General features: G+C 51.0%; 56 protein-coding genes (2 of these 56 only partly in view). 38 read left to right on the top strand and 18 right to left on the bottom strand.

What is annotated here, in order from left to right:
- From purL to glnB, 5 genes are all read left to right on the top strand, one after another.
- On the top strand, positions 1–740 hold the final stretch of the coding sequence (gene purL, locus A6301_RS16020) for a phosphoribosylformylglycinamidine synthase (protein WP_234258232.1). 3,148 nt of this gene lie to the left of the window's left edge; the window shows 740 of its 3,888 coding nt (coding positions 3,149–3,888); its start codon lies beyond the left edge, outside the window; its stop codon occupies positions 738–740.
- 705 nt (positions 741–1,445) lie between these two features.
- On the top strand, positions 1,446–2,882 hold the full coding sequence (locus tag A6301_RS16015; protein ID WP_234258231.1) for a HAMP domain-containing sensor histidine kinase: 1,437 nt from the start codon (positions 1,446–1,448) through the stop codon (positions 2,880–2,882).
- 20 nt (positions 2,883–2,902) lie between these two features.
- Positions 2,903–3,736 (top strand): two-component system QseEF-associated lipoprotein QseG, encoded by an 834-nt coding sequence (gene qseG / locus A6301_RS16010; protein ID WP_107170430.1) that lies wholly within the window; start codon positions 2,903–2,905, stop codon positions 3,734–3,736.
- Positions 3,733–5,070, top strand: coding sequence for a two-component system response regulator GlrR (glrR, locus tag A6301_RS16005; protein ID WP_234258230.1), 1,338 nt, complete (start codon positions 3,733–3,735; stop codon positions 5,068–5,070). Before qseG ends, glrR begins: the two co-directional genes overlap by 4 nt.
- 172 nt (positions 5,071–5,242) lie before the next feature.
- Positions 5,243–5,581: a nitrogen regulatory protein P-II gene (gene glnB / locus A6301_RS16000; protein ID WP_005970202.1), complete on the top strand. Its 339-nt coding sequence runs from the start codon at positions 5,243–5,245 to the stop codon at positions 5,579–5,581.
- A 128-nt stretch (positions 5,582–5,709) separates the two neighbouring features.
- Here glnB and pemA read toward each other — a convergent pair whose 3' ends face one another.
- The 3 genes from pemA to hmpA all read right to left on the bottom strand — a co-directional run bounded on the left by pemA (position 5,710) and on the right by hmpA (position 10,137).
- Positions 5,710–6,816: a pectinesterase PemA gene (pemA, locus tag A6301_RS15995; RefSeq protein WP_215484011.1), complete on the bottom strand. Its 1,107-nt coding sequence runs from the start codon at positions 6,814–6,816 to the stop codon at positions 5,710–5,712.
- A 101-nt stretch (positions 6,817–6,917) separates the two neighbouring features.
- Positions 6,918–8,576: a pectin acetylesterase PaeY gene (gene paeY, locus A6301_RS15990; protein WP_234258229.1), complete on the bottom strand. Its 1,659-nt coding sequence runs from the start codon at positions 8,574–8,576 to the stop codon at positions 6,918–6,920.
- Positions 8,577–8,946: 370 nt separating this feature from the next.
- Positions 8,947–10,137, bottom strand: a complete 1,191-nt coding sequence (gene hmpA, locus A6301_RS15985) for an NO-inducible flavohemoprotein (RefSeq protein WP_215484013.1) — start codon at positions 10,135–10,137, stop codon at positions 8,947–8,949.
- Between the two features lie 360 nt (positions 10,138–10,497).
- Here hmpA and glyA point away from each other — a divergent pair, with 360 nt between their 5' ends.
- The 7 genes from glyA to A6301_RS15950 all read left to right on the top strand — a co-directional run bounded on the left by glyA (position 10,498) and on the right by A6301_RS15950 (position 18,758).
- Positions 10,498–11,751 carry a serine hydroxymethyltransferase gene (gene glyA / locus A6301_RS15980; RefSeq protein WP_120358690.1) on the top strand — a complete coding sequence of 418 codons (1,254 nt, stop codon included), beginning with the start codon at positions 10,498–10,500 and terminating at the stop codon, positions 11,749–11,751.
- Between the two features lie 441 nt (positions 11,752–12,192).
- Positions 12,193–13,350, top strand: coding sequence for a 3-phenylpropionate MFS transporter (locus A6301_RS15975; protein WP_215484014.1), 1,158 nt, complete (start codon positions 12,193–12,195; stop codon positions 13,348–13,350).
- Positions 13,351–13,380: 30 nt separating this feature from the next.
- Entirely contained in the window at positions 13,381–14,040 is a 660-nt protein-coding gene (locus A6301_RS15970; RefSeq protein WP_107170437.1) for a DUF1007 family protein, read from the top strand.
- The gene (locus tag A6301_RS15965) at positions 14,031–15,104 is read left to right on the top strand and encodes a nickel/cobalt transporter (protein ID WP_234258228.1); all 1,074 of its coding nucleotides are present in this window, start codon (positions 14,031–14,033) and stop codon (positions 15,102–15,104) included. Before A6301_RS15970 ends, A6301_RS15965 begins: the two co-directional genes overlap by 10 nt.
- A gap of 118 nt (positions 15,105–15,222) precedes the next feature.
- A complete protein-coding gene (locus A6301_RS15960; protein WP_107170439.1) occupies positions 15,223–16,350 on the top strand; it encodes an ABC transporter substrate-binding protein in 1,128 nt (375 codons plus the stop codon).
- A 329-nt stretch (positions 16,351–16,679) separates the two neighbouring features.
- Complete coding sequence (locus tag A6301_RS15955; RefSeq protein ID WP_205543166.1) at positions 16,680–18,347, top strand: methyl-accepting chemotaxis protein; 1,668 nt, start codon at positions 16,680–16,682, stop codon at positions 18,345–18,347.
- A gap of 87 nt (positions 18,348–18,434) precedes the next feature.
- The gene (locus tag A6301_RS15950) at positions 18,435–18,758 is read left to right on the top strand and encodes a hypothetical protein (protein ID WP_234258227.1); all 324 of its coding nucleotides are present in this window, start codon (positions 18,435–18,437) and stop codon (positions 18,756–18,758) included.
- Positions 18,759–18,814: 56 nt separating this feature from the next.
- Here A6301_RS15950 and A6301_RS15945 read toward each other — a convergent pair whose 3' ends face one another.
- The 4 genes from A6301_RS15945 to suhB all read right to left on the bottom strand — a co-directional run bounded on the left by A6301_RS15945 (position 18,815) and on the right by suhB (position 22,778).
- Complete coding sequence (locus A6301_RS15945; RefSeq protein WP_215484018.1) at positions 18,815–19,615, bottom strand: ABC transporter ATP-binding protein; 801 nt, start codon at positions 19,613–19,615, stop codon at positions 18,815–18,817.
- The gene (locus tag A6301_RS15940) at positions 19,612–20,694 is read right to left on the bottom strand and encodes an iron ABC transporter permease (protein ID WP_234258226.1); all 1,083 of its coding nucleotides are present in this window, start codon (positions 20,692–20,694) and stop codon (positions 19,612–19,614) included. Before A6301_RS15940 ends, A6301_RS15945 begins: the two co-directional genes overlap by 4 nt.
- Positions 20,695–20,700: 6 nt before the next feature.
- Positions 20,701–21,819 (bottom strand): ABC transporter substrate-binding protein, encoded by a 1,119-nt coding sequence (locus tag A6301_RS15935; protein ID WP_205543164.1) that lies wholly within the window; start codon positions 21,817–21,819, stop codon positions 20,701–20,703.
- A gap of 155 nt (positions 21,820–21,974) precedes the next feature.
- A complete protein-coding gene (gene suhB, locus A6301_RS15930; protein ID WP_107170445.1) occupies positions 21,975–22,778 on the bottom strand; it encodes an inositol-1-monophosphatase in 804 nt (267 codons plus the stop codon).
- A 142-nt stretch (positions 22,779–22,920) separates the two neighbouring features.
- On the opposite strand from suhB, the gene trmJ reads away from it, so the two are divergent.
- The 11 genes from trmJ to sseB all read left to right on the top strand — a co-directional run bounded on the left by trmJ (position 22,921) and on the right by sseB (position 31,969).
- Positions 22,921–23,646 (top strand): tRNA (cytosine(32)/uridine(32)-2'-O)-methyltransferase TrmJ, encoded by a 726-nt coding sequence (gene trmJ, locus A6301_RS15925; protein ID WP_107170446.1) that lies wholly within the window; start codon positions 22,921–22,923, stop codon positions 23,644–23,646.
- Positions 23,647–23,765: 119 nt separating this feature from the next.
- Positions 23,766–24,260, top strand: coding sequence for a Fe-S cluster assembly transcriptional regulator IscR (iscR, locus tag A6301_RS15920; RefSeq protein ID WP_107170447.1), 495 nt, complete (start codon positions 23,766–23,768; stop codon positions 24,258–24,260).
- A gap of 251 nt (positions 24,261–24,511) precedes the next feature.
- Positions 24,512–25,726 (top strand): IscS subfamily cysteine desulfurase, encoded by a 1,215-nt coding sequence (locus A6301_RS15915; protein WP_234258225.1) that lies wholly within the window; start codon positions 24,512–24,514, stop codon positions 25,724–25,726.
- Between the two features lie 24 nt (positions 25,727–25,750).
- Positions 25,751–26,137: a Fe-S cluster assembly scaffold IscU gene (iscU, locus tag A6301_RS15910; protein ID WP_005970177.1), complete on the top strand. Its 387-nt coding sequence runs from the start codon at positions 25,751–25,753 to the stop codon at positions 26,135–26,137.
- 80 nt (positions 26,138–26,217) lie between these two features.
- Complete coding sequence (gene iscA / locus A6301_RS15905; protein ID WP_205543162.1) at positions 26,218–26,541, top strand: iron-sulfur cluster assembly protein IscA; 324 nt, start codon at positions 26,218–26,220, stop codon at positions 26,539–26,541.
- Between the two features lie 72 nt (positions 26,542–26,613).
- Positions 26,614–27,132, top strand: coding sequence for a co-chaperone HscB (gene hscB / locus A6301_RS15900; protein ID WP_107170450.1), 519 nt, complete (start codon positions 26,614–26,616; stop codon positions 27,130–27,132).
- Between the two features lie 73 nt (positions 27,133–27,205).
- A complete protein-coding gene (gene hscA, locus A6301_RS15895) occupies positions 27,206–29,056 on the top strand; it encodes a Fe-S protein assembly chaperone HscA (protein ID WP_234258224.1) in 1,851 nt (616 codons plus the stop codon).
- 1 nt (position 29,057) lies between these two features.
- Positions 29,058–29,393, top strand: coding sequence for an ISC system 2Fe-2S type ferredoxin (gene fdx, locus A6301_RS15890; protein ID WP_014698950.1), 336 nt, complete (start codon positions 29,058–29,060; stop codon positions 29,391–29,393).
- 21 nt (positions 29,394–29,414) lie between these two features.
- Positions 29,415–29,615, top strand: coding sequence for a Fe-S cluster assembly protein IscX (gene iscX / locus A6301_RS15885; RefSeq protein ID WP_005970169.1), 201 nt, complete (start codon positions 29,415–29,417; stop codon positions 29,613–29,615).
- 155 nt (positions 29,616–29,770) lie between these two features.
- Positions 29,771–31,081 carry an aminopeptidase PepB gene (gene pepB / locus A6301_RS15880; RefSeq protein WP_107170452.1) on the top strand — a complete coding sequence of 437 codons (1,311 nt, stop codon included), beginning with the start codon at positions 29,771–29,773 and terminating at the stop codon, positions 31,079–31,081.
- Positions 31,082–31,174: 93 nt separating this feature from the next.
- Entirely contained in the window at positions 31,175–31,969 is a 795-nt protein-coding gene (sseB, locus tag A6301_RS15875) for an enhanced serine sensitivity protein SseB (protein WP_107170453.1), read from the top strand.
- 93 nt (positions 31,970–32,062) lie between these two features.
- Here the strand turns inward: sseB and sseA are convergent, their stop codons facing one another.
- Complete coding sequence (gene sseA / locus A6301_RS15870) at positions 32,063–32,932, bottom strand: 3-mercaptopyruvate sulfurtransferase (protein ID WP_234258223.1); 870 nt, start codon at positions 32,930–32,932, stop codon at positions 32,063–32,065.
- A 461-nt stretch (positions 32,933–33,393) separates the two neighbouring features.
- On the opposite strand from sseA, the gene ndk reads away from it, so the two are divergent.
- The 11 genes from ndk to A6301_RS15815 all read left to right on the top strand — a co-directional run bounded on the left by ndk (position 33,394) and on the right by A6301_RS15815 (position 44,574).
- Positions 33,394–33,822 (top strand): nucleoside-diphosphate kinase, encoded by a 429-nt coding sequence (gene ndk / locus A6301_RS15865; protein ID WP_005970161.1) that lies wholly within the window; start codon positions 33,394–33,396, stop codon positions 33,820–33,822.
- 243 nt (positions 33,823–34,065) lie between these two features.
- Entirely contained in the window at positions 34,066–35,268 is a 1,203-nt protein-coding gene (locus tag A6301_RS15860) for a bifunctional tRNA (adenosine(37)-C2)-methyltransferase TrmG/ribosomal RNA large subunit methyltransferase RlmN (protein ID WP_234258222.1), read from the top strand.
- Between the two features lie 176 nt (positions 35,269–35,444).
- Positions 35,445–36,230, top strand: coding sequence for a type IV pilus biogenesis/stability protein PilW (gene pilW / locus A6301_RS15855; protein ID WP_234258221.1), 786 nt, complete (start codon positions 35,445–35,447; stop codon positions 36,228–36,230).
- A complete protein-coding gene (gene rodZ / locus A6301_RS15850) occupies positions 36,220–37,218 on the top strand; it encodes a cytoskeleton protein RodZ (protein WP_205543154.1) in 999 nt (332 codons plus the stop codon). The genes pilW and rodZ overlap by 11 nt, the downstream gene beginning before the upstream one ends.
- 40 nt (positions 37,219–37,258) lie before the next feature.
- A complete protein-coding gene (gene ispG / locus A6301_RS15845; RefSeq protein WP_234258220.1) occupies positions 37,259–38,380 on the top strand; it encodes a flavodoxin-dependent (E)-4-hydroxy-3-methylbut-2-enyl-diphosphate synthase in 1,122 nt (373 codons plus the stop codon).
- A 138-nt stretch (positions 38,381–38,518) separates the two neighbouring features.
- Positions 38,519–39,793, top strand: coding sequence for a histidine--tRNA ligase (gene hisS, locus A6301_RS15840; RefSeq protein ID WP_234258219.1), 1,275 nt, complete (start codon positions 38,519–38,521; stop codon positions 39,791–39,793).
- A gap of 13 nt (positions 39,794–39,806) precedes the next feature.
- Entirely contained in the window at positions 39,807–40,427 is a 621-nt protein-coding gene (locus tag A6301_RS15835) for a YfgM family protein (RefSeq protein WP_107170458.1), read from the top strand.
- 10 nt (positions 40,428–40,437) lie between these two features.
- Positions 40,438–41,619: an outer membrane protein assembly factor BamB gene (gene bamB, locus A6301_RS15830; RefSeq protein WP_234258218.1), complete on the top strand. Its 1,182-nt coding sequence runs from the start codon at positions 40,438–40,440 to the stop codon at positions 41,617–41,619.
- 162 nt (positions 41,620–41,781) lie between these two features.
- Positions 41,782–43,269, top strand: coding sequence for a ribosome biogenesis GTPase Der (der, locus tag A6301_RS15825; protein ID WP_234258217.1), 1,488 nt, complete (start codon positions 41,782–41,784; stop codon positions 43,267–43,269).
- A gap of 75 nt (positions 43,270–43,344) precedes the next feature.
- On the top strand, positions 43,345–44,304 hold the full coding sequence (locus tag A6301_RS15820; protein WP_234258216.1) for an AEC family transporter: 960 nt from the start codon (positions 43,345–43,347) through the stop codon (positions 44,302–44,304).
- Between the two features lie 45 nt (positions 44,305–44,349).
- The gene (locus A6301_RS15815; RefSeq protein ID WP_107170462.1) at positions 44,350–44,574 is read left to right on the top strand and encodes a zinc ribbon domain-containing protein; all 225 of its coding nucleotides are present in this window, start codon (positions 44,350–44,352) and stop codon (positions 44,572–44,574) included.
- Positions 44,575–44,582: 8 nt separating this feature from the next.
- On the opposite strand, the gene A6301_RS15810 is transcribed toward A6301_RS15815, so the two are convergent.
- The 3 genes from A6301_RS15810 to xseA all read right to left on the bottom strand — a co-directional run bounded on the left by A6301_RS15810 (position 44,583) and on the right by xseA (position 47,587).
- A complete protein-coding gene (locus A6301_RS15810) occupies positions 44,583–44,927 on the bottom strand; it encodes a protealysin inhibitor emfourin (protein ID WP_234258215.1) in 345 nt (114 codons plus the stop codon).
- The gene (locus tag A6301_RS15805) at positions 44,924–45,970 is read right to left on the bottom strand and encodes a M4 family metallopeptidase (protein ID WP_234258214.1); all 1,047 of its coding nucleotides are present in this window, start codon (positions 45,968–45,970) and stop codon (positions 44,924–44,926) included. Before A6301_RS15805 ends, A6301_RS15810 begins: the two co-directional genes overlap by 4 nt.
- Before the next feature lie 222 nt (positions 45,971–46,192).
- Positions 46,193–47,587, bottom strand: a complete 1,395-nt coding sequence (gene xseA / locus A6301_RS15800; RefSeq protein ID WP_234258213.1) for an exodeoxyribonuclease VII large subunit — start codon at positions 47,585–47,587, stop codon at positions 46,193–46,195.
- 171 nt (positions 47,588–47,758) lie between these two features.
- Here xseA and guaB point away from each other — a divergent pair, with 171 nt between their 5' ends.
- Together guaB and guaA are read left to right on the top strand one after the other, a co-directional pair.
- Positions 47,759–49,225 (top strand): IMP dehydrogenase, encoded by a 1,467-nt coding sequence (guaB, locus tag A6301_RS15795; RefSeq protein WP_005970134.1) that lies wholly within the window; start codon positions 47,759–47,761, stop codon positions 49,223–49,225.
- Between the two features lie 107 nt (positions 49,226–49,332).
- Complete coding sequence (guaA, locus tag A6301_RS15790) at positions 49,333–50,910, top strand: glutamine-hydrolyzing GMP synthase (RefSeq protein WP_215484025.1); 1,578 nt, start codon at positions 49,333–49,335, stop codon at positions 50,908–50,910.
- A 282-nt stretch (positions 50,911–51,192) separates the two neighbouring features.
- Here guaA and A6301_RS15785 read toward each other — a convergent pair whose 3' ends face one another.
- The 3 genes from A6301_RS15785 to A6301_RS15775 all read right to left on the bottom strand — a co-directional run bounded on the left by A6301_RS15785 (position 51,193) and on the right by A6301_RS15775 (position 52,907).
- Positions 51,193–51,996, bottom strand: coding sequence for a hypothetical protein (locus tag A6301_RS15785; protein ID WP_215484026.1), 804 nt, complete (start codon positions 51,994–51,996; stop codon positions 51,193–51,195).
- Between the two features lie 367 nt (positions 51,997–52,363).
- On the bottom strand, positions 52,364–52,585 hold the full coding sequence (locus A6301_RS15780; protein ID WP_215484027.1) for a helix-turn-helix domain-containing protein: 222 nt from the start codon (positions 52,583–52,585) through the stop codon (positions 52,364–52,366).
- Between the two features lie 91 nt (positions 52,586–52,676).
- Complete coding sequence (locus A6301_RS15775) at positions 52,677–52,907, bottom strand: helix-turn-helix domain-containing protein (RefSeq protein ID WP_215484028.1); 231 nt, start codon at positions 52,905–52,907, stop codon at positions 52,677–52,679.
- Between the two features lie 106 nt (positions 52,908–53,013).
- On the opposite strand from A6301_RS15775, the gene A6301_RS15770 reads away from it, so the two are divergent.
- Positions 53,014–53,259, top strand: coding sequence for a helix-turn-helix transcriptional regulator (locus A6301_RS15770; protein WP_215484029.1), 246 nt, complete (start codon positions 53,014–53,016; stop codon positions 53,257–53,259).
- Between the two features lie 115 nt (positions 53,260–53,374).
- Here the strand turns inward: A6301_RS15770 and A6301_RS22420 are convergent, their stop codons facing one another.
- Positions 53,375–53,506, bottom strand: coding sequence for a hypothetical protein (locus A6301_RS22420; protein ID WP_255764555.1), 132 nt, complete (start codon positions 53,504–53,506; stop codon positions 53,375–53,377).
- Between the two features lie 336 nt (positions 53,507–53,842).
- On the opposite strand from A6301_RS22420, the gene A6301_RS15765 reads away from it, so the two are divergent.
- Positions 53,843–54,697 (top strand): PA4780 family RIO1-like protein kinase, encoded by an 855-nt coding sequence (locus A6301_RS15765; protein WP_205543145.1) that lies wholly within the window; start codon positions 53,843–53,845, stop codon positions 54,695–54,697.
- 199 nt (positions 54,698–54,896) lie between these two features.
- Here A6301_RS15765 and A6301_RS15760 read toward each other — a convergent pair whose 3' ends face one another.
- The 3 genes from A6301_RS15760 to A6301_RS15750 form a co-directional block, all read right to left on the bottom strand.
- Complete coding sequence (locus tag A6301_RS15760; RefSeq protein WP_234258212.1) at positions 54,897–55,460, bottom strand: YcxB family protein; 564 nt, start codon at positions 55,458–55,460, stop codon at positions 54,897–54,899.
- 190 nt (positions 55,461–55,650) lie between these two features.
- Positions 55,651–57,108 carry a tetratricopeptide repeat protein gene (locus tag A6301_RS15755; protein WP_234258211.1) on the bottom strand — a complete coding sequence of 486 codons (1,458 nt, stop codon included), beginning with the start codon at positions 57,106–57,108 and terminating at the stop codon, positions 55,651–55,653.
- Positions 57,109–57,201: 93 nt separating this feature from the next.
- Positions 57,202–57,671 carry the 3' end of a GlxA family transcriptional regulator gene (locus A6301_RS15750; RefSeq protein WP_234258210.1) on the bottom strand. The gene runs 559 nt beyond the window's last position, so only the last 470 of its 1,029 coding nucleotides appear in the window; the start codon falls outside the window, past its right edge; it ends in the stop codon at positions 57,202–57,204.

Genomic DNA, 57,671 nt, shown 5'->3' with positions numbered 1-57,671 from the left:
TGAATTCCCACGTAGAAATGGCGGCGGCGTTCCACCGTGCTGGCTTTGAGGCCATTGATATCCATATGAGTGACCTGCTGGCGAATCGTCGTAACTTGAAGGATTTCCAAGCGCTGGTTGCGTGTGGCGGCTTCTCTTATGGTGACGTGCTGGGCGCGGGCGAAGGCTGGGCTAAATCTATTCTGTTCAACTCTCGCGTGCGTGATGAGTTCGCTGAATTCTTCTTGCGTCCGCAGACGCTGGCGCTGGGCGTATGTAACGGCTGCCAGATGATGTCCAACTTGCGTGAGTTAATTCCAGGTGCCGATCTCTGGCCGCGCTTTGTCCGCAATAAATCCGATCGCTTTGAAGCTCGTTTCAGTCTGGTCGAAGTGGAGAAAAGTCCGTCGCTGTTTATGAATGACATGGCGGGATCTCGCATGCCAATTGCCGTTTCACATGGTGAAGGGCTGGTTGAAGTCCGTGACGATGCGCATTTAGCGGCGATTGAAGAGCACGGTCTGGTCGCACTGCGTTATATCAACCACTATGGGCAGGTAACCGAGAATTATCCGGCTAACCCGAATGGGTCGCCAAACGGTATCACGGCGGTAACCAGTACTAGTGGTCGGGCAACTGTCATGATGCCGCATCCTGAACGCGTGTTCCGTACCGTTAGTAACTCTTGGCACCCAGAAGAATGGGGCGAGGATGGCCCGTGGATGCGTATGTTCCGCAACGCACGTAGACAGCTGGGCTGAGTTAACGTCAGTGAGAGAAAGGGGCTTCGGCCCCTTTTTTACCTCTGTTATCTCGCTTTGTCGTTTTTTTGCGACGGACTGGTTTTTTATTGTCTCTGATTGGTGACATTTAACTAATTGATTTATATGGAGGCTGTGACAGCGTTATAAAGCTGTCTGTTTTTAGCGACATAAATCGTCTCTTTTACGCATATTGTCGCTGTTTTAATTTTGGATAATCTGTTTTTCGATAAAAATAATAATAAAAAATATTATTAATCAAATGGTTATTTTTTATTTTTTGATATTGGCATGATACATGCATTTTAATCGACGTTGCTCATTCAACTGGTTATGATTGCGTTGCTAACTGGCAAACATTTTCGCTCATAACATCTGGAATGATGCCAAAAGAAAGGGTGCCTATCGTCCACCAGACCGATAACAGTACGTGAAAACGAACGTTATCAAGCATCGGACGACACGTTGAGTGAGGCACCGCCTATTCAGTTACGCGGCCAGAGGGAGCGATTCTTCTGGCCGCGTGACGTTTTATACTCGCCACATCCCCCAGAAAATCCCCCTGATTGCTTTTTACGGCGTGACTTTCTATAGCGTTACATTGGTATTCATGCCGTATTGCGAAGCGTTGCGCATGTCGTAAGGGAAAACGTTGAACTTTTATAAGACTCAGTTAGCATCAGAGCGGATTCGATAGGTAACGAGATGATTTCTTTGAAACGATGGCGTTTATTTCCGCGTTCCCTGCGGCAATTAGTAATTATGGCATTCTTGTTGGTGCTGTTGCCGCTGTTGGTACTGGCTTATCAGGCTTATCAAAGCCTAAACATGCTGAGTGAACAGGCTGCGGATATTAATCGCACAACGCTGGCTGATGCCCGCCGCAGTGAGGCGATGACCAGCGTAGCGCTGGCGATGGAGCGTAGCTATCGGCAATACTGTGTATTAGATGACCAGACGCTGGCGACGCTTTACCAAAACCAGCGTAAACAGTATTCGCAAATGTTGGACTCCCACGCGCGGGTGCTTCCCGATCCCCGTTATTATCAGACGTTACGTCAACTGCTGACTCAGCTTGGCGAGATACGCTGTCATAACAGCGGCCCGGAACAAACGGCATCCAGCCTGCTGGAAGGGTTCTCTCGCGCTAACGGACAGATGGTGCAGGTGACGCGTGACGTCGTTTTCTCTCGCGGGCAACAGCTTCAGCTGGCTATTTCCGAACGCGGCCAGTTCTTTGGTTGGCAGGCGTTACTCTTGTTTCTGGTCAGCGTACTGCTGGTGGCTCTTTTTACGCGGATGATTATTGGCCCGGTTAATGGCGTAGAGCGGATGATTAACCGCCTTGGCGAAGGCCGTTCGCTGGGGAATACCAGCACGTTCAAAGGCCCGCGTGAGATTCGGACGCTGGCGCAGCGCATTATCTGGCTGAGTGAGCGTCTGTCCTGGCTGGAGTCACAGCGACACGAGTTCTTACGTCACATTTCCCATGAGCTCAAGACGCCGCTGGCCAGTCTGCGAGAAGGCACCGAACTGCTGGCTGATGAGGTAGTTGGCCCGCTGACTGCCGACCAGAAGGAGGTTGTCGCTATTCTCGATAGCAGCAGCCGTCACCTGTTGCAGTTGATCGATCAACTGTTGGACTATAACCGCAAACTGGCAGATACGCCGACCGAGCTGGAGCGTGTTGAAATCGAAGAAATCGTCGATATTGTCGTGTCATCCCACAGTCTCCCTGCTCGCGCCAAAATGATTCATACCGATGTGACACTGGCCGTTGGGCACTGTTGGGCGGAGACGACGCTGTTGATGCGAGTGATTGATAATCTCTATTCCAATGCGGTGCACTACGGGAAGGAATCCGGTAACATTTGGATTTATAGCCGCCAGATTGGCAATCGCGTTCAGATTGATGTCGCCAATAGTGGTACGTCCATTCCTGATGCCGAGCGGAGCATGATTTTTGAGCCCTTTTATCAGGGAAGCCATCAGCGCCGTGGCGCGGTAAAGGGTAGCGGGCTCGGGTTGAGTATTGCGCGCGATTGCATTCGCCGTATGCGTGGTGAGCTTAGCCTAATTACAGTGGACTATGCTGATGTGTGTTTCCGCATCGAACTGCCCTTATTGTCCGATAATGAATAAAGTCCGAGAATGAATAGATAATGAATGTAGGGTTTATGAAGGGATGGCTGGCGAAGAGACCATTTTCCTGTCTGTTGAAGGCGGTGCTGCTGTCGTCGCCGCTTGTTTTGGCTGCGTGCAATAGCTATGTGAACAGCGGCACTGCGCTGCTGGAAATAGAAGGTACACCGCCGAAAGAACAGGTCGCCGATTTCCGTATCGCGCAATGTGAGCATTTGTGGCAGATAGACGATCGTGAATCCATGAACAACGCACTTTATTGGTTGCGGGCGATGGATTGTGCGGGGCGTCTGACCCAGTTTCAGGCTCGTGAAGAAGCTGAGCAGGTCGCGGGGGATAGCTGGGAAAATGCGTTTAAGCAGGGTATTTTACTGGACAATGCCGGTATTACTCAGGCTGAACGACGTCAGGTGTTGGAACAAATCAATTTATATCGTCTGGCTTTCCCTGCGGCGCTGCGCCCGTTGATGCAAACCTGGCGTGACAGACAAACGCTATTTCTGGCGCTATCAGATGAACGCCTGCGCTATAAGCGTTTACAGGAATCCAGTGACAAACAGCTAGACACCCTGCGCGTGCAGCAAAATCACCTGCAATATCAATTAGAAACGACCACGCAGAAACTGGAAAACCTGACGGATATTGAACGCCAACTCTCATCCCGTAAGCAGTTGTCAGGGGAAATGCCGGATAACGATGCCGATCACCGTGGCAATGCGGGGACAAATAGAGAGAGTTCACGCAATTCGGCCACGAAACCCAGAAATGAGCCCGTTGATGCGGATGACACCTATACGCCGCCAATTGGGTCACATACGGACAAATCGACGACGAAGGAATCAACAAGACAATGACAGCCCGAAAAACGGCGAGTTTGTTGCTCGTGGATGATGATCCCAGCCTGCTGAAGCTATTGGGAATGCGCCTGACCAGTGAAGGGTTTAGCGTGATGACGGCGGAGAGCGGCCAGGAGGCGCTGCGGCTGTTAACGCGCGAGACGTTTGACCTGGTGATCAGCGATCTTCGTATGGATGAAATGGATGGCATGGCGTTGTTTTCCGAAATCCAGCGCTATCAGCCGGGGATGCCAGTGATCATCTTAACCGCTCACGGTTCCATTCCCGATGCGGTTGCGGCGACGCAACAGGGCGTATTCAGCTTTCTCACGAAGCCCGTTGACCGTGATGCGCTCTACAAAGCCATCGATGAAGCGATGGCGTTATCCGCACCGGCAGGTGATGAAAGCTGGCGTGAAACTATCGTGACGCGTAGCCCAATAATGTTACGTCTGCTGGAACAGGCCAGAATGGTGGCACAGTCGGACGTTAGCGTGCTGATTAATGGTCAGAGCGGAACCGGGAAAGAAGTGCTGGCTCAGGCAATTCATGCCGCAAGCCCACGCGGCAAGAAAGCATTTATCGCGATTAACTGCGGTGCGCTGCCGGAGCCGCTGCTGGAGTCGGAGCTGTTTGGTCACGCGAAAGGGGCTTTTACCGGCGCAGTTAGCAGCCGTGAAGGGCTTTTTCAGGCGGCAGAAGGCGGTACGCTGTTTTTAGATGAAATCGGCGATATGCCGTTGTCTTTACAGGTTAAGCTGCTGCGTGTTTTGCAGGAGCGAAAAGTCCGCCCGCTGGGGAGCAACCGCGATCTGGACATCGACGTGCGGATTATTTCCGCCACGCACCGTGATTTGCCGAAGGCGATGGAAAAAAACGAATTCCGTGAAGATCTGTATTATCGGCTCAACGTGGTGAATATGAAGCTGCCAGCGCTGCATGAACGTGCCGAAGATATCCCGCTGTTGGCAAATCATCTGCTGCGTGAATCCGCCAATCGTCACAAACCTTTTGTGCGCACCTTTTCAACGGATGCGATGAAGCGCTTGATGACGGCAAGCTGGCCGGGTAACGTGCGTCAGTTGGTGAATGTCATCGAACAGTGTGTTGCGTTAACCAGCGCGCCAGTAATCAGCGATGCGCTGGTTGAACAGGCGCTGGAAGGTGAAAATACCGCACTGCCGACGTTTGTTGAAGCGCGCCATCAGTTTGAACTTAACTATTTGCGAAAACTACTACAGATTGCAAAAGGTAACGTGACGCAGGCTGCGCGAATGGCCGGGCGTAATCGAACGGAATTTTATAAACTGTTGGGTCGGCACGAACTGGATGCCAATGATTTTAAAGATTAGCCCTGAGAGCGCAGGTAGGACGCCCGTAATGCAGTGTGGTGTGGGTCAGTGCCCACCATTCACCAGTAGCTTGAAGTATGACGGGTATAGATTGTCCGCCTGAGTTCTGACATGCTGTTTATTTGCTGATGCTCGGCTTTGGCCGCAACATAGATAACACAAAGGTTCCTCCATGAAGAAAATTGATGCGATTATTAAGCCGTTCAAACTGGACGATGTGCGTGAAGCGTTAGCTGAAGTGGGCATCACAGGGATGACGGTAACGGAAGTTAAAGGCTTTGGTCGCCAGAAAGGCCACACCGAGCTGTATCGTGGTGCAGAATACATGGTCGATTTTCTGCCGAAAGTAAAAATCGAAATTGTTGTGTCGGATGATATTGTTGATACCTGTGTTGAAACCATCACACAGACCGCGCAGACGGGTAAAATCGGCGACGGTAAAATCTTTGTTTTTGATGTGGCACGCGTTGTTCGTATTCGTACTGGTGAAGAGGACGAGGAAGCGATTTAATCGTTTCGCCTCACCCCGACAATATCGTTTATGCTCTACATAATTCTCGTTTCATGCAGCTAACGCATATATAGCTTGAAGTATGACGGATATAGAAGCCAGCCTGATGAAGGCTGGCTTCGTTACCTTTATTTCCCTTTAGGTGCAGTAGGAACCCAGCCTGCTAATACCTTATCAGCGGTGTATTCTGCCGCTTCCGCCTCGCTCAACTGACGGCGCTGATCGTTTTTCTCTGCTCCTGAACCGCTGGATTTATACTCGAAAAAGCGTGAGTCCTGCGGATGGAACCAGATTTTTTCGCCTTGTTTATCTTTGCCTGACATTTTGTCCCAGCCATAAATGTGGTCGTCCATGCTGGTGTTCAGGAAAACGGTCTGGCCGATGGCGTTAGGATCGGCATAGCGACCATCCTCAAAGGTGGTCGTTGGGTGCCATGGACGACCCAGACCATAGCTTTTTGCGGGCACATCTTTCTCTTTAATCACCCGACTATTAATAATGACCAAACCATATTTTTGCTTAATGTCCGTGCTGGGAGCGGTGAGGTAGCCAATTGGTTGATCTTTCACGTCGGTACGATTACGGGCGACGATGTCACAGTCGTCAAACAGCGCAGTGCCGTTGCCAAAGATGAAATCAACGGTGCCGCTGATACGGCATTTTGAGAAGAAGCTGCGCCCACCTTTCACATACAGCGTGTCCTGATAGCCAGTCAGGCTGACATCATGGAACCACGCCCGATCGCTGTTTTCGGCAACCAATAGTGCTACGGCCTGCGAATCTTTTAATTTGGTCGGGTCATCATTGGCTTTGGCCTGATTGGCAGGGTAATCGAAATCGTTGCTGATAGTCAGTGAACGGGCGCTGAAATCAGGTGCATCAACTTTCACCGTGTTGCTGCCATAAGTTCCCCATTTGCTGCCATCGGGTTTGAGCATCCCTGCGGCGGTGGTTGCGGTGATTACGGTGCCGTCACGGCTTTCACCCTGTAGATGGATGTTGGGGCGCGTAATGGTGAGGCGTTCGTGGTAGACGCCATTTTTCACATAGATAACAAACGGGGAACTGTCTGCCGGGGCGCTGGCGATAGCTTCAGTAATGGTTTTGTAGGCCTTGGCGTCCGTTGCATTGGCGGAAACCAGCGCATTATAGTCGGCTGCCTGTGCTAATGCCCAAGGGGAAGAAATTAACATGGCTAAGGTCAGCGTCTTGCAGAGGTGTGGGGTGTTTATCATGTCCAGAGTCCTGTAATCGGTAGGGGAAAGAAGAAGGTCTATAACGCGCGGCTAAATAACGCCGCGCGTGGTTCTGTCTTATCGTTTTGCCTGATTGATAACTACTTATGCTTGCTGACGGTTTTCTCCGCCAGAGCTGCTAAAGCGGGTTCTTGCCGAATGGCGTTAGCGACAATCTCCGCCACGGCAATAGCGCCTTTTTGCTGGAAATGGGTGGTGTCTGGTTTGCTCAAGCTGCCTGCCTGATCGCGATAGTAAGGATATTTTTTGGGGTCGATCACCAGCCAGTATTGTTTCCAATGGTCGCTGTTGCCCTGATTTGCCAACGCAATGGTGGCGGGCTCAACGTCCAGCAAAATGACCTTGTTATCTTCAGCGGTATCTTTGATGGTCTGGCTGTAATCACCGATGAAGGCATAACCGTTGTCCGCATTTTGTTTGGTGAAGTGGCTATGTACGGCAGGTGTGCCGTTTTTCCCTTCAGCCGTTTTCACTCGAGTGGTCGGGGTGAGCAGAACCGGTGTGAGTTTGTGTTGACGAGCAAAAGTGATGTAGCGTTCCAGTGATGTTTGGAATGACATATCGGCTTTCCCCTGCGGTGCCTGTTTTTTCCCTGCGGCATCATTCGGGTAAGTACATAGATTCGCGACATCAGCAGGGCCGCGAACTTCTTTTGCACCGTTGCAATTTTGATCGTTGTGTCCCATTTGTATAAATAGGAAGTCACCTTCCTTCATCAACGGCTGCATCTGACGGAACCAGCCCTCGTAAAAATAGTCGCGTGAGCTGCGGCCCGCGCGCGTACCATTGACGACTTTCACGCTACTGTTTTTACTGAACTGCTGTTCAAAAACTTGACCCCATCCCATACGTGGGAAGCGCATTTTTTCATAGGTTGCTGCGGTTGAATCGCCAACGAGGAAAATGCGGGTTTGTGCTTTCTGGATGGCATCCAGGCTTTGGCGGGCAGAGCGATAGTCTAACGGTTCATAGTCGCCTTTATCATTCAGGCCGACAATCGGGTGAAATGCGCTGTCAGTCAGCACGGTATGGCCGGAGTAACCCGTATTGTTGTGATAATTGCGGTTATGGTTAATGACGTTGACAATTTTGGTAACAGCGTCCTGCTGGCTTGCGGGATAAGTGAGGGGATCGAAGCGCGCGGGGGCGCTGATACCAACCTGTTTTAAGGCGCCATTAAAGCCGGCATGAAAATCGGCGTAGGCGGTTTTCCATGCTGCGGCGTCGAGTTTTGGTGATGCTGTGTCGTCGGTTAGCTGCTGTGGGCCGATGTAACCCGCTGCTACCGCGATATCTGAGGTAATACGGTCGGTCAGTGGGTTGATATTGGCGATATTTTCTTTACCGTCATGCAGTGAAGGTGCGACGGCAGACAGGCAGATTGCACGAGAAATATTATTTAGCAGACAGTTATTGCCACCGGATTCAATGGCTAAAACCCGTAGCGGGGGCGTGAGGCCTGAAACATCAAGGTGATATTTCCCTTGCTCATCGGTCTGCGTTTGTCGCTTCTGGCCCTGTTGGTCTCTGATAATGATGGTGGCGGGTAGATGAATATCCCGAGCCGTGACACTACCAGATAATCCCGTCTTTTCACCCAACGTTGAACCTGACAGCAATTTAGCGCTCTCTGGTGCGGCGGTCTGGTGTGCAGCGGTGGGAGTTTTAGCGTGTACGAATGTGAAAGGGGCGGAAAGTATCAACGCTAAAGCCATACTTTCTGAAAAACGTTTTGCCATGGTCAGACATATCCCTTGTTGGTTAATCGAAAACGGTTAATGAACCCAAGTGTTATCAAAGAAAGAACGCTGTTTTTTACCGTTCTTGTCACGGCCTTTAGAGAGAACATCGGGGCTTTTATTGTGCACCCAAGCCGATTCAAGGGCGATGCCTAAACGCAGAACCTTTTGATGAAATAACTATTCATTAAAAATGAAATATTATTTTAATAAGGCCTGTTTTTTTGTGACCGACCTCTTTTTTAGCTGAGTACCCGTGTATCGGCACATAAAATTGTGATCAATAAAGTGTTTTTGGGAAGGCGAGGTTTTGATAGACAAAAAAAGGTCGCAAAAGCGACCTTTGGGTTTGAGCCGTTATCAATGAGGGTTAGACGACTTTATGTGGACCAAAACATTCGTAATGCAGTTGTTCTGCGGGGATGCCGATTGCCAGCAGTTGCTGTGCGACAAACTGCATGAAAACGACAGGGCCACATAGGTAGTAGTGCATGGCGGGCGTGGTTAATTCATCTTGTAGCGAGGATAACTGCATCAGGCCACTGTGATGATAATCTTCGCCTGGACGATCGGTCTGCTGTGGCTCCCGATACCAGATGTGGCGCTGAAACTGCGGTAGTGATGGCCCCGTCTGTTCGATTTCATCAGCAAACGCGTGCGCTGCGCCGTTTTCTGCTGCGTGCAGCCATAATACCTTAGCCTGATGGCCCTGCTGTTTTAGCGTATGCAGCATGCCCAGCATCGGAGTTTGTCCTACACCACCGGAAATCAGAGCAACGGGTGTGGTGGCGGGGATATCAAGGAAGAAGTCGCCGTGTGGAGCTGCCAGATGAATGATGTCGCCTTCACGAGCCGTATCATGCAGATAGCCGGAAACGGTGCCCTGCGCTTCACGTTTAACCGCAATCCGGTAAGACTTTCCATTAGGAGCATGGGTTAGAGAGTATTGGCGAATTTCCTGATTGGCAAAACTGTCATGCTTGATGTAAACCGCCAGATACTGGCCCGGTTGAAAGTCAGCGATAGGCTGGCCGTCGGTGGGTTCCAGTGTAAAGCTGGTGATCACTGAACTTTGCGGCTGCTTGTTCACAATGCGGAAAGGTCGCACGCCACTCCAGCCGCCGTTTTTCGCTTCGGTGTTGCGGTAGATATCGTTTTCGCGTTGGATGAAGACATTCGCCAGTACGCCATAGGCTTTACCCCAGGCATCCAGCACTTCCTGGCCGGGGCTAAACATTTCATCTAGCGTGGCCAATAAATGATTACCCACGATCTGATACTGATCGGCCTGAATATTAAAGCTGGCATGCTTCTGGGCGATGCGCTCAACCGCAGGCAGCAGTGCAGCCAGGTTTTCGATGTTCGTCGCATAAGCACAAATAGCATTGAACAGCGCCTCCCGCTGATCGCCGTTACGTTGGTTGCTCATGTTGAAAATATCTTTGAGCTCCGGGTTATGCGTAAACATACGATCGTAGAAATGTGCGGTCAGTTTCGGACCGGTTTCCGCCAGCAGAGGGATGGTTGATTTAACGATAGCGATAGTGTTGTTATCCAGCATGGTGACTCCTTATTTGTTTGCATGACTTATAAGTTGTATTTTATATGCATCTTATTGGGTTTGTCCGTCGCTGTAAATTACCTTTTTAGTGGTAGGGGCTTTTAGCGTGGGTCAGAAGGAATAACATGAAGAAATAGCAGGATGAGAATGAAGAAAAATCCGTTTGTCGTTACACCACGTAGATTTGCTGAAGCCTTGTGCTGCCTGTAGCTAATCGTTTGCGTAAAAACCTCTGTCAAGACCTATCTTCATTAGGGAAAAACGGTTTACACTATACGCCATTCCCCAAAAGGGTAGGCCAATTCCCGAATGGGCCGTCAATTCCCAGTATATTTATGTTAGCTGAGTCAGGAGATCCGGATGTTAAAGCGTGAAATGAACATTGCCGATTATGATGCCGACCTGTGGCAAGCAATGGAGCAAGAAGTGGTGCGTCAGGAAGAGCACATTGAACTGATTGCGTCAGAAAACTACACCAGCCCACGCGTTATGCAGGCTCAAGGGTCTCAGCTGACGAACAAGTATGCTGAAGGTTATCCAGGCAAACGTTACTACGGCGGCTGTGAGTATGTGGACATCGTTGAGCAATTGGCGATCGATCGTGCTAAAGCGCTGTTCGGTGCTGATTATGCCAACGTGCAGCCGCACTCCGGCTCTCAGGCTAACTTTGCCGTTTACACCGCGCTGCTGCAGCCGGGCGACACCATTCTGGGTATGAACCTGGCGCATGGTGGTCACCTGACGCACGGTTCTCCGGTTAACCTGTCAGGTAAATTGTATAACGTTATTCCTTACGGCATCGACGAAAGCGGCAAGATCGACTACGACGAAATGGCTGAACTGGCGCGTACGCACAAGCCAAAAATGATCGTCGGCGGTTTCTCTGCATACTCTGGCGTGGTTGACTGGGCGAAGATGCGCGAAATCGCTGACAGCATCGGTGCTTACCTGTTTGTTGATATGGCGCACGTTGCTGGTCTGATTGCCGCGGATGTTTACCCTAACCCGGTTCCTCATGCTCACATCGTGACCACTACCACGCACAAAACGCTGGCTGGCCCACGCGGTGGCCTGATTCTGGCGAAAGGCGGCGACGAAGAGCTGTACAAAAAACTGAACTCTGCGGTATTCCCTGGCGGTCAGGGCGGCCCGTTGATGCACGTTATCGCGGGTAAAGCGGTTGCGCTGAAAGAAGCGATGGAGCCTGAGTTCAAAGTTTACCAGCAGCAGGTGGCGAAGAATGCCAAAGCAATGGTAGAGGTCTTCCTGTCACGTGGCTTCAACGTGGTTTCCGGCGCGACCAGCAACCACTTATTCCTGCTGGATCTGGTCAGCAAAAACCTGACCGGTAAAGAAGCAGATGCTGCGCTGGGTCGTGCGAACATCACCGTGAACAAAAACAGTGTGCCTAACGATCCGAAGAGCCCGTTCGTGACTTCTGGTATCCGTATTGGTACACCAGCGGCAACGCGTCGTGGCTTTAAAGAAGCGGAAGTGCGTGAACTGGCTGGCTGGATCTGTGATGTGTTGGACAACATCAACGACGAAGCAACCATCGAACGCGTGAAGCAAAAAGTTCTGGAGATCTGCGCCCGCTTCCCGGTTTACGCATAATTCGGCATTTTTCTCAGACATCACTGTCGGAAAACGTCTCAAACGCCAGCCTCTGTGCTGGCGTTTTTTATGGCGTACCATCCCTGGCCGCCACCCTGCGGGCCATCGCAAGCGACGTTGAAAAACGTTCCCCACGTTTTTTTATGGCGTGCCATCCTTGGTCGCCCCCTTTACAGGCCGTTGCTGACGCAACGTTAAAAATTCCTCCTGGACATTTTTTATACCTGTCGATCGGCTGATATTCCTGTTCACGTGTAATAACGAATAACGCGTTGCACCGTCGCATGCACTCTGACACAGTAACCAGCAAAAAAAGTCACTGGTAAAAAGAATCGCCAGCAAAAAGCGTTGGCTCATTTTTAGCGGAAAATTATACACGTTGTGTTTGTGACAGTTTGTAGGGTGGTGAGCGGGAGTGTTCGTCATCGAAAGGGAGATATCATGGTTTTGCAATCGACGCGCTGGTTGGCGCTGAGCTATTTCACATACTTTTTTTGTTATGGTGTTTTCCTGCCGTTTTGGGGTGGGTGGTTAAAAGGTGAGGGGCTGTCCGCAGAGTCGATAGGTATGCTGTTGGGGGCGGGGCTGGTGGCGCGCTTCGTCGGTAGTCTGGTCATTACGCCCAGCGTGAAAGATCCGTCCAAATTAATTACGGTATTGCGTGGGCTGGCACTGCTGTCATTGGCATTGGTCGTCGGTTTCTGGCTGGGTAATGCCTGGCTGTGGCTAATGATAGTGATGATCGGGTTTAACCTGTTTTTTGCGCCGCTGGTGCCGCTGACTGATGCGTTGGCTGCCACGTGGCAAAAGCAGGTAGCGATGGATTATGGCAAAGTTCGCGTGTGGGGATCGATTGCCTTTGTTATCGCCTCTGCTGTGACGGGGGAACTGGTGGCTATTTGGGGGCATCCTGCCATTTTGGCGATCTTAAGTACGGGCCTTGTCGCTATGCTGCTTGGCATGCTGTTCCGGCCGAGTGTGATGCCACAGGCCACCGCGTCTACGGCACAATCTGCCAGCGTTACGCCATGGAAAAAATTACTGAGTGAACCAGCGGTATGGCGTTTCCTACTTTGCGTATCGCTGTTGCAGGGAGCGCACGCGGCTTACTACGGTTTCAGCGTGATTTATTGGCAGGATTCAGGCTATTCCGCCTCGATTATTGGTTATCTCTGGTCGCTGGGTGTTGTCGCGGAGATCGTTATTTTTACCTTTAGCCAGCGCCTGTTCCGACGCTGGAGTGCTAGACAACTCCTGCTGCTTTCCGCGGTATGCGGTGTGGTGCGCTGGGGGTTGATGGGGTCGACGGTGGCTCTGCCGTGGCTGATTGTGATACAGATATTGCACTGTGGTACGTTTACCGTCTGCCACCTGGCCGCCATGCGCTTTATTGCGGCACGCAGCGGAGGTGACGTATTGCGGTTGCAGGCGGTATATTCCGCGTTGGCGATGGGGGGAAGTATTGCGGTGATGACCATGGTGTCCGGCTTCCTGTTTGATCATTTGCAGGGCGGTACGTTTTGGGTGATGGCGCTGTTGGCTGTTCCGGCTCTGTTTATCCGACCGTCTGTGAGTCATCACACTGTCGCAAAAACCTAAGAGAGTGGCGTACACATTGTGATAAAAATAATGTTACATTATAACGCTTTGAAACGAGGGGGCGGTCGGATACCGTTGCTCATGACAGGTTTGGCGCTCTGCCAACCCGTTTTCGCTCACCCACACAGTTTTATTGATATGCAAACGACAGTTGAAAGCCAGAACGACAACATCACCGGTTTACGTATGCAGTGGACGATGGACCCTATCACGTCTGCCGACTTGCTGTATGACGCAGGACAGGCGAAAAAGGATTCCGAAGTCTGGAAAAAACTGGCGGCGGAAGTTATGGCGAATGTGTGGGGACAGCACTATTTCACCGACATTTATCGTGATAATCAGCCCGTAAAATACGCTCGGCTGCCAACTGAATATAATCTCTCCCGTAAAGGCAACCAGGCGGTGTTGGAATTTGTACTCCCGCTGTCACACCCGCAGCCACTGGCCGGAAAACCTTTGTTGATTTCTACTTACGACCCGACCTACTTTGTCGATATGTCCTATCAGAATGATAAGGCCGTTAAGCTGGCACCCGAGCTGGCATCTCGCTGTAAAACTACGCTTTTCACGCCAAAGCCCAACGCTGAACTGCAATCCTATGCGTTATCACTGGATAAAAATGATGCACCGGATGAAGACATGGATTTGGGAAAACAATTTGCACAGCGGGTGACGTTGCAATGTCAGTAAACTTTGGCTCGCTGTCGCGTCAACGTTCGTTGTTGAGCCAGCTGCGCGATCTGTGGCCGCTGTGGCTGTTTTTAGCGCTGCTTGCTGCGGCGCTACATTACATCGTGGGATATTGGCCGCAAATCGTGCTGCAAAGTGCGATTTGGCAGAAATCGCTGCACCAGCAGATGTCACATCTGTTGCAGATGGTGGAACAGCAGCCTCATCAGGCTGGGCTGAGCCTGATGATGTTCAGTCTGGTCTATGGCGTGCTCCATGCGGTCGGGCCAGGGCATGGCAAAGTCGTTATCATGACCTATTTAGCGACACATCCGTCGAAGCTGAAAAGCAGCCTGAAGTTAACATTTGCTGCCTCACTGGTTCAGGGACTGATGGCGATAGCGCTGGTGACTGTAGTACTCGGGATCTTGCAACTGTCGAGCCGGACGCTGCATAACAGTAGTTTCTGGATGGAGAAAGGGAGTTTCGTCCTGGTGGCGGGGTTGGGTTTATTGCTCTGTTTTCGTGCGCTGAAACAGCTCTATATCACGCTAGCGCGGCAGCCCAAACCGGCGACAATTTTGCGCATGACGCCACTTAACAAGCCAACGCATGGACGTCTGACGCTGCACCCAATGCCTGCACCGTCTCATTCTCTTCATCAGCACGATGCCGATTGTGGCTGTGGGCATCGCCATCTCCCTAGTAATGAGGAGCTTGAGCGTGATAGCAGCTGGCGTACGCGCCTGATGATTGTACTGGCAATGGGAATGCGCCCGTGCTCAGGCGCTATTCTGGTGCTGCTTTTCTCTAAAGTGATCGGCGTCTATCTGTGGGGCGTAGTTTCTGCGCTGGTGATGGCTGCCGGAACGGCGATTACGATCTCGGCGTTGGCCGTGCTGGTTTTTTACTGCCGTCGTGTTGTTGAGCGTTTAGGGACAAATCGTGCATCGCCCGTATGGCAGCGAGCGACGTTTTCTCTTCTGGCTTTTGCTGGCGGGCTGATTTTGGTTGGTTCCGGTATCCTGCTTTACCTCAGCGCACAGCCCGCGATGATGGGCGGTATTCGGCCATTCTCCGGCTGATTTCACTTTTTATTAACTTCTCGTTAGAAACCCATTGCCTCCGATAATCACGGCAGGATATCATTTCATTAATGATAACTATTATCATTTATAACCATAATCGCAGAAGGGAATAATAATGAAGAAATGGCTGTTCTCAGTCGTTGTGCTCTTGGGGCTGAGCGCTAGCGTTGCTGCTAGCGCTAACCCGATTGTTATTGAAGACGTTAGTGGCAGGAAGGTAGAAATTAAATCCGAAGTGAAGCGGATTATTTTAGGGGAAGGTCGACAGATTTATCTGCTGGCTGCCTTTGATACCGAAGCACCGTTCCAACGTGTGGTTGGCTGGCGTGACGATCTGCCAAAAGCGGATTACGACGGCTATATGGCTTATGAAAAGAAATACCCGGAAATTAAAAAGCTACCGACCTTCGGCGGAGCGAAGGATGGCACTTTCAACGTTGAGCAGGCATTGACGCTAAAACCGGATTTGGTGTTGATGAATTTGGAGTCAAAAGCGGCGACGGATGAAGGTAAATTGATTGAAAAACTCAGTTCGCTGGGTATCCCGGTGGTGTTTATCGATTTCCGTGAGAAGCCGTTTGAGAATGCGGAGAAAAGCATTCATATCATGGGGCAACTGGTGGGCAAACCCCAGCGTGCGGAAGAGATTATTAAATTTCGTCGTGAGCAAATTGAAATCGTCACCGATCGGTTGAAAAACTATCAAGGCTCACGTCCAAAAGTGATGATCGACCGTGCGGGTGGTTATGACGAAGAGTGCTGCATGTCATTCGGTGATGAAAACTTTGGTCGCATGGTTGACGTTGCCGGCGGTGACAACATTGCCAAGAACATCATTCCCGGCACGTTTGGTACGTTGAATCCTGAGCAGATTATCAGCTCTCGCCCGGATGTCGTGGTGGTAACAGGCGCAAACTGGAAAAACTACAACACGGCGAACGGCTGGGTTGGCGTCGGACCAGGAGCCGATCAGAAGGAAGCGCTGCAACGTTTGCAAAAATTGATGGAACGCTCAGCATTTAAAACGTTGCCGGTAGCAACCGATGGCAACGCTCATGCGATCTGGCATCAGTTCTATGACAGCCCGTATCAGTTTGTGGCGATTCAAGTATTAGCGAAATGGATGCACCCTGAACTATTTAAAGACCTCGATCCTGATGCAACATTCCGTACCTTCCATGAGAAGTTCCTGCCGCTGCCGTATCAGCCGGGCTACTGGGTTACGCTGCCAGCGAAGAAATAGCGCTATCAGATAGTAAACCAGAGATAAAAAAGCACTGAACCTTATTGGTCAGTGCTTTTTTTTGTGCCTCTTTCTTTGCGTGCCGTTACAGATGAACGGACGTTTTTGACGATCAATTGTCGTTGGTTGATAGTTTTAATCTATCCATTTGATTTTATTAATTTGTTTTAACGATCGGGAGCGCAAGGTCATTGTGGGTTTGCCGATAACTGAGCGTGGTAAAAGCATGCCTGATCTGCACTCAGTGACATGTAAGAACGGGATGTTGCCGATGTGACATCCCCGAATCAGGAAAATATGCAGTATAAAAATTTAAAATGGAGCGGTTTATGAATATCACGCAACGCCTGCTGTTGACGTTTTCGTTAATGTCGCTAGCACTTATCTCATTGGTTATCGTCACTTTATCACTATTATCAGGGTTCCAGTCTCGTTTTGAATACGTTCAGGATAATGCCATTCCAAGTATCAAGGATTTGAATAACCTGGTGGATAAAAGTAATTCATTGGTGCTTTTTTTGTATCGTCATCAAACCACGGATGACGATCGTAAGCTGCCTCCGATCGAGCAGGACATTAATAACACTATTGAGGAAATAAAGAAGCTCAATGAGTACTACCTGATAAACGATGCGTCCAGCGAGGCGGATCGACAATTGACGAATACGGCGATTGGCCTGACCCAGAAATTACAGGCAGCACTACCTGCTTTTATTAATGCATCAAGAGCGAACCAAAATGATATCGCTCTTGGTCTGCTTCAGGGAATGGATGGCCCCGGAAAAGTGGTGCGCGACCTCCTTGCCAATTACCGTAAGCAATTCGATCTTAATGTTGAAATGGGCGACGATCTGCGCAAGGTGAATAAACAAGTTTACGATCAAACGTGGTTTGGCCTGTTGTCAGGCACGCTACTGGTTGTGCTGCTGATTGGCTTTTTTGCTGTGAGAACCATCCTGGGTATTAGAAAGAGTTTGAACAATATGAATCAAACGATGGAAAACGTCAGCACGCATCTTGACCTGACCATTCAGGCTGACGATCGACGCAAGGATGAGGTTGGAAATACCGCTCGTGCCTTTAATAGCCTGATGCATCGCGTTTCCGCGGCGCTGGCTTCGGTGAATGCTTCATCGCAGTCGGTAAGCAGTGCGGCGACGCAAATTGCAGCAGGCAATGAGGATCTGTCAGCGCGTACCGAGGAACAGGCGGCTTCGCTGGAACAAACTGCTGCCAGTATGACGGAAATCAGCGAAACGGTACGCCAGAATGCGGAGAACACGCAGCAGGCCAGCCTATTGGCGGGCAATGCCAGCCGGATTTCTATCAATAGTGCCGATTCAGTCAGTACGATGCTGAGTACGATGGAACATATTCGTACTAGCTCAGGCAAGATTACCGACATCATTGCGCTTATCGAAGGTATTGCGTTTCAGACCAACATCCTTGCCCTGAATGCGGCGGTAGAAGCCGCGCGTGCGGGTGAACAAGGTCGCGGTTTTGCGGTGGTAGCAGGAGAAGTGCGCACGCTGGCACAGCGTTCGTCTACGGCAGCCCGTGAGATCAAAGATTTGATTGATGCCTCAAACTCACTGGTATCGGCAGGGGTTGAACAAGCCAGCGATGTGGGGAAAAACATGGCGGCAATGAAAGATGCGATCCAGCAGGTAACGGATTTGGTGAACGAAATCGCGGCGGCGACGGAAGAGCAAAGTCAGGGGATCAGTCAGGTGCATCAGGCCGTTAATCAGATGGATGATGTGACCCAGCAAAACGCCTCATTGGTCGAAGAAGCGTCCGCTGCCTCGCAGTCGTTGCAGGAGCAGGCAAGCACGTTGAGCCAACTGGTGGGGCAATTTATTGTGGGGCAAATTACGCCATCGGCGTTGACCCCTGCTCTTGCCTCTGTACCGTCTGGCCTATCGGTACCTCGTCTCGCCCCCGCGAAGAAAAAAAACGCTGCTGCTCAGGATGAAGGAGATTGGCAGCGTTTCTGATCTATTAAGCCGCGTGTTGTGCTGTGAGGCTGTACGCGGCCATAGAATCCTATGCCGGATGGCGAAAGGATAAAGGAAGATGACAGTATGAAATCGACCGAGCACAGCGCTGAAAATTTGGGAGATTATGCGTCACTGTTGACGGAATTCGAGCATATGACTGTGCTACTGACTCAATTGATGAAAAGCGATTATCGTACGCTTGATTTGTATCTCAATAATTGCAGCCATCTGATCCTGCGATTTACGGCTATTTATAAATTGATCGGTAAACCGGAGTTTGAGAGTTATTTAAAGCATCATGATGCGGCGCTGTACTACAACGTAAACAGCGTTGGGTTGGCATTACGTTTGTTTGAGAACATGCTGACGAACATGCGCGATATGTTGGGAAGTGAGCGTTTACACTAGCAGTATTATGCCTCCGGGGCATTCGCTTACCGGAGGTTATTCGAATGGCTCATCATTTAGATGGTCGGTTCGCTGACCAGTCCGTCGATAATCACCTGCGGTACGCCCTGCGAACAGCGCTCAATACGTCCGCGTACGCCATAGACCGCTGACAGGCTTTCGGGGCTAATCACTTCCGCAGGCGCACCATCAGCAATCAGGTTGCCATTTTGTAGCATCAACACGTGATCGCCATGACGCAGCGCGATATTGATGTCATGCACCACCACGACAGTGATGATGTTGCGCTTCCGCGTCTCCTTGCGTACCAAATCCATTACGTGGAATTGATAATTCAGATCCAACGCGCTGAGCGGTTCGTCGAGCAAGAGCAGTGAGGGTTGACGGATCAGCGATTGTGCTAACCCAACCAGCTGCTTCTGACCGCCGGAGAGCTGATCGAGGTAGCTTAACGCCAGATGCTCAATGCCCAACTGACGCAGCAGGGTCATGACTTCATCCTGCTTTTCGGCGCTATGCATGCCGCCGGAAGCGCGCTGTGCGACGATAATCGATTCCAGCACGTGCAGGTGAACGCCTGCGGGCAAGGACTGCGGCAGATAAACGACCTTTTCCGCCCGCTGAGCGAATGGCAAGGTCATCAGGTTGGTGTCATCCAACCACAGTTCGCCTTCTGAGGGGTTCAGGCCTGCCATGGCACGCAGCAGGGTGGATTTGCCGCTGCCGTTGGGGCCGAGCAGCACGGTAATTTTCCCGCGTGGCAGTTGTGGCACTGACAGATCGCGAATCACCTGACGTTTGGGGTAACCCGCACGAAAATGGGAAAGTCGTAATCCAGATAGGGTTTGCTGACTCATACGTTCCCTCTGTGGCGTAAAATAATACTCAGGAAGAAAGGTACGCCAACCAGTGAGGTGACGATGCCGACCGGAATAATGACGCCGGGAATCAGGTTTTTCGAGGCGACAGAGGCCATCGACAGTACCAGTGCGCCAGTTAACGCACTGGCAGGCAGATAGAAGCGGTGGTCTTCACCAAAAATCATTCGTGCGATATGTGGAGCAACCAAGCCGATAAAGCCGATGGGGCCAACGAATGCGACCGAAATAGCGGATAAAATACTGATGCGCAGCAGCGTCGCCAGACGCAGACGGCGCACGTTAATGCCGAAGCTGACGGCACGATCCTCACCCAGTCGCAGTGCGGTGAGTTTCCATGAGCTCATCAGCGAAATGGGCATCACAACGACAAGTACCAGCAGCAGGATGCCCAATTTTTCCCACGATGCACGAGCCAGGCTGCCCATCGTCCAGAACACCAACCCTTGCAGCGTGTCTTCGTTAGCGATGAACTGGAGCATGGAAACCAGTGCATTGAAGGTAAACACCAATGCGATACCGAACAGCACGACGCCTGATGTGGCGACCTGCGTCCAGCGCGTGATGCCATCAAGTAGCAATGCTGCCAACAGCGCAAAGATAAAGGCATTTGCAGAAATAAACCACTGAGCCGGGATGCCAGGGATACCGATACCGAGCACGATCGCCAACGCGGCGCCGAATGCGGCGGCGGAAGAAACGCCGAGCGTAAACGGACTGGCCAACGGGTTATTCAGGATGGTTTGCATCTCTGCGCCAGCCAGGCCGAGCGCCAGTCCGACAATAATCGCCATCAGTGCGTAAGGCAGACGAATATCCCAGACAATCACGCGCGTACCTGCATCAGCGCTGGCCGGATCGGTCAGCGTGTTCCAGAGCACATCAAGCGTTAGCCCCGAAGGCCCCATCGTGAAATCCAGCAACAACGAGCCGATGATGATCAACAGCAGTATCGCCATCACACCCATGCGGCGTCGGATGATGCCGCGATAGTTGTCCATAACGGTGTTGGCATCCGCGGCAGTATTGCGGATACCCGGTTCAGTGGTCGTACTCATGAAAAATTACTCACCTTGTTTCCAGGCAAAGATAAAGTCACTGTCGGGCAGCGAGGTAAAATTCTGAATGATATGGTGATACGTGTCATCAGGATTCAGGCTGGTAAACGCTTGAGGATAAATATCTTTTGCCAGATATTCCATACCGACAATGTTGTAGGGATGGTTGTAAAAATGGTGGTAAACGCCATAGACGTGTTTCGCCTGAACTGCTGGAATCTGGCTAATACCAGTGCGGCTTAGTAGCACATTAGCCTGATTGCGAACGTCTTCTACGCTAGCGCCATAGCCTAACGGCAGTACCTGACTATTGCCACGTTTAGAACCCGTCATAATGTAGACATCAGGTTTCATGCTGATGATTTTTTCCAGCGAGACAAAACCCGTTGCGCCCGGCAGCAAATCTGAACCGATGTTTTTCGCGCCGACGGCTTCAACTAAGCCTCCCCAGCCGCTGTTGCTGTGTGTGAAACAGCAAGAATCTGAGTTACCGGCAATCGGCTCAACAAAGACGCTGGGTTTCGGGGTTATCGCGGCGGTTTTCTGCTGAATGGCATCGAAGTGCTGACGATAGAAATCGGTATACGCTTTGGCATTGGCTTCGCGGTTTAGCACTTTCCCCAATAGATCGATGCTGGGGGCGGTATCTTTTGCCGGATTCACTTCATAATCGACAAACAGGACGGGAATATTCAGCGCGCTGAGCTTGTCGATCACGCCGCTTTCCTTCAGTGCCGCTTTGGCACGCAGTTGGGCAATCATCAGATCCGGCTGTTTTGACAGTACGCTTTCTAGATCGACGTTACCTTTGTCACTGAAGCCCATATCCAGAATGCCGACGGACTGAGGCCATTTTCCTTTCAGCATGTCCCAGGTTGCGGTGTCCTGTTTTTTTGCCAGATTGTTCCAGGCAACCAGACGCTGAAAGGGATTATCGCGGTCAAGCAGAGCCATCGCCATAATATCACGCCCGTCTTGCAGAATGATGCGCTGCGGCTCTTGTTGAATGGTGACACTTCTGCCATCAAAGTCGGTAACGGTAAGAGGATATTGGGTGGCATAGCTGAAAAGTGGAGCGGAGAGTAATGCGGTCAGAAAGAGCGATCTTACTGATTTTCTTAACATGGTGGCGATCCTAATTCACAATTTATCAGAGAAATGAGTTTGATAATTATTATCGTATAAGGATAAACAATGCGTATACAGGATTCATATGTAAAGAAAAATAACAACTCCGACCCAATTTCATTTTTATGTGGGTGAGCCGGAGTTGGTTGAGATTAGCGTTTCAGCGCGTCACTCAGTTCTTCACGAATGGTGCCCAGAATCGCTTTAACCACTCGCGGATTACCTGCAACCAGATTGCCAGACGTCATATAGTTATGAGCACCAACGAAGTCTGTCACGATCCCGCCAGCTTCGCGCACTAGCAGTTCACCACCCGCAAAATCCCACGGCTTCAGGCCGATTTCAAAGAAACCGTCAACGCGACCCGCGGCTACATAGGCGAGATCCAGTGCAGCAGAACCCGTGCGACGGAAATCCGCACACTGGGTGAACAGCGCGCCGATGACATTGATATAACTTTTGCTGTGTTGTTTTAATTTGAAAGGAAAGCCGGTTGCCAGCACGGTACCGTCCAGATCGCGGGCAGTGCTGCTGCGCAGACGATAGCCGTTCAACTGCGCACCCTGACCACGGGTAGCACTAAACAGTTCATTACGCATAGGATCATAAACAACGGCAACTTCAGTACGGCCTTTAATGCGGACCGCGATAGAAACGGCGAAGTGAGGTAAACGTTTGATGAAGTTGGTGGTGCCATCCAGAGGATCGATAACCCATTGTACTGCCGGATCTTCACCTGCCAACTCACCGCATTCTTCACCAATAATGGTGTGCTGTGGGTAAGACTTGCGGATAACTTCAATGATCAGACGTTCTGCATCACGATCGACGTTAGTCACAAAATCGTTGCTGCCTTTTTGGCTAGCTTCGACGGCGTCTGGCGTTTCATAGTTTTTGGCAATCAAATTACCGGCTTTACGCGCAGCGCGTATAGCGATGTTGAGCATCGGATGCATGGTATCGGTCCACTGGAATGTTAAAGAACGGAAAGCGGCGCAGAGTATAGCAGTGGAAAAGTAAAATAGCTAAGTTTGTGTTAAGGTATGGCACTTTCCTTTTCACACGACTTCTTCTTCCTTTTCGCACAACAGAGTACATATGTTAGACAATATTCGCATTGTTCTGGTTGAAACGTCTCACACTGGCAATATGGGGTCGGTGGCCAGGGCGATGAAAACCATGGGATTAAGCAAACTTTATTTGGTCAATCCGCTGGTTAAGCCTGATTCGCAGGCGATTGCGCTGGCGGCCGGAGCCAGTGATGTCATTGGTAATGCTACGATTGTTGATTCGCTCGATCAGGCGCTTGAAGGGTGTAGTCTGGTCGTTGGCACCAGCGCACGTTCTCGTACCTTGCCTTGGCCGATGCTGGACCCGCGCGAGTGTGGCGTTCGCAGCGCGCAGGAAGCGGAGCACGCACCGGTGGCATTGGTGTTTGGGCGTGAGCGTGTCGGGCTAACGAATGATGAACTGCAAAAATGCCATTACCACGTGGCGATTCCCGCAAACCCGGAATACAGCTCGTTGAATCTGGCGATGGCGGTGCAGATTATTGCTTATGAAGTGCGTATCGCGCATTTGGATCGGTTACAGGCCGGTAAGCCGGAACACGAAGAGTCACCGTATCCGCTGGTCGACGATCTGGAGCGCTTTTATCAGCATCTTGAAGAGACATTGCTGCAAACCGGATTTATCCGACCAGCACATCAAGGGCAGGTGATGAACAAGCTGCGTCGCCTGTTTACCCGCGCCAGGCCTGAAGCGCAGGAACTTAACATCTTGCGTGGGATACTGAGTTCGGTACAAAAAAACCACGACGAATAATACTTGAGTATTTTACTCGGTTAAATAGTTGACTAAAACACTCGGGAATGTCAGACTCGCGATATGTTCTGCCAATACATGTTTTCATAATACATGTTTTACCTACAGGTACCACTATCATGAGACTGACATCCAAAGGCCGTTACGCCGTTACCGCCATGCTCGATGTGGCTCTGCACTCCCAGGAAGGCCCGGTTCCCTTAGCGGATATTTCTGAGCGCCAAGGCATTTCACTGTCTTATCTGGAGCAGTTGTTTTCACGCCTGCGTAAAAATGGGTTGGTTGCCAGCGTTCGTGGCCCGGGCGGTGGTTATCTGCTGGGTAAAAACGCGAATGAAATCGCCGTTGGTATGGTTATTTCTGCGGTCGATGAGTCCGTTGATGCAACGCGCTGTCAGGGTCGCGAAGGCTGCCAGGGTGGCGATCGTTGCCTGACGCACACGCTGTGGCGCGATCTGAGCGACCGTATTACCGACTTCCTGAATAACATCACGCTGGATGAGCTGGTGAATAATAAGGAAGTGCTGAACGTTGCCGATCGTCAGGATGCTGACATTCGCCGCACCGCCAATGGACGTATTCAGGAAACGATCAACGTTAACCTGCGCGCCTGATACACCTTCAATGTGACGAGCATCTTTACTCGTCACGTTTTGCCTTTCTGATAGCTGCATAATCCTGACCACATTGCCCAATGTGGTGTTGGCGTTAGCCCGACTGTCACGGCGTGTTCTGACGATAGATTGTGCCAACGATAACATCGTCAGATTTTTTGCATTGGCCCGAGAGGTTGCGGGTATAAACAGCCTGTCAATAAAACAAAACGCATTGTACGTTTTGAAGTGATGTACGGAGTTTATGAGCAATGAAGTTACCTATCTATCTCGATTATTCAGCTACCACGCCGGTTGACCCGCGCGTCGCTGAGAAAATGATGCAGTGTTTGACGTTGGACGGTACGTTCGGTAACCCGGCTTCCCGTTCCCACCGTTTTGGCTGGCAGGCGGAAGAGGCGGTTGATATCGCCCGTAACCAAATTGCTGAGCTGGTTGGTGCCGACCCGCGTGAGATCGTCTTCACGTCAGGCGCGACCGAAGCCGATAACCTCGCGATTAAAGGTGTTGCCAACTTCTATCAGAAGAAGGGCAAGCACATCATCACCAGCAAGACCGAGCACAAAGCCGTGCTGGATACCTGTCGTCAGCTTGAACGCGAAGGCTTCGAGGTGACTTATCTGGCACCGCAGCGTAACGGCATTATCGAGCTGACCGAACTTGAAGCCGCAATGCGTGAGGACACCATTCTGGTTTCCATCATGCACGTCAATAATGAAATTGGCGTTGTGCAGGATATTGCCGCTATTGGTGAAATGTGCCGCAGTCGTGGGATCGTATTCCACGTCGATGCCACGCAGAGCGTAGGTAAACTGCCTATCGATCTCAACCAGTTAAAAGTGGACCTGATGTCTTTCTCCGGCCATAAAATCTATGGGCCGAAAGGGATCGGAGCACTGTATGTTCGTCGTAAACCCCGTATTCGTCTTGAAGCGCAGATGCACGGCGGCGGCCATGAACGTGGTATGCGTTCTGGCACCTTGCCTGTGCACCAGATTGTCGGCATGGGTGAAGCCTACCGCATCGCGAAAGAAGAGATGACCGCAGAAATGGATCGCCTGCGCACGCTGCGCGATCGTCTGTGGAACGGCATTAATGATATTGAAGAAGTCTACCTGAATGGTGATATCGAACACGGCGTGTCCACGATCCTGAACGTCAGCTTCAACTATGTTGAAGGTGAATCGCTGATTATGGCGCTCAAGGATCTGGCGGTATCGTCCGGTTCTGCCTGTACGTCGGCCAGTCTGGAGCCCTCCTACGTGTTACGTGCGCTGGGCATGAATGATGAGCTGGCACATAGCTCGATCCGTTTCTCGCTGGGACGTTTTACCACCGAAGAAGAGATCGACTACACCATCGAGCTGGTACGTAAATCCATCGGTCGTCTGCGCGATCTTTCTCCGCTGTGGGAAATGTTCAAACAGGGCGTGGATATCAGCAGCATCGAGTGGGCGCATCATTAATTAACCAGATCGGGGACGACTATCATGGCTTACAGCGAAAAAGTAATTGATCACTATGAAAATCCACGCAACGTGGGTTCATTTGACAACGCCGATCCTTCTATCGGCAGCGGCATGGTCGGCGCGCCAGCGTGCGGCGATGTGATGAAGTTGCAGATAAAAGTCAACAATGAGGGTATCATCGAAGATGCCCGCTTCAAGACATACGGTTGTGGTTCTGCCATTGCCTCCAGCTCGCTGGTCACAGAGTGGGTAAAAGGCAAATCGCTGAATGAAGCTGAAGCGATTAAGAACACGCAGATTGCCGAAGAGCTTGAGCTACCGCCAGTGAAGATTCACTGCTCCATCCTGGCGGAAGACGCTATCAAGGCAGCAATTGCGGATTACAAAAGTAAACGCGACGCGCAGTAATCTCTGCGGCTGAGCTCGTCGGGGCACCGTGTCTCTCGGTGCCTGTTCCTGTCGAGCTGGCGAACGATCGAGGTAACAGTATGTCGATTTCTCTGAGCGAAAGTGCGGCACAACGCGTGAACGCTTTCATCGCAAACCGGGGCAAAGGCCTTGGGCTGCGTCTTGGTGTACGGACATCCGGCTGTTCTGGGATGGCGTATGTGTTGGAATTTGTGGATGACTTGAACGACGGTGACACGGTCTTTGAAGACAAAGGCGTGAAGGTCATCGTGGACGGTAAAAGCCTGGTCTATCTTGACGGAACTGAATTGGATTTCGTTAAGGAAGGGTTGAACGAAGGCTTTAAGTTCAATAATCCCAACATTACCGGCGAATGTGGTTGCGGCGAAAGTTTCAACGTCTGACCCCTCTTGGGTAGTTGAGTGTGCTATCAATGAATGGCAAGCGCGACTACCCAGCACTCCCAGAGTACCACTATGGATTACTTTACGTTATTCGGGCTGCCGATTCGCTATGACGTTGATGGCGGCCTGCTTGCATCCCGTTTTCAGGACTTGCAGCGTCAGTTTCATCCTGACCGCTATGCTACCAGCCCAGAACGCGAGCGCATGCTGGCGGTGCAACAGGCGGCGACGATTAATAACGCCTATCAGGCGCTCAAGCATCCGCTGAAACGTGCGGAGTACATGCTGTCGCTGCACGGTTTTGATGTGAACAACGAACAGCACACGATGAAGGACACAGCATTCCTGATGGAACAGCTGGAACTGCGCGAAGAATTGGACGCGATCTCACAGCGAGCTGATGCAGATGAGGTGCTGACGGCCTTTGCCGAGCGGTTACAGGCTGCGATCGCTATACGTCATTCTCATATGCGTGATGCACTCGATAATGAGACGTGGGCAGACGCCGCAGACACCGTGCGCAAGCTACGCTTTTTAGACAAGCTCCAGCAACAGGTTGAAGAACTCGAAGAACAATTGCTGGACAGATAACTGATTAATCCGGCGGGAAATTCGGTGGTAATGACCATTCAGTTTTTCGCCAGCCAATTGATGGAAGCTCAATATGGCCTTATTACAAATTAGTGAGCCTGGCCTCAGTGCCGCACCGCACCAGCGGCGTCTGGCTGTCGGTATTGATTTAGGCACCACCCATTCGCTCGTTGCCACCGTGCGCAGCGGCGAAGCTCAAACGCTGACGGATAGCGACGGGCGCGATCTGCTGCCGTCAGTCGTTCACTACCATTGCGATGGTCACCGTGTGGGCTGGCAAGCACGCGACAATGCTGCTCACGATCTGGAAAATACGATTCGTTCAGTAAAGCGTCTGATGGGACGTTCTCTGGCCGATATTCAGCAGCGCTATCCTCATTTACCTTATCGTTTTCATGCCAGTGATAATGGCCTACCGCTGATTCAGACTCCGGCTGGCAACCTCAATCCTGTACAGGTGTCGGCGGATATTTTGTCCGCGCTGGCTTCGCGTGCGGAAGCGGCGTTAGGCGGTGTGCCGGATGGCGTGGTGATTACCGTTCCCGCGTATTTCGATGATGCACAGCGCCAAGGCACCAAAGATGCAGCGCGTCTGGCCGGGTTACATGTATTGCGCCTGCTCAATGAACCAACCGCCGCTGCGATTGCCTACGGGCTGGATTCCGGTAAAGAAGGCGTGATCGCCATTTACGATCTGGGCGGCGGTACTTTTGATATTTCCATTCTGCGCCTAAGCCGCGGCGTCTTTGAAGTGCTGGCGACCGGCGGCGATTCTGCGCTGGGCGGTGATGATTTCGATCATCTGCTGGCAGAGTGGCTGCGCGAGCAGGCAGGCATTCACGATCGTGACGATCGCCAATTGGATCATGCGTTTCGTGATGCGGCGGTAAAAGCCAAGATTGCGCTCAGCAGCGCTGATGCGATAGGTGTGGATGTCGCAGGTTGGCAGGGGACTATCACCCGTGAACAGCTTGATGCACTGATTGCTCCGTTGGTGAAGCGCACATTACTGTCCTGCCGCCGTACGCTGAAAGACGCGGGGCTGACGGCAGAAGATGTGCTGGAAGTGGTAATGGTCGGCGGATCGACGCGTGTTCCGCTGGTGCGTGAGCAAGTGGGAACGTTTTTTGGTCGTACACCGCTGACGTCGATCGATCCAGACAAGGTCGTGGCGATCGGTGCGGCAATCCAGGCGGATATTCTGGTGGGCAACAAGCCAGACAGTGAAATGCTGCTGCTGGATGTGATCCCCTTGTCGCTGGGGCTGGAGACGATGGGCGGGCTGGTGGAAAAAATCATTCCGCGCAATACCACGATCCCGGTTGCCCGAGCACAGGAGTTCACCACCTTCAAAGACGGCCAGAGCGGCATGATGATCCACGTTTTGCAGGGTGAGCGTGAAATGGTGGCGGATTGCCGTTCGCTGGCGCGCTTTTCGCTGCGCGGTCTGCCGCCGCTGCCTGCCGGTGGGGCTCACATCCGCGTGACTTTTCAGGTTGATGCAGATGGCCTGCTGAGCGTGACGGCGATGGAGAAATCGACGGGTGTCGAGGCATCCATTCAGGTTAAGCCGTCGTACGGTTTGAGCGACACGGAAATTGCCACGATGATCACCGATTCGATGCTGAACGCGAAGGAAGACGTCGGCGCGCGTCGTTTGGCAGAGCAAAAAGTGGAGGCGGCTCGCGTGCTGGAAAGTTTACAAACTGCGCTGGCGGCCGATGCGGAATTATTGAGCAATGACGAAAAAGGCGTCATTGCTGCGGCATCCGAACATCTGCATACGATGATGCAGGGCAGCGATCCCGTGGCAATTGAAGCCGCGATTAAAACAGTTGATCAACAAACCCAGGAATTCGCCGCCCGCCGCATGGATGCCTCTATCCGTCGCGCGCTGGCAGGTCATTCTGTGGATGAGGTGTAACATGCCTAAGATAGTTTTTTTACCGCATCAGGATCTGTGTCCTGAAGGCGCGGTTTTGGAAGCGGAGCGCGGCGAAAGTATTTTGGAAGTGGCCTTGCGTAACGGTATTGACGTTGAACATGCCTGCGAGAAATCCTGTGCCTGCACCACGTGCCACTGTATTGTGCGCGAAGGCTTTGATTCGCTGGCGGAAAGCACGGAAGAAGAGGACGACATGCTGGATAAGGCTTGGGGGCTGGAACCGGAAAGCCGTCTGGGCTGTCAGGCGCGTGTTGCTGGAGACGATCTGGTTGTCGAGATCCCGCGCTATACGATCAATCATGCGCGTGAGCATTGATCTGAATAGAGAGGAAGAATTATGGGACTAAAATGGACGGACAGTCGGGCGATCGGCGAAGCGCTTTACGACCAGTTTCCCGATCTCGATCCGAAAACGGTACGTTTCACGGATATGCACCAGTGGATCTGCGAACTGGATGAATTTGACGATCGGCCGGACGCCTCCAACGAAAAAATTCTGGAAGCGATCCTGCTGGTCTGGTTAGATGAAGCCGACTAACATTATGACGGGCTGCCTTGGGTGGCCCATTTTATTTCCGTGCCAAAATTCGTAATATTTTCATGTCATCATGCACCGTTTATTTATCTGCAAAAATATGAAAAGCACCTGCAAACATGAAAAGTGGCAGGAATACCCATTATCGGAGAAGCACTATGACGAACAATACCATGCTGATTTCACTCTCCACGCAACCTGCTGACGCGCGCTGGGGAGAAAAAGCGACGCTGAGTGTGAATGAGCAGGGCTTTACCATTCATGTTGGGTCGACGTCGCTGAATGGCAAAGCTGCCTTGGCCACGATCCAGCGTGCCGCCCGTAAAATCGATGGGCAGGGGATTAAACACGTTACGTTGGCGGGGGAAGGTTGGGATCTGGCAAACAGCTGGGCATTCTGGCAGGGCTATCGTGGGCCGAAAGGGCAAAGAACGGTTGAATGGGCTGAACTGAACGACGCTGATAAGAAAGAGCTGAACGATCGCCTGAAAATTGTTGACTGGGTGCGTGATACCATCAACCTGCCTGCTGAAGATCTGGGGCCAGAGCAGTTGGCGACCCGTGCGGTCGACCTGCTGTGTGAGGTTGCGTGTGATGCTGTCAGCTACCGCATCACCAAAGGTGAAGATCTGCGCGAACAGAATTATGCCGGTCTGCACACGGTCGGTCGCGGTTCTGAACGTCAGCCCGTGCTGCTGGCGCTGGACTATAACCCGACGGGTAACCCGGATGCACCGGTGTTCGCCTGCTTGGTGGGTAAAGGTATTACGTTTGATACCGGCGGCTATAGCCTGAAGCCTAGCGGCTCTATGGATTCTATGAAGTCAGACATGGGCGGCGCAGCCACCCTGACTGGCGCACTGGCGCTGGCGGCGTCGCGCGGTTTACAACAACGCGTGAAGCTGTATCTGTGCTGTGCAGACAATATGGTGAGCGGTAATGCATTCCGTCTGGGCGATATTATTCGCTACCGTAACGGCAAAACGGTTGAAGTGATGAACACCGATGCGGAAGGACGTCTGGTATTGGCGGATGGCCTTATCGATGCTTCCGAGCAGAATCCGCAGTGGATTATTGATTGTGCCACGTTGACGGGGGCTGCGAAAATGGCGTTAGGCAATGATTATCACGCGCTGTTTAGCTTTGATGATGAGCTAGTAGCGGCATTGCAGGAAAGTGCGAAAGAAGAAAATGAGCCGTTCTGGCGCTTGCCGCTGGAAGAGTTCCACCGCAGCCATCTGCCGTCCAGCTTTGCCGATCTGAACAATATTGCCAGCGGTGCACACACCGCCGGTGCTAGCACGGCCGCCGCTTTCCTGTCGCATTTTGTGAAAAATTACCAGCAGGGCTGGCTGCACATCGACTGTTCCGCAACGTACCGCAAAAGCGCGGTAGATCAGTGGGCGACTGGCGCGACGGGGCTTGGTGTTCGCACATTGGCGAATCTTCTGCTGAGCAACGCCAAATAGTTGTTTCAGGTTTATCTGCTATTTACAGAATGTATTGAGAATAAAGCCGGCCCTCAAGGTGCCGGCTTTTAACGTAATCATGTTGAGGAACGTATGGAGTTTTCGCCACGTAACAAACTGGAAGAAGTGCTGATTCTGGCCGCAACAGAGCCGGCGCATCGTCCTGAATTTTTCAGTGAACTGATGGAAGCCACGGTGTTTGTGCTGGGCAGTACCGACGACGGGGATGAATCCGGTGAGGTGGTATTGCATGCGGGCAGTAATGTGAACATCCAGCACTGGGAAAAAGACGATGGTTCATCCGCCATTCCCTTCTTTTCTTCTCTGGAAGCGTTACAGAGCGTGATTACGGAAGAGGCCCCTTTTCTGGCACTGCCAGTGCGGTCGTTGTTTGAAATGACGCAGGGCGTCACGCTGTTCCTTAATCCTAAACTACCGTATGGCAAAGAATTTTTGCCGCAGGAAATTGAACATATTCTGTCTGGCGAAGGCAATGGTTTTGTTCAGCAGCGCGTTGTTGAAGAAGATATGCAGGTGATGCTGAGTCAGCCAGCCGAGATGCCAGCACAGATGATTGATTCTCTAACGCAGCTGTTTGCCAAACACCGTCAGGTAAAACGGGCGTTTTTGGCACAGATTCAGGAGCCCGGTGAAGAACAGCCGCACCTGCTGATTGGTATTGATGCCGATCGGGACGAGGAAACCATCATTCGTGAGGCGGGCAATGTCGCTAGCGATACCTTACCGGACGATCGTCCTGTCGATTTGTGTCTGGTGAAAGACGGCGAGCCGGGCATCAGCCATTACATGATTAAACACACCACGCCGTTCTACGAGCGCAAGTGGGGCAGTTTCCTGCGGGAGTTTAAGGCCACCGGCAACGCGTAATCGGCATGGCGGCGACAGCGGATTACGCTTTTTCCGCTGTTGCCTGCTCTACACCTGGCTGCCATTCGCGGCTGGATACAATCTCACCCGGCATTAATCGCGTGCAATCGGGACATCATCGCGGCTACCCCAGTCGCTCCATGACCCATCGTATAACGTCACATTCGGGACATTTAACTGCGTCAGCGCTAATACTACGACGCACGCTGTCACGCCAGAACCACAGCTGGCGACGATGGGGCGAGTGAAATCCACGCCCTGCTTATGCAAAATGGTCGCCAGTTCTGCATTGGGCTTCAACGTGCCGTTATTCACTAAATCGGTCCACGGCACGTTCAGGCTACCGGGAATATGGCCACGGTGCAGGCCGGAGCGCGGCTCGTCCACTTCGGCATGAAAGCGCGGGGCGGGTCGGGCATCGATAATCTGTTCTGATTTATCCCGGCTGATTGAAAGCACGTCATCGCGTGAGCGAATAGCATTTTCATCCAAAGTAGCGTGAAACGTGACGGGCTTGCGTACGACATTGCCTTGCTCTAGTGGCAGGGCTTGCGCTTTCCAACCTGCTAGCCCGCCGCTCAGAATAGAAAGCGATGTGGCACCGAAGGTGTGCAGCATCCACCAGGCTCGGGGGGCGGAAAAGAGATTACCTTCATCGTAAATCACCAGATGCTGCTGATTATCGATTCCCAGTTCACCCATCGCGTGTGCGAAATCTTCGCGAGTTGGCATCATATGCGGCAGGTCTGTGCTGTGATCGGACAAGGCTTCAATGTCAAAAAAAACCGCGCCTGGCAAATGGCCGTCGCGGTATTCGGCATGAATATCACGGCTAGCGTTACCCGGTGGTAGCATTCGTGCGTCAATAAGCGTGATGTTGCTATCATTCAGGCGGCTGGCAAGCCAGTCTGCGGAGACAAACCGCTCATGAGAAATGGGCAAATCAGAAGACGATGCTGACATAGATCCTCCACGCTAGAGCTGAGGGATTCAGCTCTGATGTGCAATGATAGCGTTATTGTCAGTGATTTTCCCTAATCCGACAAGCCATGGATGATTGGATGCTGCTGTTTGTATATGCTTGTTTTAATTGCAGCCAGCCATCCTGATTGGCGTCAATCATTGAGAATCGGATCGTTAATGAAGAGAAAAGAAGAGGTAATATTTTTTTAATAAAAATGTTATTTCCTTGGTAGGCAATAAAGGCCAGTACCCCTATAATTTCCGCCACCTTCACTGGCTGGGTATATCCGTCATACTTCAAGCTGCATGTGCGTTGGCTTCTCTTACTCACCCCAGTTACTTACTTTTGTAAGCTCCTGGGGATTCGTGCGATTGCCGCCTGCCTGCAACTCGAATTATTTAGGATATAGATAATTCTTATAATCCGGCTGTAATTTGATAGTTTAGTTAATGAGGTCAATATGACGATAGAACGTACCTTCTCCATCGTAAAACCTAATGCGGTTGCCAAGAATGCCATCGGTGCGATTTACGCACGCTTTGAAAGCGCTGGTTTTACCATCGTTGCGGCTAAAATGTTGCGCCTGAGTCGTGAACAGGCAGAAGGTTTCTACGCAGAGCATAAAGGTAAGCCATTCTTTGATGGCCTAGTTGAATTCATGATGTCTGGCCCGATCATGGTTCAGGCGCTGGAAGGTGAAAACGCCGTCCAACGTAACCGTGACATCATGGGTGCCACCAACCCAGCTAACGCGTTGGCGGGAACGCTGCGTGCTGATTATGCCGACAGCTTCACGGCAAACGCGGTGCATGGTTCCGATTCCATCGAGTCTGCTCAGCGTGAAATCGCTTATTTCTTTAGCGAAGATGAAATCTGCCCACGCGCGTAATTCTGCGTGGGTAATAGCAGGTGAGTACTCATGATGTGACCCTTTTTTCACGAGTCAGTGCGCGATGCTGAAGCGATGACACAGAAAAAAGGCAGTGATGGTAGCTTACCTGTTTTAAACTTTGTACAATGCTGCGCCCCGGATGAGCCTGCACTTGCCCGGGGCATTTCTTTGGTCATTACCATCGAATTCAACCCTCTTTTTTAGTGCCATAACGTGTAACAACGAGGCCAGGATCTATCAATGTCTAAGCAAATCGTGTCTGAGTCTGAAACTATCGTGTCTGAATTCTCCCCGGCATCTGCTGATGCTTCTCAATCCGTTAAAACCAGTGCGGAAAAAATTAACCTGCTTGATCTTAACCGCCAGCAAATGCGCGATCTTTTCGTCTCTATGGGAGAGAAGCCGTTCCGTGCCGATCAGGTCATGAAATGGATCTATCACTACTGCTGTGATGACTTCAACCAGATGACGGATATCAATAAAGTCTTCCGTTCCAAATTGCAGGAAATCGCTGAGATTCGTGCACCCGAAGTGGTGGATGAGCAACGTTCTTCCGACGGCACGATTAAGTGGGCGATTCTGGTCGGCGGTCAGCGGGTCGAAACGGTTTATATTCCAGAAGAAGATCGTGCCACGCTGTGCGTCTCCTCTCAGGTTGGCTGTGCGCTGGAGTGTAAATTCTGTTCAACAGCCCAGCAGGGCTTTAACCGTAACCTGCGCGTATCGGAAATCATCGGTCAGGTGTGGCGCGCAGCGAAGATCATTGGTGCTTTTAAAGTCACTGGTCAGCGTCCGATCACCAACGTGGTGATGATGGGGATGGGTGAACCACTGCTGAATCTGACTAATGTAGTGCCAGCGATGGAAATTATGCTGGATGATTTCGGCTTTGGTTTGTCTAAGCGCCGTGTGACGCTGTCCACGTCTGGTGTGGTGCCAGCATTGGATAAATTAGGCGATATGATTGATGTTGCGCTGGCGATTTCTTTGCATGCGCCGACAGACGATATCCGTAACGAAATCATGCCGATCAACAAAAAATACAACATCGAGACGTTCCTGAGCGCGGTACGCCGCTATCTGGAGAAATCCAATGCGAATCAGGGACGCGTTACCGTTGAGTATGTGATGCTGGATCATATCAATGACGGCACCGAGCATGCGCATCAACTGGCTGAATGCCTGAAAGATACGCCGTGCAAGATCAACCTGATTCCGTGGAACCCGTTCCCGGGCGCGCCGTATGGCCGCAGCTCAAACAGCCGCGTTGACCGTTTCTCCAAAGTGCTGATGGAATATGGTTTCACGACGATCGTACGTAAAACGCGTGGGGATGACATTGATGCTGCCTGCGGTCAGTTGGCGGGGGAAGTCGTGGACAGAACCAAGCGTACGTTGAAGAAGAAAATGGCCGGTGAACCTATCGCGGTGAAAGCGGTCTGATAACGAATGGCGCGGGTTAATGCGGAGGCGTTAACCCAAGGTCTTGCCGCCGAGGTCATTTTTAGGGCCGCGGTGGGCAAATTGCGAGGCGCGCCGCGTTGTTGTGAGGCTTGACTGCCACTCTGTTCGTATTCAGGTAACCTCTTTGTCAGGAATGACAACGCGAGGGAACAGGGATGGTGAAGCCTCTATTGCAGGGACTGTCTTTATTACATGGAAGGGCGTTATCACCGCTGAGTAGCTGGTTTGCGATGTTGCTGCTGGCGGGATGCGTGAATTCGCCTCAGGGGGCGACAAATCCAGCGCTCGCCCAAACCCGCTTACAGCTGGGATTGGCGTATTTGGCGCACAATAATCTGGATTCGGCGCGGCAGAATCTTGAGAAGGCGGTAGCGATTGCTCCGCAGGATTATCGAACACAACTGGGGATGGCGCTTTACGAACAGCGGATAGGTGAAAACCGTCTGGCCGAACAGCGTTATCAGCAAGTGCTGAACATGGCACCGGAAAATGGCAGTGCCATGAATAATTACGGTGCGTTTCTGTGTAGTTTAGGGCAGTATGTAGCGGCGCAGCGACAGTTTAGTGCGGCTGCACAACTTCCTGATTACAGTCAGGTTGCTGATGCGTTGGAAAATGCGGGATACTGCTTTTTCAATGCCGGGCAGGTTGAAGACGCGCGTCGTTTATTAAGTCGGGCGCTGAAATATGACCCGAAGAAAGGCATCGCATTGCTGGCGGAAGCAAACCAACAGTTTTCTGCCGGAAAAAGTGAGCAAACGCGACTGCTGATTGAGATTTATCAGCATAGTCTTCCGGCCAGTGCCGAAAGTTTATGGTTACAGATTCGTTTCGCCGCGTTAGCGGGCCATGATGGCGATAAAGAACGTTATGGCAACGTGCTGGCGCGAAGTTTTCCACAATCTAAACAGTACCAGCATTTCTTAGCTAATGAATACTGAAGCCACCCAAAATACAACAGAAGCAAAACTACCCGGTGAACGTCTGCGTGAGGCGCGCGAACGCCTTGGGCTGACTCAGCAAACTATTGCCGAGCGTTTGTGCCTTAAAATCACCACCGTTCGTGATATCGAAGACGGTACGACCCCTGCCGATTTAGCGCCGACCTTTCTGCGCGGCTATATCCGTTCTTATGCCAAGCTGGTTCATTTACCCGAAAATGACCTGCTTCCCATAGTGGATAAACAGGCCGTGCCTAAAACGATCTCCGTTTCGCCGATGCAGAGTTTTTCACTGAAAAAAAGTCGCAAAAAGCGCGATGGCTGGTTGATGACAATCACTTGGCTGGTTGTGCTGGTCGTTCTGGGGCTGACGGGTGCATGGTGGTGGCAAAACCATCAGGCTCAGCAGGCAGAGATCAACAGCATGGTCGATCACGCCAGCTCAGCACAGGCACAAACGGAAGGGCAGTCTGTTCCGCTGATGGATAACAGCGCTCCGCAGGAAACCACGACGTCGAGTTCTGCAACTGCACCTTCTTCAACGCCAGTCGATCTTTCCGCGACTATTGGGGCGGCACCATCAACGCCTCCTTCTTCCACAACTGCCCCTTCTGCTGCACCGTCCAGCCAATCATCTTCACCGGCGAACGCGACACAGTCACAGTCTGCGGGTAATACCTTGCTGGGGGCTGGGGCAGTCGCACCCGCTGCTACGGTAGCGGAGAGCAATCCGGTGCCTGCAACTCATGCATTGGTAATGACCTTTACGGCTGATTGCTGGTTGGAAGTCACGGATGCGAGCGGTAAGAAACTGTTTAGTGGCATGCAGCGTAATGGCGGCACGCTGAATCTGGATGGTCAGTCACCTTATAAACTTAAAATTGGTGCGCCAGCTGCGCTACAGATCCAATTTCAAGGTAAGCCGGTCGATTTAAGCCAATTTGTACGTAGTAGTCAGGTTGCACGTCTGACGCTGACGGCCGAATAACATGTTGTTCAAGTAAGACTGCAATGTTGGAGATGAAGTAATGCATAACGCTGCACCCATAACCCGTCGAAAATCAACACGGATTTACGTCGGCAAGGTGCCTGTTGGTGATGGTGCGCCGATTGCGGTGCAATCCATGACCAACACTCGAACCACCGACGTTGAAGCCACCGTCAACCAAATTAAAGCGCTAGAGCGTGTTGGTGTCGATATTGTCCGGGTGTCCGTACCCACAATGGATGCGGCGGAAGCCTTTAAGCTGATCAAACAGCAGGTAAGTGTTCCGCTCGTCGCTGACATTCATTTTGACTACCGCATTGCGCTGAAAGTCGCAGAATACGGCGTCGACTGTCTGCGCATCAACCCCGGTAATATTGGTAACGAAGAGCGTATTCGCTCGGTTGTTGACTGTGCGCGTTACAACAATATCCCGATCCGCATTGGTGTTAACGGCGGCTCGTTGGAAAAAGATTTGCAGGAAAAATACGGTGAGCCAACACCGGAAGCGCTGCTTGAATCGGCAATGCGCCATGTCGATATCCTCGACCGCCTAAACTTCGATCAGTTTAAAGTCAGCGTCAAAGCCTCGGATGTTTTTCTGGCGGTGCAGTCTTACCGTCTGCTGGCGGCGCGTATCGATCAGCCGCTTCACCTTGGTATCACCGAAGCCGGTGGGGCGCGTAGTGGTGCGGTGAAATCGGCTATCGGCCTCGGTCTGCTGCTGTCTGAAGGTATTGGCGATACGCTGCGTATCTCTCTAGCGGCCGATCCCGTTGAAGAAGTGAAAGTTGGCTTCGATATTCTGAAATCACTGCGCATTCGTGCACGTGGCATCAACTTCATTGCTTGCCCGACCTGCTCTCGTCAGGAATTTGACGTGATCGGTACGGTCAACGCGTTGGAGCAACGGCTGGAAGATCTCATCACGCCGATGGATGTTTCAATTATCGGTTGCGTGGTGAATGGCCCCGGTGAAGCGCTGGTGTCTACCATTGGTGTTACGGGCGGGCACAATAAGAGCGGCTTCTATGAAGACGGCGTGCGGCAGAGAGAGCGCTTCGATAACGAACAGATGATCGATCAGCTAGAAGCCAAGATTCGCGCCAAAGCCTCCATGATGGACGAAAATCAGCGTATTACCGTTAATCTGGTGGATAAATAATTTTGCAAGGCGTGGCGGTATGCCGTCGCCTGTATAATTCACGACTCCTGAACCCGATGGGGATGCCCCGCATTGAAGATGCGACGACAATCCTTCTATAATCGGGTTTATTTTTTGAAAAACGTATAGAGAACTGACGTGGCAAAAAATATTCAAGCCATTCGCGGCATGAACGATTACCTGCCAGCCGAAACGGCATTGTGGCAGCGTATTGAAAACAGCCTGAAACAGGTGCTCAGCGGCTACGGCTATAATGAAATTCGTTTGCCGATTGTCGAGCAAACACCGCTGTTTAAGCGTGCTATCGGTGAAGTGACCGATGTTGTCGAAAAGGAGATGTATACCTTTGACGATCGCAATGGCGAGAGCCTGACTCTGCGTCCTGAAGGGACGGCAGGCTGCGTCCGCGCTGGTATTGAGCACGGTATTCTCTACAATCAGGAACAGCGTCTGTGGTATGTCGGTCCAATGTTCCGCTACGAGCGTCCGCAGAAAGGGCGTTATCGTCAGTTTCATCAGTTGGGCTGTGAGGTTTTTGGTCTGCAAGGGCCGGACATTGATGCAGAACTGATCCTGATGACAGCCCGCTGGTGGCGAGTACTTGGTATCGCCGACCATGTGAAGCTGGAACTGAATTCGATCGGTTCATTGGACGCGCGTGCTCGCTATCGTGAAGCGCTGGTGGCGTTCCTCGAACAGCATAAAGATCAGCTCGATGAAGACTGTCTGCGCCGGATGTACACCAATCCGTTGCGCGTTCTGGATACCAAAAATCCACAGATTCAAGCGCTGCTGAATGACGCGCCGGTGCTGACGGACTACCTGGATGACGAGTCGCGTGAACACTTTGAGGCGTTGGGTGAACTTTTAACGCAGTCCGGTATCCCATATACCGTTAATCCGCGTCTGGTCCGTGGTTTGGATTATTATAACCGCACCGTATTTGAATGGGTTACCACCAGTCTGGGCGCTCAGGGCACGGTCTGTGCCGGTGGACGTTATGATGGTATGGTGGAGCAACTGGGCGGCCACGCGACGCCAGCCGTCGGTTTTGCGATGGGGCTGGAGCGTCTGGTTCTGCTGGTGCAGTCTGTGAACCCGGATTTCAAAGCACAGCCAAGCGTGGATGTTTATCTGATTTCTTCCGGTGCAGGAACGCAGGTAGCTGCAATGCAACTGGCGGAGAAATTACGCGATGCGCTGCCGCAGCTGAAATTGATGACCAACTATGGCGGTGGCAACTTTAAGAAACAGTTTGCTCGCGCTGATAAATGGGGCGCACGCGTCGCATTGGTATTAGGCGAAAATGAAGTGGCGGCCAGTCAGGTTGTGGTTAAAAACCTGAGCAATGGCGAACAGGATACATTGGCACAGGCTGACGTCGCATCGCGGCTGGCAACGTTACTGGATTGAGGAGAGAGACACCGTGGAAGTCTATACCACAGAGAATGAACAGGTTGATGCACTGCGTCGTTTCCTCGCGGAGAACGGAAAGGCGCTCGTTGTCGGTGTTGTGTTGGGTGTCGGTGCGCTGGTTGGCTGGCGTTTCTGGCAAAACCATCAAAATGATAGCGTGCAGGCGGCATCGGCGTCTTATCAGCAGGTGACGGAGCAACTGGCCGAAGGTAAAGCTGAAGCGATTGCTTCAACAGAGAAATTTACGGCTGAGAATAAGAATACCTATGGTGCGCTGGCTTCTCTGGAACTGGCTCGTCATTATGTTGATCAGAAAGATTTTGCTAAGGCAGCGCAACAGCTGGTACAGGCACAGTCGCAGACTAAAGATGCCGATCTGCTGGCAGTCGTGAATCTGCGTCTGGCGCGGGTTCAGCTACAGGAAAACAAAGCGGATGACGCGCTGAAAACGTTGGATGCCATCAAGCTGGAAGGCTGGGCGTCACAGGCAGCGGAAGTGCGTGGCGATATTCTGGTGAGCAAAGGGGACAATCAGGCTGCGCGTGATGCCTACAACAAAGGGTTGTCTTCCAATCCATCGCAGGCACAGCAAGCGTTACTGCGCATGAAACTGAATAACCTGTCCAGCTAAGAGGAATTCCATGCAATTGCGTAAAACACTGTTGGTAGGACTGGTTTCTGTTGCCCTGCTGAGCGGATGCTCGCTGTTTAACAGCGAAGAAGATGTTGTCACTATGTCTCCACTGCCGAAGGTGGAAAACCAGTTCACGCCAACCAAAGTGTGGAACAGTTCGGTTGGGAGTGGCATTGGTGAGTTTTATTCCAATCTTCATCCAGCATGGCAGGATAATCGCGTTTTTGCCGCCGATCGTCGTGGTACCGTAAAAGCGATGGATTTGAATGATGGCAAAGAGGTGTGGCGCGCCGATCTGTCCGAGAAGACCAATTTCTTCTCTCGCAATAATCCAGCGCTGCTGTCTGGCGGCGTAACGGTTTCTGGTAAGCATGTCTATGTCGGCAGCGAGAAGGCGCAGGTCTATGCGCTGAATGCGGAAGATGGTACGCCGGTATGGCAGACGAAAGTGGCAGGCGAAGCGCTGTCACGTCCTGTGGTCAGTGATGGTGTGGTGCTGATTCACACTAGCAACGGTATGTTGCAGGCCTTGAATGAAGCGGATGGCGCAATCAAGTGGAGCGTCAATCTGGATATGCCGACGCTGTCTCTGCGCGGTGAATCTGCCCCGACAACCGCATTTGGTGCGGCGATTGTCGGCGGTGACAACGGTCGTGTGAATGCCGTGATGATCAATCAGGGTCAACTCATCTGGCAACAGCGTATTTCACAGCCGAGTGGCGCAACCGAAATCGATCGTCTGAACGATGTCGACACAACACCCGTTGTTGCGGGCGAAGTGGTGTACGCGCTGGGCTACAATGGCAATATGACTGCGCTGGATCTGCGTTCTGGTCAGGTTTTGTGGAAGCGTGAACTGGGTTCCGTGCATGATTTCATCATTGACGGTGACCGCATCTATCTGGTCGATCAGGACGATCGCGTTGTTGCATTGAACACTAACGGTGGCGTGAGCCTGTGGCGTCAAAGCGATCTGCTGCACCGTAACTTAACGGCACCAGCGCTGTATAACGGTTATCTGGTTGTGGGCGATGCCGAAGGGTATCTGCACTGGCTGAATACGGCAGATGGTCGCTTTGTGGCACAACAAAAAGTGGATAGCTCTGGTTTCCTGAGCAAGCCTGTCATTGCCAGCGACAAGCTGTTGATTCAGGCGAAAAATGGTGATGTCTACGCGTTCACTCGCTAAGTAATACCGTATTGATTTGGAGCGCAGCGCTTTTGGAGGCGTTCCCACTTTTAACTGTGTTACTACAACGGCTCCTGACACTATCAGGGGCCGTTTCGTCTTTTTATCGTCAGCGAGTGTTTCGCTGTAACGTATTGAAATATAAGTAATGAGGTTGTAACAATGATACCTGTCGTCGCGCTGGTCGGGCGCCCGAATGTGGGTAAATCCACGCTATTTAACCGCTTAACGCGCACTCGTGATGCATTGGTGGCGGATTTCCCTGGGCTGACTCGTGACCGCAAGTATGGTCGTGCAGAAGTGGAAGGGCATGAATTTATTATCGTCGATACCGGTGGGATTGACGGCACGGAAGACGGTGTGGAAACGCGCATGGCGGGTCAATCGCTGGTGGCGATTGAAGAAGCTGATATCGTGCTGTTCATGGTCGATGCTCGCGCGGGGCTGATGCCTGCGGATGAAGGCATTGCCAAGCATTTGCGCAGCCGCGAAAAGACGACGGTGCTGGTCGCTAACAAAACCGATGGCCTTGACCCTGATATGGTCACTGCGGATTTTTATTCACTCGGTATGGGTGAGGTCTACGCGATTGCCGCATCTCATGGCCGTGGCGTAACGTCGCTGCTGGAAACGGTTTTACTGCCGTTTGTACAAGATGAAATAGAAGAGCCGGTCGAGCTCACCGAAGAAGAAGAGAACGCGGCTTATTGGGCAGCGTTAGAAGCGGAAGAGCAGGCCAACGAAGAAGAAGCGGAAGACGATTTCAATCCTGAAGATTTGCCGATCAAACTGGCGATTGTCGGGCGTCCGAACGTGGGGAAATCCACGCTGACTAACCGTATTCTGGGTGAAGAGCGTGTTGTGGTGTACGACATGCCGGGCACAACGCGTGACAGTATCTACATCCCGATGGTGCGCGATGAACGTGAATATATTCTGATTGACACCGCCGGGGTGCGTAAGCGCGGTAAAGTCACGGATACGGTAGAAAAATTCTCCGTCATCAAGACGTTGCAGGCGATTGAAGATGCTAACGTAGTGCTGCTGGTTATCGATGCACGTGAAGGTATTTCCGATCAAGATCTCTCACTGCTGGGCTTTATCCTCAATAGTGGGCGCTCACTGGTGATCGTGGTGAACAAGTGGGATGGCCTGTCGCAGGAAGTGCGCGATCAGGTGAAAGATACGCTGGATCTGCGCCTCGGCTTTATCGATTTTGCCCGCATTCACTTCATTTCTGCGCTACACGGCAGCGGCGTGGGTAACCTGTTTGAATCGGTGGCCGAAGCCTATTCTTGCGCGACGCGTCGTGTGAGCACGGCGATGTTGACGCGTGTTATGCAAATGGCGGCAGACGACCACCAGCCGCCGCTGGTGCGCGGTCGTCGCGTGAAGCTGAAATATGCGCACGCCGGGGGGTATAACCCGCCGATTGTGGTGATCCACGGTAATCAGGTGAAAGACCTGCCAGATTCCTACAAGCGCTACTTGATGAACTACTATCGTCGTTCGCTGGAAGTGATGGGTACGCCGATTCGTATTCAGTTTAAAGAAGGGGAAAACCCCTTTGCAGACAAGCGCAACACGCTGACGCCAAACCAGCTACGTAAGCGTAAGCGGTTAATGTCGCATCTTAAAAAGAGTAAATGATTCATCAACGGGGGCGAATAGCGATATTCGCCCCCGTTTCGTCTCTGATAAAACGAATAATAATCAAGGAAAGTCATGTCCTGGGAAACCTGGAGTTTTGCATTCAACGTTACGATGCCTAATGTACTTATGTTGTTGATAGGTATTGTGTTACGCAAACTCAATCTTCTGAATGATGCGTTTTGTGATACGGCAATGCGGGTTGTATTCAATCTTTCTCTTCCCTGTCTGTTGTTTTTTAGTGTTGCAGGCAATCACCATTCTTTCGCAAGCCAATGGCCACTAGTGGTATATGGCACGGTAGGGATATTGGCGACATTTCTGCTGCTGGAAATCGCGGCGGTGAAGGTCGTCAAGGACCCGAAGGAACGCGGCATTTTTGTGCAAGGTGGGTTCCGTTCGAATACTGGCGTAATGGGGCTGGCATTTGCGATGAGTGCTTACGGTGATGAAGGCATTGCTGTTGGCTCACTGTATCTGATGGTGACCGTGATTATGTTCAACGCACTGTCTGTCATTACGCTGACGCGCAGCTTGCAGCGGCAATCTCCTGAACAGAAGATCCCAGTAAGCCAATTGCTGCGGGGGATTGTGACGAACCCGCTGATCATTGGTTTACTTCTGGGGGCTGCATATGAGCAGAGCCAATTACCGATGCCGAGTGTGATTAAGCAAACCGGCGGCTTTATTTCCTCAATGGCGCTGCCGCTAGCGTTACTCTGTGCCGGAGCCAGTCTGGAGTGGCGTAGTATGTTTCGTTCGTCCAATGTTGCCGTGTTGTCTTCTGTGGCGAAGATATTCATTGTGCCGGGGCTACTCACGCTGGGCGGATGGCTGGTTGGTTTTCGCGGTGTTGAGTTGGGCATTATTTTTCTATTTTCATCGACGCCAACCGCAGCAGGTAGCTATGCAATGACTCGCGCGATGGGGGGAAACGCCACGTTGGCAGCGAATATTATTGGCTTGACGACGGTTGGCGCGTTTTTCATGATTGCGATTGGGCTGTACGTGTTGCGTTCCCTCGGTGTGATTTAACGTCTGACCACCACGTGTTATTGATAGCAAAATGGAGGAGAAAAGATGGATGCGCTTTGTCCTGATTGTCACCACGTGATGCTGTGGCAGCCTGATGGTTCATTTTTATGCAAGGTCTGCCAGCAGCATTATCTGCGTAAGGCGGCGTGCCCTGAATGTAACCACTTACTCCAGGAACTGAAAGCCTGTGGCGCGGTGGATTATTTCTGTCAGCAGCACGGGATGATTTCCAAACGGCGGGTTGTGTTCAGTTACGTACCTGCCGATTAAGCCAATTGTTACGCTTGTATGCCGTTGCGCCACAGTTCAGTCAGTTCCGGTGGCGCGCGGTCTTCGGGGATCAGCAAGATGACATCGGCATATTGATTCTGCTGCGGGTGGCTGTAGCTGATGTGGATGCGGTAATAGAACTGGTCGCCGCGTCCTGGGCCATCGGGTTCGCCGGATTCACGAGCTTGGGGAAAGGCATCGCGGATCGCATTACAAATGCGTTCCCGTTCGGATGAGGGGACGCTGGCGAGCGCGAAGCGTCGCGGCCCCGCCAGCTTGGGGATAAAGGCGAATCCCCCTTCACGCGCCAGCTCAATGATGGCGTCGTCGTTGAGCTCTGGCAGCGTTCTCATAAGAACTCCTGACGTACCTCCACGCCCACGGTTTCCCATGACTGCTGGATGATATCGGCAACAGTGTGGTTAAAACGCTTAGCGGCATGTTGAATGGTATGGCGCGCGAAAATCTCGAAATCCGCATTTTGCGGCAGCGCTTTGTCACACAGCGTGTCGTACCAGATACGACCCGCTTTTTCCCAGGAATGCCCGCCTAGCGCGATAGCTGTCAGATAGAATGCTCGGTTGGGAATACCCGAGTTCAGGTGTACACCGCCGTTATCTTCACGGGTGTTGACATATTCGTTCATGTGGGAGGGCTGGGGATCGGTACCCAACAGTTCATCATCATACGCGGTGCCCGGATGAGACATCGAGCGCAGCCCCATGCCATGGATACCGTCTGCCAGAAGTTCGGCACCGATAAACCAGTCGGCCTGTTCAGCGGTTTGCCCTAAATGATACTGTTTGACCATCGAACCAAAGACGTCGGACAGCGATTCATTGAGCGCGCCGGATTGGCGGAAATAAATCAGCCCCGCTTCATGTTCGGTGATGCCGTGAGCGAGTTCATGTGCAACGACATCAAGCGCAATCGTGAAGCGATTGAATATTTTACCGTCACCATCCCCGAATACCATCTGTTGCCCGTTCCAGAAGGCATTCTGGTAATCCTGACCGTAATGTACGGTGCCAGCCAGTGTCAGCCCTTCAGCGTCCAACGAATTGCGTTGGAAAATCTTCCAGAAAAAATCATAGGTTACGCCCAGGTAGTCATAGGCCTCATCCACCGCGATATCACCGTTGCTGGATTGACCTTCAGCGCGTACCAGTTTGCCAGGCAACTGTTGCTGCTGTTCTGCATCAAGGATACGGCGGTTTGCTTGCCCTGCGGACAATGTCTCATGAGGCTCAGGGCGCGGGTTGTGGCTGACCATTAATGACTGAACGTGCATCAGTGTTTGTTGCGCGCAGTGTCGCTGCTCGTCTGTGCCGTTTGCAATAATACGATGCAGAATATAGGGGGGGATTACGCTACAAATTTTTTGTCTGGACTTCATACCTCATCTCCTTGAAAACGCTCATCAGGGGTAACTCAGACGATCAATAAAGCTCACTGTCTTTTTATCCCATCCGCTTCATCGCGCAGTGCTGCTTGAAGTATGACGGGGATAAATTTTAGTGAGCTGGAAATGAGTATAGTTCAGATGTCAGTGGCAAGAATGGGGGATCGCCGTCGTTTTAGGATAAATCCCCATTCCGTGCATTTTATGCCAATCGCGTTATTTTGGCATCTGAGACGAGGGTTTTCGCCGCTTTTTCACGGAACTTGAGTTTTGAATCAGCGTCGTGACCTGACTTTCTACCCAGCCGTCCTGCAAACGGGTTTTCAGCGTTTCACCGGGGGCAGTTTGCGCGACATTTTTCAGCACCTTACCGTCCGGCGCCGTGGTGACGTTATAGCCACGCGCCAGAGTCGCCAGCGGGCTAACCCCTTCCAGTCGCGAACAGGCGATGCCTAACTTTTGCTTGTTCTGATTCAACTGACGCTCTACTGCGCTTTGCATCTGATAGCTCAACTGCTGCAAACGCTGCTGCGCACGATGAATGCGGGTTTGCGGCTGCTGCTGCATCAGGCGCTGTTGTAAGCGTTCACTTCGGCGTGAGGTCAGCCGAAGCTGATGCTGCATAGCGTCATCCAGTCGCTGGCGTAGTTTAATCAACTGAGTTTGCTGACGTGCCAACCGCAGTTGCGGGTGCTGCTGCTGCAAGCGATGGTGCAGGCGGGTAAATTCCCGGTTGCGTTGGGCAAGGTAGTAGTCCATTGCCATTTCCAGACGCTGGCGATGGGACTGGATCTGACGCAATAGCTCAAGTTGGTTACGGCTCACTAACTCGGCAGCAGCGGACGGCGTGGGTGCACGCAGGTCACCGACGAAATCGGCGATGGTGACATCGGTCTCATGGCCGACGGCGCTGACGATAGGAATACGGCTAGCGAAAATAGCGCGGGCGACCCGTTCGTCGTTAAAGCTCCAGAGATCTTCCAGTGACCCTCCGCCGCGCCCGACGATTAACACGTCACACTCATCTCTCTGGTTAGCCAGTTCGATGGCGCGAACAATCTGTAGCGGCGCTTCGGCGCCTTGCACTGACGTGGGATACACGATCACCGGCAGTGACGGATCGCGGCGCTGCAAAACTTGCAAGATATCGTGCAAGGCGGCACCGCTGGCTGACGTAATCACACCGACCTGTTTGGCGGGAGAGGGCAGAACCTGCTTAAACTGCTGGTCGAACAGCCCTTCGGCAGCGAGGCGCTGCTTGAGCTGTTCAAACTGCTGCTGTAGCAGGCCATCGCCAGCGGGCTGCATGCTTTCCGCCAGTAGCTGATAGTCGCCGCGAGGTTCATACAGCGTGATGGTGGCACGAATCAGCACTTGCTGACCGTTTTGCGGGCGGAACGTCACTCTGCGGTTGCTGGTGCGGAACATCGCACAGCGCACCTGTGCCCGCTCGTCTTTTAGCGTGAAATACCAATGGCCGGATGAGGGCTGAGAGAGGTTGGAGATTTCGCCGGAGAGCCAAATCTGGCCCATTTCCATTTCCAACAGTTGTCTAACCGTCTGATTCAGGCGGCTAACGGTAAAAATTGCAGAGGAGGGAAATTGAGACATTGTGAGCCAGATCAAATTTTAAAACAGTCACTTAATTGATCGATACTACCTACCTGAAACAGGTAATCAAGCATTTTAGTAAAATAATGCTGGAGGCAACCGATTACGCTCTGTATAATGCCACGGCAATATTTTATCTATTCTTACATCCACCTTGGTGAGATATTGCCCATGCTACGTATCGCTAAAGAAGCACTGACGTTTGACGACGTCCTCCTGGTTCCTGCTCATTCTACCGTTCTGCCTAACACTGCCGATCTGTCCACGCAGTTGACGAAAAACATCCGCCTGAATATTCCTATGCTGTCCGCAGCGATGGATACCGTTACCGAATCCGGCCTGGCCATTGCGCTGGCGCAGGAAGGCGGCTTGGGCTTTATTCACAAAAATATGTCCATTGAGCGTCAGGCGGAAGAAGTAAGCCGCGTGAAAAAACACGAAAGCGGTGTTGTGGTTGATCCACAAACCGTGACGCCAGAAACGACGCTGCGTGAAATGAAAGAGCTGACCGAGCGTAACGGCTTCGCGGGCTACCCGGTTGTTGCAAAAGACAACGAACTGGTCGGTATCATTACCGGTCGTGACGTGCGTTTTGTTACCGATCTGGAAAAACCAGTTAGCGCGTTCATGACGCCGAAAGAGCGTCTGGTCACGGTTAAAGAAGGCGAAGCGCGTGATGTCGTGCTGCAAAAAATGCACGAAAAACGCGTTGAGAAAGCACTGGTGATTGACGACCAATTCCACCTGATCGGCATGATCACAGTAAAAGATTTCCAGAAAGCAGAACGTAAACCGAACGCCTGTAAAGACGAACACGGTCGTTTGCGTGTAGGCGCGGCAGTTGGCGCTGGTGCAGGCAACGAAGAGCGTGTTGATGCACTGGTTGCCGCAGGTGTTGACGTACTGCTGATTGACTCCTCACACGGCCATTCCGAAGGCGTATTGCAACGTATTCGTGAAACACGTGCTAAATACCCGAACCTCGAAATCATCGGCGGCAACGTTGCAACGGGTTCTGGCGCGAAAGCGCTGGTTGAAGCTGGCGTTAGCGCGGTGAAAGTCGGTATCGGCCCTGGCTCTATCTGTACCACCCGTATCGTGACGGGCGTAGGTGTACCGCAGATCACGGCGATCTCTGACGCGGTTGAAGCGTTAGAAGGCACTGGCATTCCGGTCATCGCCGACGGTGGTATCCGTTTCTCTGGTGATATTGCTAAAGCCATCGCGGCCGGTGCAGCCTGTGTCATGGTCGGTTCTATGCTGGCGGGTACAGAAGAATCCCCAGGTGAAATCGAACTGTATCAAGGTCGTTCATTCAAATCTTATCGCGGTATGGGCTCACTGGGTGCGATGTCTAAAGGTTCATCAGACCGTTACTTCCAGACCGATAACGCTGCCGACAAACTGGTGCCGGAAGGTATCGAAGGTCGCGTAGCCTATAAAGGCCGCTTGAAAGAGATTGTTCACCAGCAGATGGGTGGCTTGCGCTCCTGTATGGGGTTGACCGGTTGCGCCACTATCGACGCGCTGCGCACGCAGGCTGAGTTTGTACGCATCAGCGGCGCGGGCATTCAAGAAAGCCACGTTCACGACGTTACCATTACTAAAGAGTCACCAAACTACCGTATGGGTTCATAAGGTAATTTGCGGGCTGATTTAACCCGATAAACCCGGTACTATTGCCTACCTTTTTAGGGCTATTCGCCGGGTTTACTTATTTTTTAGCTTTTTGGAACACGCTCCTCATGACTGAAAACATTCATCAACACCGCATTCTTATTCTGGATTTCGGCTCGCAGTACACGCAACTGGTTGCACGTCGCGTGCGTGAACTGGGCGTTTACTGTGAACTGTGGGCATGGGATGTCACGGAAGCGCAGATTCGCGGCTTTAATCCGAACGGGATCATCCTGTCCGGTGGCCCGGAAAGCACCACCGAATTTGGCAGCCCACGCGCGCCAGAATACGTTTTCAATGCTGGCGTACCGGTATTAGGCGTGTGCTACGGCATGCAGACGATGGCGATGCAGTTGGGTGGCCACGTTGAAGGTTCCAACGAGCGTGAGTTTGGTTATGCGCAGGTAGAAGTTAAGACGGATAGCGCGCTGGTACGTGATATTCAGGATGCGTTGAGCGCCACGGGCGCGCCGCTGCTGGATGTCTGGATGAGCCACGGCGACAAAGTGACGGCGATCCCGGAAGGGTTTGAGACCGTTGCCAGTACGGATACCTGTCCGTTCGCCATCATGGCTAACGAAGAGAAGCGTTTTTACGGCGTGCAATTCCACCCGGAAGTGACGCACACCCGTCAGGGTCAGCGTATGCTGGAACGTTTTGTACGCGATATTTGCCAGTGTGAAGCCCTGTGGACGCCAGCCAAGATTATCGACGATGCGGTGAACCGTATTCGTGAGCAGGTGGGTAACGACCACGTGATTTTGGGTCTGTCTGGCGGTGTGGATTCTTCCGTTACTGCGATGCTGCTGCACCGTGCTATTGGTGACCGTCTGACCTGCGTGTTTGTCGACAACGGCCTGTTGCGCCTGAACGAAGCCGATCAGGTTCTGGAAATGTTCGGCGACCATTTCGGTCTGAACATTGTTCACGTGGCAGCGGAAGATCGCTTCCTGAGTGAGCTGGCTGGAGAAAACGATCCAGAAGCCAAGCGTAAGATCATCGGTCGTGTGTTTGTTGAAGTGTTCGATGAAGAAGCCAGCAAGCAAGCCGACGTGAAATGGCTGGCGCAAGGCACTATCTACCCGGACGTCATCGAATCTGCGGCGTCTGCGACGGGCAAAGCGCACGTGATAAAATCACACCACAACGTGGGTGGCCTGCCTAAAGAGATGAAACTGGGTCTGGTTGAGCCGCTGAAAGAGCTGTTCAAAGACGAAGTGCGCAAGATTGGTTTGGAACTGGGTCTGCCGTACAACATGCTGTACCGTCATCCGTTCCCGGGCCCGGGTCTGGGCGTGCGCGTGCTGGGTGAAGTGAAGAAAGAATACTGCGACCTGCTGCGTCGTGCGGATGCGATCTTCATCGAAGAGCTGCACAAAGCCGACCTGTACAACAAAGTCAGTCAGGCATTCACCGTCTTCCTGCCGGTTCGCTCCGTGGGTGTGATGGGCGATGGTCGTAAATACGATTGGGTTGTCTCACTGCGTGCGGTCGAAACCATCGACTTTATGACCGCGCACTGGGCACACCTGCCATACGACTTCTTAGGTCGCGTCTCCAACCGCATCATCAACGAAGTCGACGGCATCTCCCGTGTTGTTTATGACGTATCGGGTAAGCCACCAGCAACGATTGAGTGGGAATGATTGGGCATCCAGAACTGACCGATACCATCTAGCAAAAACATCCTGAAGCCCGCGTAATAGCGGGCTTTTTTATTATTAGCTAAATACCACTTGGAAAACTTTCCTATCGCCAAGTACTCCGTTTCTATTGCATGGTTGATGATACGATTTTAACTTGATACAAACCCCGTGGAATGATGCAATATAACAATGCTTGGAAAATTAGTTCTTATAGCAATCATATTCGTCAGTCAAATATGAATTCGAGTTAAAGGTGTTATGCTGCATGTGTTTCATAAAATATTATATTTTAAATAAAGATACGTTTTCCTCGATAAGGGAAGTTTTACGTCCAATTAATGACGAGTTAGTTGATATGTTAACACGCTCAACTGATGCAAGTTTTAGTGGAAAAGGGGTATAAGGTATAAAAATATCCTTTGAATCTTGCAATGTTGTTATTGTGATTTTATCTGCTCTTTTATAAAGGAAGGTTAGGAGACCATCTTCCTTGGAACCTATAATGTCAACATGAAGAATGTTTTTCCCAATTTGAATAAAACATGATCTCTCAATATTATGGACGTGCTCTACAGAAATGTACGAGTTAGTTTTTTTGCTCTTACCTCCTTCAGCTATTGGTATGCGGCGAATCTCATGGATGTAGCAGGCTGGTAGAAAGATACCAGGCCCGTAGTAATTATGTGGATAGTGATTTGCGATAGGTACAGCGGCGTTAGTAGATGATACAAGTGGAAGGTCAACAGCTCGGACTAAATGGTTGTCTTTGTGTTCAACAGTAAAGCGTATCGCTATAATGCAAAATTCGATTTTTGAGTCAATCAGGCAATCAAGGTCTGCAAGTATAGTATCCAGTTTATCTCGTTTGTCTGCGTTGATGTACTTTAACTCAATTTTTCTACCAAAAACTCTAATATCACCTGAGCCGGATCTAGTTGATGGGATTTCAGTATTATTTGGTGAAATATATTCGTATAGGTGAGAGCATATTACTTGACGAAAATTATCCTCGTCGCGTGTTGAGCGAGTCCATTTTGCTTTCTCGAGAGTTTGCACTAGTATGGAATGTAGTTCTGAACGGTACATTTGGATTCCTTTTCATATATGATAATTGACGTCATGCAATTGACGCGGTGTTGTAGATATAAAGTGGTTTGTTGTAAATATCTAGAATATACTATTTATTTTAGAGAACCTCCGGCATATGCTCTATTCCTAATGTCGATGCCAAGATAAACAATAAATTCGGAAGAGATAATTTCCTTCATAAGAGTCATTATTATTTGATGATTTTTTAAGTTATCTATAATTTAATGAAATTAAAAAATGTTTATATTCTAATGCCTTCTCTATCTGGGATGGCGATTTTTTAAAAATATTTTTTATCAGGGAGTGATAGTAACCAAAAAATCCTTATTTCTTATACTAATAAAAATATTATCTTCTTTAATCATTAGCAATCATTAAATAAGTTTTTCAATTTTATCCCCAACCCATCAGCAATAACCCCAATCACTTCCAGCGTCGGATTTCTCACGCCACGCTCAATCCCACTAATATAGGTGCGATCCAAACCGCACTTATCGGCGAAAGCCTCTTGGGAGAGTCCAGCTTGTAAGCGAAGTGTTTTTATGCGTTGTCCAAAACGGACGGTGATATTTTTTGCATTTTCCATGTGATAAGCATTATCTCTCGTTGCTTATCCGACCACGGACTATGAGTCACATATGAGAGATTTTGTCGATTTAATTGGTAAGGTTGGAACGTCAGGCTGGATCGTGAAATGCAAACAGCGTGGTTAGATTGGTGTGTAATCCGTTAGCGATGATGTGGATAATTTCCAGAGTGGGATTTCTGATGCCGCGCTCGATACCGCTGATATAGGTACGATCCAGCCCGCACTTTTCCGCAAAGGCTTCCTGAGACAGGCCTGCCTCCAATCTGAGTGTCTTTACACGTTGTCCTAGCAGGACTTTCACTGAATCTGATGTTTTCATGTGACTAGCATTGAATTTTGATGCTTATCAGTCCACGGACTATTAGTCACATTCGTTAGATTTTGTGCTATAGTTGTGACTTATAGTCAACAAAAGGGGCAGTGGAATGAATCACACTGACTGGCATCCGGCGGATATCATCGCGGGATTACGGAAGAAAGGGACGACGCTAGCGGCAGTTTCCAGAGCGGCGGGGCTGGCGTCATCCACGCTGGCGAATGCGCTTACCAGACACTGGCCGAAAGGCGAACGGCTGATTGCCGAAGCGATGGGGAAGAGGCCGGAAGAGATTTGGCCATCGCGTTACCAAAACACCGAGTGCTTGCAGGGCGTAGAAAGGAAGACAAAGTGAAAACCAGCTCCTCGTCAACTTACAAAACCTTGCATTATGAGTAAGCGGATTTCGGCTCTCCTTAACGGATTTTGATGGAATGGAAATCCGTTAAGGAGCCAACAAGCGCAGCGCGTTAGCCGCTTGATACGGGAAAGCTGGCGCAGTAAATTATTGATGCTTTATAGCTGCTGCAAGCAGCATCCCACGTTGCCACGACCTTCAACACCGCGATGATCTGATGCTTGGCAAATCGAGCCTTACGCATAGCGATCTCCTCGGGGGACATAATCAGTATGTCGGAATATCTCTAAAAGTGAATGGTTCGGTTTACCAAGATACTGATAAAATCACCTCGTTTCGCTACCACTATTCAATCCGCGACAAACTAAAAACCATCACCTTTTGTCGATATGGTGTTGGCGGGATGATTTTTCAGAGGTATGTGGACGGCTGAATTAAGCAAGAAGATGATCTCAGCAGGTCAGCAAAATCTGGTGATTATTGGTAGAATTAAAATCTTTCTTCAGACTCTGCCATTTTTTCCAGTATCGCCGTCTTTATTATTGATACGAAAAGCGGCTGAAATAGGGCATAAAGCCGCATGAAAATCCCAAACAGACTACAACCGCTGGTCGATGATGGCCTGATAGACAATGTGCTCCAACGCTTGAAAAGCGGCAAGGAAGCGGACGTTTACACTGTTTTATGTGGTGACAAAATCCAGTGTGCCAAAGTTTACAAAGAAGCAATGCAGCGTAGCTTTAAACAGGCTGTGCAGTATCAGGAAGGGCGCAAAGTCCGTAATACGCGTAACGCCCGTGCAATGCAAAAAAACTCAAAATTCGGACGCAAGCAACAAGAAGAATCCTGGCAAACCGCGGAGGTCGAAGCATTGTTTCGTCTTGCTAATGCCGGCGTTCGTGTACCACAACCCTATATTTGCATTGACGGTGTGTTATTGATGGAGTTGGTCACAGATGTTGAAGGCGCTGTTGCTCCACGCCTTAGCGATGTGATTCTAACGGAAGAGAGTGCCGTTGCTGATTTTAATACGATGATCCGCAATATTGTGCGCATGTTGTGTGCAGGCATCGTACATGGTGATTTATCGGAATTTAACGTACTGCTTGACGCGCAAGGACCGGTAATTATCGACTTGCCACAGGCTGTGGACGCCGCCGCCAACAACCATGCTGAATCCATGTTTACACGTGATGTTAATAACATTACTGCTTACTACGGCCAGTTTGCGCCACAATTATTGCAAACACGGTATGCGCAAGAAATCTGGATGTTATATGAAGACGGAAAATTAACCCCAGAAACAGTGCTAACCGGTCTCTTCGTCGAAGCGGCGCATGAAGTGGATATGGGTTCACTGATTGATGAAATCATTGCAGCTGAAGATGAGTTCTACGAACGTCAGCGGGCAAGAAAAGAACGCGATGATGAATAATTGTCGGAACGACATAAGTCGTCGATAGAATTTTCAGGGGGGATAGTGGAGACGGAGTTCATGATAGTCACATGACGCCAGTTTGCCGTTCATCCCCAGGTATACGAGAGGCGGGGCTGGCTAAGCCTGAACCTCACCCCCGCTCTTCTAAAGTGCAATAGAGATTCTGCCGTATGGCAGAATCATGCGAAAAGTTCCGCTATGACGCGCCTTTTGGGTTACCCATTCTTTCTTCAATAAAAAGAGTGAGCGATTCAACCTCTTGTTCATCATAAAAATTGCTGAGCGAAATAGGGAGCACCGTCAGATGATTAGCGATTAAAAATAAAAAGTCATCAGTTTTATTGATGTGAGAAATAGCGTGCCATGTATAGCTGCTGCTTGAGTTTTCTGTCTCCCCGTAAATTCCATCGTTGTTTATTATTATTTTCACCCTGATTGGAAAAGCATCGGAAGGATGATTTTTTATTTTCACGATCGCTAATGAAAGTAAAATGGAAAGTACGGTTAGCGAAGCGGTAAAATAAGAAAATAATTTTATAATTGGATGGGCTTCACGTTCATTAGATAGGAAAATAATCGCCAGCAATATGAAGAGCGATAAGAGAAATAAAACGAATGAAAGCAGTAATAGGGAGTGGGTTACCCTGTGTTTATAGCTCTTTTTCTTTTCAGCCCAGTTGGACATCAGTTTAATGCTTTTTTCATAGTCGTTTTGTGTTAATGACTGATGAAAAATGAATTCTTTATTCCCTGTTTCCATTTTCTTTGCGATCTCTGTTATCCATACAACATTATATTCACATCATGGACTCTCTGTAGAGGATTTTTCTACCTAATTGCTTCCCTGTGCATGAGTTCGCGTTTTAGTCACGCGAGTGAATATGTTGGAAAGGCTAAATAGCCCGAAAAACAGGGCCACAGCATGGAGAATCAGGCACTAATCGTGAGGGTTAACGCTTTTCCTGTTGCTTCAATATTCCTGCTTTAAGCATATCCACTTCCTTTCCGTTAATCGTGGCGGTGGCGGAGGTGACCTGATATTCCAGATCGCTGAACTGGCAAAAATCGGGTTTGTACTGTGGGAGCAGAGCAGATGCTTGGGAAAAAATGAATTTTTCTCCAATCATTCCGGCATCAAAACTACTCAATCCAAAAGGTGGGAAAGCGAGCGCCTGTTCGGCCGAAGTGCCTTCGCTGTTTTTGAGTCGTAACGTGGCGCGAAAATTGGCGACTTCACCGAGTTTATTCGTATTGATAGAGAAATTAAGTTCGCATTTATAGGGATTATTATCTCCACCGAATGGGCTCGATTCATGTTTTAACGTTAAGTCCGGTAATACGTCGCGTGTCGCGTTTCTCTCACGCTTATCTTTTTCACATTGGCGAAAATAATCGTTATCTGCACGCCCTTTATACTTCTGGGCTTGATGACAATCCACATCAACGTACTGTCCGCTGTAATACATCTGGGACAAATATTTGCTTGCACCTGTTACGTCATTTTTATAGGCCTGTTCTAATAATGCATAGGCCTTACGGTAATCGGCCTTGATGAGTACGCCATCGTAATACATTTTTCCGAGATTCATCAGGGCGTTGTCATTGCCTTGTTTTGCCGCCCGATCGTACCATTTTTCAGCTTCTGATCCGTCTGCATGAATACCCCAGCGTCCTTTTTCGTATACCGACCCAAGAATATTTTGTGCCTCTGGATGGCCGCCTTCGGCTGCGACGCGGAACCATTTAAGGGCTTCAATATTCTCATTTTTAATACCGGCATAGCCAAAATTATACAAATGACCGACCAGGAAATTTATTTCTGGATCGCCATCTTTTGCCCAGAATATTGCTAGCCGTAGCACATCCCGTTTGCTAAAGCCGATACGGGTAAAGAAACGTTGTGTCTCTTCATCACCATTGGTGAGGTATCTTTTGGCGGTGTAAATTAACGTAGAACGCTGTGATATGTCGCTATCGGCATTGGCTTTTGCGCTATAGAGATAATCGATGATTATCTCTATTACATCAGGCGGTGTTTTGAGATCGGCACGATTCATTTTTTCTGCGAACTGTCTGGCGCGTTCTTTATCCTGCGCCACACCTTTGCCATATTGATAAAAATACCAGACGTTGTAGCAGCCAACATTGCCGTCTATTTCGCAGGCCTGCTGGTAATACTGGCGCGCTTGCGTAGTATCTTGCGGGACTATTATGCCGTACTCATAGATGAACCCTAGCGTGCTTAATGCCTGCGAGTCGCGGTCTTTCGCTAATGCTGTCAGCGCGGTTAATGCATGAGTATCCTGCTGCGTCAGGCGTCCGTAGATCGCCTCTATTTTGTCATTGGCTGGGCTGATGGATACCGCCGACAGGCTGAGCAGCGTGGCAATTATTGTTTTCCTTATCATCGATTTTCATTCCCTGAGTGAATAGCAATGTATAGCAAAGATGTCGGCCAAGGTGATGGTTTGCCGTTGGTCGTGTCTTCTAGAACCATCGACTCAATCACCACCGTCATTATCTAACGCACCCGGTTTATTATTTCTCAACAACGCCCATTTTCTGAACTGGGTCGGCGTCATCTCCATCTGCTGGGAAAAGGCGCGTCTGAAAGCGGTATCTTCACTGTAACCGCATTCGGCGGCAACCTGCTTGATATTGGTCATTGGGTTTTCAAGCAGCAGACAGGCCATTTCGATCCTGACGCGGGTAATAAAGTTCTTCGGGCTTTCCGCCGTGAGTTCTTTGAGCTTGCGGTGCAGCGTTCGGTCACTGAAATTCAGAGCGCTGGCTAACGCTTCTGCGGTGATGGCTGGATTTTCGTAACGAATGAGCTGTTCAGCACGCAGCAGTAGGGGGTGTACGGTATTAATAAACCCCTGCGGCGCATAAATACGCTGCGAGAGCGGCTGGCTGTCTGCTACCGCCATATCTGCCGCTAATTTTGCGATCTTAGGCCCACCACTGCGGC

Origin of the sequence: Pectobacterium sp. IFB5596 (genome assembly GCF_021432585.1) — a bacterium.
GTDB classification, from domain to species: Bacteria; Pseudomonadota; Gammaproteobacteria; order Enterobacterales; family Enterobacteriaceae; genus Pectobacterium; species Pectobacterium punjabense.
This window is presented reverse-complemented; position numbering and strand designations above follow the sequence as displayed.

Excerpts from the sequence above, each read along its gene's own strand:
- A6301_RS16015 (WP_234258231.1), top strand. The coding sequence starts at position 1,446 with ATGATTTCTTTGAAACGATGGCGTTTATTTCCGCGTTCCCTGCGGCAA.
- qseG (WP_107170430.1), top strand. The coding sequence starts at position 2,903 with ATGAATGTAGGGTTTATGAAGGGATGGCTGGCGAAGAGACCATTTTCC.
- glrR (WP_234258230.1), top strand. The coding sequence starts at position 3,733 with ATGACAGCCCGAAAAACGGCGAGTTTGTTGCTCGTGGATGATGATCCC.
- glnB (WP_005970202.1), top strand. The coding sequence starts at position 5,243 with ATGAAGAAAATTGATGCGATTATTAAGCCGTTCAAACTGGACGATGTG.
- pemA (WP_215484011.1), bottom strand. The coding sequence starts at position 6,816 with ATGATAAACACCCCACACCTCTGCAAGACGCTGACCTTAGCCATGTTA.
- paeY (WP_234258229.1), bottom strand. The coding sequence starts at position 8,576 with ATGGCAAAACGTTTTTCAGAAAGTATGGCTTTAGCGTTGATACTTTCC.
- hmpA (WP_215484013.1), bottom strand. The coding sequence starts at position 10,137 with ATGCTGGATAACAACACTATCGCTATCGTTAAATCAACCATCCCTCTG.
- glyA (WP_120358690.1), top strand. The coding sequence starts at position 10,498 with ATGTTAAAGCGTGAAATGAACATTGCCGATTATGATGCCGACCTGTGG.
- A6301_RS15975 (WP_215484014.1), top strand. The coding sequence starts at position 12,193 with ATGGTTTTGCAATCGACGCGCTGGTTGGCGCTGAGCTATTTCACATAC.
- A6301_RS15970 (WP_107170437.1), top strand. The coding sequence starts at position 13,381 with ATGTTACATTATAACGCTTTGAAACGAGGGGGCGGTCGGATACCGTTG.
- A6301_RS15965 (WP_234258228.1), top strand. The coding sequence starts at position 14,031 with ATGTCAGTAAACTTTGGCTCGCTGTCGCGTCAACGTTCGTTGTTGAGC.
- A6301_RS15960 (WP_107170439.1), top strand. The coding sequence starts at position 15,223 with ATGAAGAAATGGCTGTTCTCAGTCGTTGTGCTCTTGGGGCTGAGCGCT.
- A6301_RS15955 (WP_205543166.1), top strand. The coding sequence starts at position 16,680 with ATGAATATCACGCAACGCCTGCTGTTGACGTTTTCGTTAATGTCGCTA.
- A6301_RS15950 (WP_234258227.1), top strand. The coding sequence starts at position 18,435 with ATGAAATCGACCGAGCACAGCGCTGAAAATTTGGGAGATTATGCGTCA.
- A6301_RS15945 (WP_215484018.1), bottom strand. The coding sequence starts at position 19,615 with ATGAGTCAGCAAACCCTATCTGGATTACGACTTTCCCATTTTCGTGCG.
- A6301_RS15940 (WP_234258226.1), bottom strand. The coding sequence starts at position 20,694 with ATGAGTACGACCACTGAACCGGGTATCCGCAATACTGCCGCGGATGCC.
- A6301_RS15935 (WP_205543164.1), bottom strand. The coding sequence starts at position 21,819 with ATGTTAAGAAAATCAGTAAGATCGCTCTTTCTGACCGCATTACTCTCC.
- suhB (WP_107170445.1), bottom strand. The coding sequence starts at position 22,778 with ATGCATCCGATGCTCAACATCGCTATACGCGCTGCGCGTAAAGCCGGT.
- trmJ (WP_107170446.1), top strand. The coding sequence starts at position 22,921 with ATGTTAGACAATATTCGCATTGTTCTGGTTGAAACGTCTCACACTGGC.
- iscR (WP_107170447.1), top strand. The coding sequence starts at position 23,766 with ATGAGACTGACATCCAAAGGCCGTTACGCCGTTACCGCCATGCTCGAT.
- A6301_RS15915 (WP_234258225.1), top strand. The coding sequence starts at position 24,512 with ATGAAGTTACCTATCTATCTCGATTATTCAGCTACCACGCCGGTTGAC.
- iscU (WP_005970177.1), top strand. The coding sequence starts at position 25,751 with ATGGCTTACAGCGAAAAAGTAATTGATCACTATGAAAATCCACGCAAC.
- iscA (WP_205543162.1), top strand. The coding sequence starts at position 26,218 with ATGTCGATTTCTCTGAGCGAAAGTGCGGCACAACGCGTGAACGCTTTC.
- hscB (WP_107170450.1), top strand. The coding sequence starts at position 26,614 with ATGGATTACTTTACGTTATTCGGGCTGCCGATTCGCTATGACGTTGAT.
- hscA (WP_234258224.1), top strand. The coding sequence starts at position 27,206 with ATGGCCTTATTACAAATTAGTGAGCCTGGCCTCAGTGCCGCACCGCAC.
- fdx (WP_014698950.1), top strand. The coding sequence starts at position 29,058 with ATGCCTAAGATAGTTTTTTTACCGCATCAGGATCTGTGTCCTGAAGGC.
- iscX (WP_005970169.1), top strand. The coding sequence starts at position 29,415 with ATGGGACTAAAATGGACGGACAGTCGGGCGATCGGCGAAGCGCTTTAC.
- pepB (WP_107170452.1), top strand. The coding sequence starts at position 29,771 with ATGACGAACAATACCATGCTGATTTCACTCTCCACGCAACCTGCTGAC.
- sseB (WP_107170453.1), top strand. The coding sequence starts at position 31,175 with ATGGAGTTTTCGCCACGTAACAAACTGGAAGAAGTGCTGATTCTGGCC.
- sseA (WP_234258223.1), bottom strand. The coding sequence starts at position 32,932 with ATGTCAGCATCGTCTTCTGATTTGCCCATTTCTCATGAGCGGTTTGTC.
- ndk (WP_005970161.1), top strand. The coding sequence starts at position 33,394 with ATGACGATAGAACGTACCTTCTCCATCGTAAAACCTAATGCGGTTGCC.
- A6301_RS15860 (WP_234258222.1), top strand. The coding sequence starts at position 34,066 with ATGTCTAAGCAAATCGTGTCTGAGTCTGAAACTATCGTGTCTGAATTC.
- pilW (WP_234258221.1), top strand. The coding sequence starts at position 35,445 with ATGGTGAAGCCTCTATTGCAGGGACTGTCTTTATTACATGGAAGGGCG.
- rodZ (WP_205543154.1), top strand. The coding sequence starts at position 36,220 with ATGAATACTGAAGCCACCCAAAATACAACAGAAGCAAAACTACCCGGT.
- ispG (WP_234258220.1), top strand. The coding sequence starts at position 37,259 with ATGCATAACGCTGCACCCATAACCCGTCGAAAATCAACACGGATTTAC.
- bamB (WP_234258218.1), top strand. The coding sequence starts at position 40,438 with ATGCAATTGCGTAAAACACTGTTGGTAGGACTGGTTTCTGTTGCCCTG.
- der (WP_234258217.1), top strand. The coding sequence starts at position 41,782 with ATGATACCTGTCGTCGCGCTGGTCGGGCGCCCGAATGTGGGTAAATCC.
- A6301_RS15820 (WP_234258216.1), top strand. The coding sequence starts at position 43,345 with ATGTCCTGGGAAACCTGGAGTTTTGCATTCAACGTTACGATGCCTAAT.
- A6301_RS15815 (WP_107170462.1), top strand. The coding sequence starts at position 44,350 with ATGGATGCGCTTTGTCCTGATTGTCACCACGTGATGCTGTGGCAGCCT.
- A6301_RS15810 (WP_234258215.1), bottom strand. The coding sequence starts at position 44,927 with ATGAGAACGCTGCCAGAGCTCAACGACGACGCCATCATTGAGCTGGCG.
- A6301_RS15805 (WP_234258214.1), bottom strand. The coding sequence starts at position 45,970 with ATGAAGTCCAGACAAAAAATTTGTAGCGTAATCCCCCCCTATATTCTG.
- xseA (WP_234258213.1), bottom strand. The coding sequence starts at position 47,587 with ATGTCTCAATTTCCCTCCTCTGCAATTTTTACCGTTAGCCGCCTGAAT.
- guaB (WP_005970134.1), top strand. The coding sequence starts at position 47,759 with ATGCTACGTATCGCTAAAGAAGCACTGACGTTTGACGACGTCCTCCTG.
- guaA (WP_215484025.1), top strand. The coding sequence starts at position 49,333 with ATGACTGAAAACATTCATCAACACCGCATTCTTATTCTGGATTTCGGC.
- A6301_RS15785 (WP_215484026.1), bottom strand. The coding sequence starts at position 51,996 with ATGTACCGTTCAGAACTACATTCCATACTAGTGCAAACTCTCGAGAAA.
- A6301_RS15780 (WP_215484027.1), bottom strand. The coding sequence starts at position 52,585 with ATGGAAAATGCAAAAAATATCACCGTCCGTTTTGGACAACGCATAAAA.
- A6301_RS15775 (WP_215484028.1), bottom strand. The coding sequence starts at position 52,907 with ATGAAAACATCAGATTCAGTGAAAGTCCTGCTAGGACAACGTGTAAAG.
- A6301_RS15770 (WP_215484029.1), top strand. The coding sequence starts at position 53,014 with ATGAATCACACTGACTGGCATCCGGCGGATATCATCGCGGGATTACGG.
- A6301_RS22420 (WP_255764555.1), bottom strand. The coding sequence starts at position 53,506 with ATGCGTAAGGCTCGATTTGCCAAGCATCAGATCATCGCGGTGTTGAAG.
- A6301_RS15765 (WP_205543145.1), top strand. The coding sequence starts at position 53,843 with ATGAAAATCCCAAACAGACTACAACCGCTGGTCGATGATGGCCTGATA.
- A6301_RS15760 (WP_234258212.1), bottom strand. The coding sequence starts at position 55,460 with ATGGAAACAGGGAATAAAGAATTCATTTTTCATCAGTCATTAACACAA.
- A6301_RS15755 (WP_234258211.1), bottom strand. The coding sequence starts at position 57,108 with ATGATAAGGAAAACAATAATTGCCACGCTGCTCAGCCTGTCGGCGGTA.